This window comes from Ilumatobacter sp. (genome assembly GCF_046290335.1).
Classification (GTDB): domain Bacteria; phylum Actinomycetota; class Acidimicrobiia; order Acidimicrobiales; family Ilumatobacteraceae; genus Ilumatobacter_A.
Window position 1 is genome coordinate 1,094,358 of sequence record NZ_JBKAGH010000001.1, and the last position, 57,671, is coordinate 1,152,028.

Consider the following 57,671-nt stretch of genomic DNA (forward strand, 5'->3'; position numbering starts at 1 on the left):
TGAGCGATGACAACACGTCGGGAGTCCGCTCATGATCGCACGCGAAAACGCACGGTCGAGCACTCGCGTCACGGCGAATCGTGTGCTGCAAGTGCTCGATACTGTCTCGCTCGACGGCGGGCGTCAGTAGACGATGTCCAACGCGAACCGCAGAGCGATGTCGAGTGCCGCCCGTGTGACCTCATCGAGGCGACCGACTGGTTCATCATCAAGATCTTCGATCGGCACCGTGATGACGTTGTCGCAACTGATGACGCAGCGTTCGGGAAGTCCTTGCGCGAGACCGACCTCGACCTCGGTGCGGATACCACGGATTGTCCGGCTGATCGGTGCGCACGTGACCGAACTCAGCACTGCGATGGCGGCATCACGAGTGAGAATGCAGACGGGGCGGCGTCCAGCGGGAGGCCCGAGGTCGGCCCAGATGATGTCGTTTCGAGCTACCACGCCGGCGCGGTCCGCGCCGCGAGACGGCGCGCCGATTGAACGAGTGCAGGTTCGGGCGGCTGACGCTGGTACCCGGCGATGAGTTCTCGGTCTGCCATCGAGAACTCCTCGGCGGCAATCACTGCGGTGGCGCCCCTGCGGAGCAGCTCGGACCGGTTCGTCCCGAGTTGCGCCGCGAGCTCATCGAGCCGTGCGACCAGGTCGTCGTCGAGTTGGACAAGAACTTCTCGGCGTGCCATGACCATATGCTATCCCGAATGGTCAGTGCCGCCCGGTACTCGCGTTCGCAAGAGACGCGGCCTCGCGCCGCAGCTCCGGCGAGGTGTTCGACGTTCCGCCACGACTGACCTGCCCCCGAGTCTCGGACCGCCGAGTCTGTCGGCGCGTGACCGACGTGCCGGTCAGCGGCGGCGCCGTTGATGTCGATGATGCGATGTTCGTCACGCTGGGAGGCGGCGCGGCCGTGACCGGGCAACCGTTGTCGGTCGTCAGCGGGCAGAACCTGGTGGCCGTCAACAGTCGTGCCGGTCGCCGTGTGGCAGGCTCGATGTGTGAAGATCGCCGACGTCACCACGTTCGTCATCGAGAACCCACCGCCGTCGTTCGGCGGCAGGTACTTCATCGTGGTGAAGCTCACCACCGACACCGGCATCGTCGGCTACGGCGAGATCTACGCGGCCACCTTCGGGCCGCACACGATCGCGGCGATGGTCGACGACGTCGCCGCTCGCTGGGTCATCGACCAGGATCCGAATCGCATCGAATTGCTGTGGCGCCGCATCTACTCGAGCGGCTACTCGCTGCGACCCGATCCGACCCTCGTCGGGATCATGAGCGGCCTCGAGATGGCGTGCTGGGACATCGTCGGCAAGGAGACGAACAAGCCGATCTCCGACCTGCTGGGCGGACGCGTCCACGACCGGCTGCGGACCTACACGTACCTGTACCCGAGCGCAGGATGGCGTGACGTGTACACCGATCCCGAACACGCTGCAGCTCGCGCCGTGAACGAAGTCGAGCGGGGGTTCACCGCACTGAAGTTCGATCCGGCCGGTCCGTACACGGCCTTCGATGGCCACCAACCGAGCCTCGACGACATCACCCGCTCGACACAGATGATCTCGGCGATCCGCGCAGCGGTCGGGCCGCGAGCCGACCTGCTGTTCGGCACCCACGGGCAATTCACCGCGTCGGGGGCGATCCGGATGGCGACGGCGATCGAGCCGTACGGTCCGCTCTGGTTCGAAGAACCGACGGCCCCCGACCAGCCCGACGAGATGGCGCGCGTCGCTCGCCAGACGTCGATCCCGATCGCGACCGGCGAACGTTTGACGACGATCTCGGAGTTCGCTGCACTCGCCCGTCATCAGGCCGCGTCGATCTGGCAACCGAATCTCGGACGCTGCGGCGGGATCCTCGCCGGCAAGAAGATCGCCGCGATCGCCGAGGCGAACGGGTGCCAGATCGCGCCGCATCTCTATTCGGGACCGATCCTCGGCGCCGCGATCGTGCAGCTCGCCGCCACCTTGCCGAACTTGCTGATCATCGAAGGGATCCGGGAGTGGGGAGGTTTCCACGCCGAGTTGCTGACCACGCCGATCCGATGGGAGGCCGGCTACGTGATCCCGTCGCGCGAGCCCGGCCTCGGCGTCGAACTCGACGAGGAGGTGGCGCTCGCCCACCCGTACGACGATCGGCCGGGCGCCGATCTCCACTTGTCGATGGGCGAGGACCCGGTTCGATGACGGGGATGTATCGAGAACCCGAGTTCTTGCCGTGGGATGGGCGTCGGGTGCCGATGACGTTCGTCGGCGGCTACCTCGGGGCTGGCAAGACCACGGTGATCAACGAGGTCCTCGGTGCCGCCGAACGTCCGATCGCCGTGATCGTCAACGACGTCGGCGAGATCAACATCGACGCCCGCCTCGTCCGGAGCCGCAGCGGCGACACCGTGGAGTTGACCGACGGATGCGTGTGCTGTTCGGCGATCGACGGGTTCGGCGCCGCGTTCGACCAGCTCCGCGCTCGGCTCGAACCACCCGATCATCTGATCGTCGAGCTGAGCGGCGTGGCCGAACCCGCGAACGTGTTGCCGTGGTCGAACACAGCTGGCTTCCTGCTCGACGGGGTCGTCGTGGTCGTCGGCGCCGATCAACTCGTCGACGCGACGATGCCTGACTGGGTGCGCACGCACCTCGATCGTCAGATCGCGGCAGCCGATCTGGTCGTGCTGAGCAAGACCGATCTCGTCGATGCTGCGGCGATCGACACGGGTCGGCATCGGCTCGACGAGCTCGCCCCGGGTGTTCCCGTGGTCGACACCGGACGCGGCAACAACGAGCCGGGCGCCCTCGGCCGATTCCTCGCACTCGGAGGACACCGCGCCGGGGCGATCACCGCGCTGCCCGGTCCGACGCTGTTCGACCTCCATCACACCGACACCGTGCCGATCGACGGGCCGCTCGACCAGGCCGGTATCGAACGGTTGCTCGACGAACTCCCCCGTCACGTCGGCGGTCGCATCGTGCGCGCGAAAGGCGTCGTCGCCACCCCCGATGGAACACTGGTTCTCGTGCAGGTCGTCGGGAACCGGCGCGAGATCACGCCGTTGTTCCCCACCGAAGCGGACTCCCCCACCGACCTCGTCGTCATCTCCCTCGACTGACCGGAGCCCCCGTGACGCCCAGGGTGGGGCACCAGCCGTGACGCCCCCCCCCCGACACCCGGGGTCAACGCCTGGGGTCTGACCCCAGGTGTTGAACGCCTGGGGTCTGACCCCAGGTGTTGAGGGTTGGTCGCGTGCCGGAGTGCGCCGCGTCAGCGGAAGTCGCGGCTGGCAGTCTTGCCGGGCAGTGGCAGTGGGGCCAGGTGATCGGCGACGACGTTGATGACCCCTTCGCTGCGTTCGAGTCGACCACGGATCAGCATCGCCGGCGCACCACGAGCCACCTTGCGAAAGCGAGCCCAACAGCCCTTCGACACCACGACGTTCATCAACCCGAACTCGTCTTCCAGATTCAGGAACGTGGTCCCCTGCGCGGTCATCGGACGCTGCCGATGAGTCACCACTCCGGCGATGCGCACCGTGGACCCCGGCTCCAGGTCCCACAGCTGACGCGACGTCGACACTCCCAACTCCTCGAGATGTCGGCGCACGAAGATCGTCGGGTGCCCCTCTGGCGACACGCCGGTCGCCCACAGGTCGGCGATCGCCTCCTCCACCGGTGTCATCCCCGGAAGGCGCGGCGCATCGGCTCCGGTGACGATGCCCGCCAGACGCCCCGGCCGCGACTGGGCCGTTGCTCCGACCGCCCACAGCGCTTCGCGTCGACCCAGCCCGAAGCACTCTGCGAACACGCCGGCGGTCGCCATCGCTTCCAGCTGCGCCAGCGTGAGCGACGGAACGCGCCGGACGAGATCTTCGGTGTCGACGTAGGCCCCGTGACGAGTTCGTTCCGCTTCGATCTCGTCGGCCAACGCGCCACCGACACCGCGCACCGACGACAACCCGAGCCGGACGGCAAGCCCCTCCCCCAGCGACCGATCGACCGCCGGAGCGGTCGCGAAGCCGTGAGCGACCGGACGCGCCGTCGACCCCAACGACTCGGCGCACGGCTCGAGCGTCGCAACCGACCGCGAGGCGTTGAGGTCGGGCGTGTGGACCACGACACCGTGCCGTCGAGCGTCTTGCACCAACGAATGCGGTGACCAGAATCCCATCGGCTGCGCGTTGAGCAACGCCGCGCAGAACGCCGCCGGCTCGTAGTGCTTGATCCAACTCGACGCGTAGACGAGGTAGGCGAACGACACCGAATGCGACTCGGGAAAGCCGTAGTTGGCGAACGCCTTCAACTTGACGTACAGCTGATCGGCGATGTCGCCGGTGATGCCGTTGCGCTCCATCCCCTCGTACAGGCGGAGCCGTAGCGCTTCCATCCGGCGAGCCGAACGCTTCGAGCCCATCGCTTGACGCAACTCGTCGGATTCGGCGGGGGTGAACCCGGCGATGTCGATCGCCATCTGCATCATCTGCTCCTGGAACAGAGGTACTCCGAGGGTCTTGGCCAGCGAGTTCTCGAGCAGCGGATGCAGATAGGTGACCTGCTCTTGACCGTTGCGACGCCGGATGTAGGGATGCACCGAGCCACCCTGGATCGGCCCGGGTCGGATCAGGGCCACTTCCACGACGAGGTCGTAGAACTTGCGTGGCTTGAGCCGCGGCAACGTCGCCATCTGCGCTCGCGACTCGATCTGGAACACGCCGACGGTGTCGGCGCGGCACAACATCGCATAGACGTCGTCGTCTTGGGGAAGGGTGGCCAGATCGATCTGGTAGCCACGATGCTCCTCCACGAGGTCGACGGCGTAGTGGAGCGCGGAGAGCATCCCGAGACCGAGCAGGTCGAACTTCACGAGACCGCTCGCCGCGCAGTCGTCCTTGTCCCACTGCAGCACCGAGCGCTGGTCCATCCGCCCCCACTCGACCGGGCACACTTCGATGACGGGTCGATCACAGATGACCATGCCACCCGAATGAATGCCGAGGTGACGTGGCGCGTCCTCGACCTCGGCGGCGAGTTCGAGCACGGCCGGAGGGATCGTGCAGTCGTCTTGTGCTGCCGTCGCCGCGACGTTGCCCCACGCGTCGACCTCCTTGGCCCACGCGTCCTGCTGACCCGGTTCGTACCCGAGCGCCTTGGCCATGTCACGGATCGCGGATCGCGACCGATAGGTGATCACGTTCGCGACCTGGGCCGTGTGATGACGCCCGTAGGTCGCATAGACGTACTGGATGACCTCCTCGCGACGGTCGCTCTCGATGTCGATGTCGATGTCGGGCGGCCCGTCGCGCTCGGGCGACAAGAACCGCTCGAACAGCAACCCGAGCGACACCGCATCGGCAGCCGTGACACCGAGCGCATAACACACCGCCGAGTTCGCCGCGCTCCCCCGCCCCTGGCAGTAGATGTTGGAACGGCGGCAGAACTCCACGAGATCCCACACGATGAGGAAGTAACCGGCGAAGTCGAGTTGCTCGATCAGCGCGAGTTCGTGGTCGATCGTCGCCCACGCTCGCGCTCGAAGCGAGAGGTCTTCGCCGGGCCCCGGTCGATCGCCGTAGCGACGACGGGCTCCCTCGGCGACGATCTCACGCAGATACTCCATCTCGGTGAGGCGAGTGCCATCGGCTCGGGTGGGGCACGGGAACGGGGGCAGGTTCGGCGCGACGAGCGACAGATCGAACGCCGCAGCGCTCCCGACGGCGGCAGCCATCTCGACAGCACCGGGGAACCGGGCGAATCGCGCCGCCTGTTCAGCCCCGGAGCGCAGGTGTGCGCCTGCCGACGACGGCAACCACGCGTCGAGATCGCTCAGACTTCGCCGAGCCCGCACGGCCGCCACCGCGGTGGCGAGTCGTCGTTGCGCCGGGGTCGCGTAGTGCACGTTGTTGGTCGCCACGCACCCGACGCCGACCCGGCGTGCGAGTTCGTACAGTCCGTCGTTGCGTGCCGAGTCGACCGGGTCGCCGTGATCCCACAGCTCGACCAGCACGCGGTCACGGCCGAACGCATCGACGAGACGTTCGAGCTCGCGCCGGGCCGCATCGACACCGTCGCTGACCAGCGCGGCCGGCACCGCACCCTTGCGACATCCGGTGAGCACCCAGCCCTGACATGACGACCCGTCGGCCAACCCCGCCACCAGGTCGTCGAAGGCGAACTGCGGCGCTCCCTTCTCCCCTGCCAGATGCCCTTCGCTCAGCACACGCGACAACCGCGCGTAGCCCCTCGGGCCGTCGGCCAATACGACGAGATGGGTTCCGGCCGGATCGGGGGCATGCGAATCGGGAACGAGCCCGGTGTCGACCTGGCGATCGGTCGCCGCTTCGCTCCGGGCCACCCGACCGTCGAGCAAGCGTCCGTCGGCGCGAGCGGTGAGGGTGATCTCGGCGCCGAACACCGTCGACACCCCGACCGCCTTGGCCGCCTCGGCGAACCTGACGACGCCGTAGAACCCGTTGTGGTCGGTCAACGCGAGCGCGTCGAGGCCGAGCCGGGCCGCCTCGGTGGCGAGCGCTTCGGGATGCGAGGCGCCGTCGAGGAACGAGAAGTTCGAGTGGCAGTGCAGTTCGGCGTACGGCACCGCGGCGGGGTGGCTACCCGTGTCGGCGAGGTCGTGGGGCGTCTCGAACGGTTGGCGCTTGCGGCTCCATGCCGGGCCGTCACCCCCGGCGTTCCACGACGGCGATCCGGGAGCGCGCCCGTCACGACCGGTGCGCGGCGCTCGTGGAGTCGGGGCCCGGTCGGACAGCGTCGATTCGAGTTCGCTCCACGACCAGAACGGGTTGTTGAATCCCATCCCCCACATCATCGAACATTTGTACTACGAACACAAGTTCGACCACTCCGGCCTGGACCGAGCCGGGGCCCGGTCTGGATCCGGTCGTCCGTCCGGTCAGCGCTTCACGGTGCGAGATGGCGCAGAATCGTCTCGACGCCCGGATCGGCGAGCTCGATCGCTCGCGACCAGTCGAACCAGCCGATCTCCTGGCTCTCGCCGTCAGGCGGCGCCGGATCGGCGTCACCGCCGTCGAGCAGATATCGAAGATCGAGGTGCAGATGACCTCGGCCGCCGGCATGCACATCGACGTGCAGCAAGGCGGGCACGCCGTCGTCGTCGACCGGCCCGGCGAATGACACGTCGAGCCCCGTTTCCTCCGCCGACTCGCGCAGCGCGGCGGCCCACGGCGTCTCCTGTTCGTCGACGTGACCTCCGGGTTGCAGCCAGATGCCGAGTCGCTTGTGCTTCAACATCACCACGCCACGCGACCCCACCACGATGCCCGAACCGGTGACATGGATCGAGTCGGCCTCCCGCGAGAACGGGTCGTCGAGGGCGTCATACAGCTCGAGGAAGCGTTCGATCGACGTCGCCTCGCGCTCGTCGAGCCCCGTGCGCGCCGCCACGTCTCTGCGCACACGCGCTCGGAGTTCGGCGCCGATCATGGGCGCCCTGCTTTGCTCACACGATCTGCCTGCATGCCTTCAGGTGTACCAGGTGACACCTTGCCCCAACCGTCTCTCCCGGCTTGCCCCAACCGCCTCTCCCGGCTTGCGCCAACCGTCTCTCCCGGCTTGACGTTCGCCGGCCCGTCGGCACGGTTGCGTTCAGGACTCAAGTTCCGTCTCGGCGTAACCGATACATCCAACAGTCCCGACACGACCGGGGCATCGACCTTTCGAGACCCGGTTCGGCGGAACCGGAAAGGCCCACATGGACAACGACACGAACCCCTCATATCGAATCATGGTCGCCGTAGAGGACCACGAGCTCCGGCGAGTTGCCGTGGCTGGCCTGCGGGCCGCTGGCTTCTGCGTCAGCGCACCCACCGACGGCGACGCTGCGATGATGCTCGCCGAGTCGTTCTCTCCCGATGTGGTCGTGGTCGATTCGTACCTCTTCGCCCCCGACGGGCGGCCGCTGCACGAGCGTCTGCGTGACTCGTCGGAGCAGTATCTCATCTGCATCACCAACGAGGGGCAATTCCGCCTGCGCACCTCGGTGATCCAGTCGGGCGCCGACGACGCGATGTCGGCGCCGATCCACGCCGAAGAGCTCGCCGCTCGCTGCTACGCACTGCTGCGACGTCCGCGCCAGATGCGCCAGCGCGTCGAGACGCCGATGTCGTCGACGATCGTGCTCGGCCCACTCGTGATCGATCTCGGCCGCCGCGAAGTGCGCGTCGACGACGAAGAGATCCAGACGACACGCATCGAGTTCTCGCTGCTCGAACAGCTCTGCCGCCGACCGACCGAAGTGTGTACACGAGATGACCTGCTCGACGCGGTGTGGGGACCGAAATGGGTCGGTGACACGCACGTCGTCGACGTCCACCTCTCGAACCTGCGCCGCAAGCTCGACAAGGGAGCTCCCGGGATCAAGGTGATTCACACCGTGCGCGGTGTCGGCTTCCGCCTGGCCAACGACGTCACCGACGCGCTGGAACTCTCCCCCGCGATGCACTCGCTCTCCTGAGCGACGAACGCTCGACACACCGGCCGCACCGCGCCGCCGTCATCATCGCGGGCCGGTCGTCTGCTCGACGGTGAACGGCCAGCTGGTGCGGTTCAGTCATAGCGAGCGACCAGCCACCAGCGACGATGCTCGGCGACGACGAGCACTGCGCGTTGCTCTCCCGATGCTGCGGTGACGACCTGGAACCGAGCGACGCGCCGATGCCGCGTCGGCTCCCACCACTGCTGATCGACCGGCCACGGACCCGCCCACGCTTCGATTCGGTGGGTCGGCCCTCGCCGCCAACCGGTGGATTCACTTCCGAACAGCCGTCGCATCGCCACCGGGGCCCCCGAGACCGCGCCCCGCCCGTTGACGCGCACCACCTGTTCCTCGGCGTCGAGCAGTTCGACCGGCAACGCTTCGTCGAACACCGTTGCCGGCGACGGCGTCGGCAGACACCCCGGCCAGGGGCCCTCGACTCCGGCAGCCGCCACGGCGCGATCACGACGGTCGAGGTCGACCATCGTGGCCGGCTCCCAACGGTACCGATCGGCGGGCAGCCGACCGCCATGCCAGACCGGCACGGTGACCGCTGATTCCGACGTCAGGGTGGTCAACCGGGCGATGGCCCGGATGGCGCGTCGGTCAGCGTCGGACTGCCCACCCCACAGGCCGAGTTGTACTCCGTCGTCGGCTCGCACCTCGTCGGGGACCAGCCGGATTCGCGACACCCCCCCGGTGATCTGCTGGTCGCTGCCCAGCGGCAGGTTGATCCAGGCGTCGAGTTGCCAGCGAACGCGTTCGACCATCGCACTGGCAGAGAGCCCGGTCGATCGATACCAGGAGCGTTCGCTGCGCTCCCCGTGCTCCGTTTCGAGCAGGACGACGAGACGAGTACACACTCGACCGTCGGAGGCCAGCGACGAGGCGAGCTCGTCGGCGAGTTGTTTGGCGACGAAGACCACAGCGTCGGACTGCGCTGCCGGATCATCGAGGATTCGATGCAACCGGCGCTCGGGCGCAGGGTCCGACGTCGATGCCGGCCGATGGTCGAGACCGCTGGCCAGCCGGTGCGCATGCATCCCTGCGTGACCGAACCGGCCGACCATGTCGGACGGCGACAGCGCCGAGAGATCACCCAACCGCCGCAGACCCAGACGAACGAAGAGGTCGGCGAGTTCGGGGTCGATTTCACCGAGCGTCTGCAACCAGCCAACGGGCAACGCCGCACAGAATTCGCTCGACCCACCCGGATCGACCACGACCGGCGTGCCACGCCGGACCGCCAGACGCGCCGCCACGCTCGCCGCGAAGCGCCCATCGGCCACACCGACGCCGACGCCGGCACCAACATCGATACCGGCACCCGCTCCGGCCCCGACCGGCGACGAGTCGGCGATCGCGCGCAGGACCACCTCGACGAGATGCTGCGCCGTCGCGAGATCGCCACCGAAATACCGCGACGGCCCACGCGCCGCGACGGTCAACCAACCCGGTTCGACGACGTCGACGCGCGGCGCGAGGTCGGCGACGGAGCGCAGCACCGACTCGAACTCGCGAGCGTCTCGAGCCGGATCGTCGTCGATCAGTTCGATCTGCGGGCAGCGCTGTTGTGCCTGCCGACGCCGCTGACCGACGACGACACCCTCGTCGGCAGCCGCTGGTGTCCGAGCGACGACCCGATGCGCTCGCAACACCGCCGCTGGCGCGTCGAGCCGACACCCCGACGCAACGACCGGCCAGTCGGGACACCACACGGTGATGAATCGTTCCGGGGAGATCGCGTCGGCTCCCACGACCGTCTCGGCCATCGCTCGATCGGCCATCGGTTCAGCCTGCGGCGCGACGATCGGGCGATACCGCTGACTCCGATCGGTCGGACCTCGACGTCGCTCCCGCCATCTCGGAGAGCACGCTGCCTGGTGGGTCGTCGACGGCCGAGCGCGGCGAGGCCATCTCGACACGCCGTCCGACGCCGACCAGCTCGATGGAACACGAACGCACGCCCGGTTGGCGACGACCGGACGCGTCGACCTCGATCTGGCGGCAGCGAAGATGCCCATCGCCCTCGCCCAGCCCCGACCAGACCGTCCGCCGGGTCGTCAACGTGATGTCACTCGCCAGCACCCCCGTGTCGCCCACCATCACGACGATCGAGCCCCGCTGTTGCAGACGAGCGCCCAATTTGCGAACGGCGGGCGGGCATCGCTCACCGCGCAGCGACGCCGGAACGCGGGTGACCACGACATCGAAGCCGTCGATCGCCGCGCCCATCACGTCGATCCAGTTCCCCCAGTCGCTGGCCCGGTCGCTGGCCCGGTCGCTGGCCCGGTTGCTGGCATCGTCCGAGCGATGTCGGAGATCGTCGACCGCTGACGACGTCGTGATTCGAACGACGCGTTCGAGCGGCACACCGATCTCGCTCGCGGCATCGGCACCGAACGTGGCGACGTCGACCACCGCCATCCATGCGCCGTCACGCACCGTCTCGCGAGCGACGGCGAAGGCCAGCGACGACGCAGCGGCACCTCGACACGACAGCAGCCGACCACGAACCAGGCCGTCGTCGACGAAGAGCGGACGCAGCGGCTCGGCCACCGGCAGGGTCCGGTCTCGGGCCAAGCCGACCGGTGCGATCCGGTCACCCAATTGCGCCAGTACCGCAGCCAATGGCTCGGTGGACGGCCCATTCGACGACATGTCGCTGCGGGACAAGCCGTCACCGCGGGACGAACCCTCGCGGCTCAGGTGGTCAGGATCCGCAGTATTCTCGACGATCGCCAGTTCCATGAATCGAACCATATCGAACACCTGTTCGATGAACAACCACGAATCCTCGTCCCCGGTCGATCTCGATCCTGACGCTTGCAACAACGACAGCGGCGGCGCCGCTGCCGCCGAATCGGGCTACTTCGCTGCGCGGCGAGCGCGAGCTTCTCGAGCTCGCACCAGCAGGTGCATCGGCACTTTCTTGGCCGCTTCGGTCAGCGCCGCATCACCACCGGCGTCGACGTCGTCATCACCGGCCGCAGGTTCATCGGGCTGTAGGTCCTCGAACGTCGGCGGAACGACACCGGGCTTCCAGTACTGATAGAGATCGCGCACGATCTCGGCCAGACCCGTCGAGTCGTAGCCCTTCTGCAGATCGATCGTGATGATGTTCGCATAGACGTGCACGCCGGCGACCTGGCCGGTCGCGAAGAGACGGCGGGCGAGTTCGTCCGACGGCGTCGGACCGTACGCGTCGCTGAGCGAGGCGAACCGCTCGTGGCCCTGACCGGAGAGCGTCCGGTTCAGTTCGAATCGAACGACACCCGGTGTCGTGCTCTGCTTCTCGGTGACGGCGACCAACTGACCCATATCGGCCATGAGACTAGTCGTCGGCGACCGCCACTACGCAGCCTGGTTGGCGAACACCGTCACGTCGATGGCGATCGAACGAGCATCCGGCGCTCCGGTCACGGCCACGATCACCCCATCGCGTCCGCCGGCGATCGCAATGGTGTAGCCCTCGGCGAGTGCACCCGACGGCGCGACGAACGACCCGAAGCCGACCGCATCGCCGCCGACCTCACCGACCGGCTCGATTCCCGAGCGGCGATACCAGTCGTCACGAATCTCGGCGAGCGAGACGAAGCCGACCTCGACGACGAACGATTCGGCTTCGAGACGACAGATCGAGTCGTCGACGCGTGTCACCGTCACGGTGCCGGCATTCACGGTGTCGGTGACGATCTGCACGACGCCGACGTCATCGAGGCGTGTGCAGGCATCGGATGGCGGTGTCACCGTCGGAGGCGGCGGGAACCCCGTCGTGCCGGGCGTCGGTTGAGGATCTCCGACCAGCGCGGTGCTCGGGGTCGGCGACGTCGAAGCGGCCGGCGACGACGACACGACCGGCGGCGGGGCGGGCGGCGAGGCGGGCGACGGGGCGGGCGACGGGGCGGGCGGTGGCGGCACCGGTCGCATCTCTTCGGTGGTGGGCGGGCTGGTGGACACAGCAACGAACGGACCGGATGAGAACGGACCGGACGACTCGGTGACGATGGGTGTGTCGGTCGTCGGCTGCGCCTCGTCGCTACCGCTGCACGACATGAAGATCACGCTCGACACCAGGGCCAGCGCCGAACTGCGCGTCGAGAATCGCCCCATGCGAGAACGGTACCGTGCGCACCGGCGATGGCCGTTCCACCGCACCCGCTGCACGACGACCGTCGCCGGCTCGATCAGCGCAAGGCCTCAGCGAGAACATCGGGAAACGCGGCCGGGGTGGTCGCCATCACGGTCGCTCCGAGCGCGGCGAGTGCCTCGGCGTGCGCATGGTCGTGGGCCGGCGCGCCCTCGTCGCTGAGCGCCAGCAGCACGAGCACCTGCACCCCCGAGGCGACCATGTCGGCGACGCGACGGTGCATCAACTCGCCGTTGCCGCCTTCGTACAGATCGGAGATCAACACCAGCACGCTCTGGCGAGGCCGTTCGATGTACTGCGCGCAGTAGCCGAGCGCCGAGGCGATGTCGGTGCCACCGCCGAGTTGCACCCCGAACAGCACCTCGACCGGATCGTGTAGGAACGGCGTGAGGTCGCAGACCGCCGTGTCGAACGCGACGAATCGGGTTCGCAGTGTCGGCATCTGTGCGAGGACGGCGGCGAACAGCGAGGCGTAGACGACCGAATCGGCCATCGATCCGGACTGGTCGACAGCGATCACGACATCGCGCGCCAGGCTCTGCTGACGACGACCGTGTCCGACGAGGTGTTCGGGGACGATCGTTCGGTGTTCGGGGAGCCAATGGCGAAGATTGGCCGAGATCGTGTGCGGCCAGTCGATGTCGCCCGGACGCGGTCGACGAGTCCGCGCCGACCGAGCAAGCGCGCCGCGAACGGCTCGACGCGTGTGGTCGGCCAACCGGGCTTCGACCTCTGCCAGTACCTTTGCGATCACCTGCCGGGCGCTGGCTCTCGTCTCGTCGGGCAGCATCTGGTTGAGCTCGACCAGCAAGGTCACCAGCCCGATGTCGGGCTCGAGCGCCTCGATCAACTCCGGTTCGAGCAGCAACTGGCGCAGGTCGAGGCGATCGACCGCGTCACGTTGCAGCACGGTGACGACGTCGCTCGGGAAGTAACGGCGGATATCGCCCAACCAACGCACGACACCCGGCGTCGTCGATCCGAGTCCACCGCGTCGCTGCCCTGCGACGCGTCGCTCGCCCCGGCGTTCCCCGCGGTCGTACAACGCGCCGAGCGCGGCATCGATCCGGCGGTCGTCGCCCGACAAGGCGCCGGTGCCCGCATCCGCACCGTCATCCCCGCTGCCATCCGCCCCGTCATCCCCGCTGCCATCCGCCCCGTCATCCCCGCTGCCATCCGCACCGTCGGTGTCGCCGGTCTCGAGCGCGGGCGAATCATCGTGCGCGTCGTCAGCAGCCGCGCCGAGGACGAGACGCCAACGCCGCTGCCGCTCGCCCGGCGAGACACTGGTGAGCGGTCGCTCGTCGAACCCGGCTGCGTCGCGTCGCGTCGACTCGCTCTTCACCGCGCCGACTCCCCGGCTGCACCAGCCGTGCTGCTCGACGTGCTGCTCATCGTGCTGGGGCCGGGTGCGGCACCGAGCAGGTGGCGGACCGTCTCCAGCACCGCGGCGGCACGCGCTGCGTCGACGTCGTCACCGAATCCGACCGGACGTGTCACCAACCGTCCGGTGAGCAGCGACATCAGTTGACGGCGCTCAGCCGGCTCGAATCCCCCGAAGGTGCGACGCAGCAGCGGCAAGACCCCATCGAACGCCTCCGGGCGCAGCGACGACAACCATCGATCGACGACCTCGAGGAGTTCGGCATCGTGGACGAGCACCGTTCCCGACCCGGCGAGAAAGCCCTCGACGAACTTGGCGCCCACGGCCGGGGACGTACCGGTGGAGAGCGCGCGAGCCAGTCGCCGCTCGACCTGCCCGGCGCTCCAGGTTCCACCGTCGTGCAGCAACCGGGTGGCTCGCCCGGCGAGGAGACCGAGCCCACCGTGCTCGCTCGACGTCCGACGCTCGGCCAACTGTTCGAGCGTCGCCGGAAACGCCCGGCGGCGCGCATCGTGATCGAGCATCGCCAGCGCCGTCTGCACGGCGGTGATCCCCTCCACCATCCGCGCCGCAGCGTCGTCGTCGAGCGATGCGGTGGCCGGCACGAGCGAAGCCAGCACTCGAACGACGAGACCGTCGAACACGTCGCGTAGCGACGCCGCGTCGGTGCTACGTACGTCGCCGTAGCGCAGCGTCGACGCCAGCGGGGCCATCACCTCCATCAGATGGCCGACGTCGGGCTCGTTGGCGGCCAGATCGGCGAGTCGGCGCACGCTGGGACGGACCGCGTCGGGCAGGTCGGCGACGAGCCCGAGTTCGAGTACCGCCACGAGTTCGGGCAACGTGAGAGCCGCCGCCGATCGCTCGACCAACCGGGCCGTCGCCGCCGTGGCGACGGTCGTTCCGTAGCCGGATCGTTCGACGAGACGCACCGACAACTCCGGCTCCCACGACACCCTCCAGGTCTCGCGAAACGTGCCAGATGTCCCGCGTCCTTCCACCGGAACACCCCACGGCACACCCAGCGCGAGGAGGCGATGCAACAACCGCGACTTGCGGCCACCCGTCGGCGTACGCAGATCGACCTCGATCGTTCGATCGGCCGCGTCGGGCTTGAGGCGTGCGGCGCGTTGCTCGGCGGCGAGATCACGGGCGAGCGGCACTTGCGGCGCTCCTTCGGGCACGGCGCCGAGCGCATCGCCGACGATGAGGTGCCGCCGAATCACCTCGAGCCCGCCCATCGTCGCATCGGCCGCGTCGAGCACCTCCGACAACCCGGCCCGGGGACGGCCTCGCAATGCAGCGAGGCTGTCGGCGAGACGGGTACTCGCGATGAGGTCGTCGGGTGATGCGTCGAGGCCGCGATCTCGTAACTCGCGAGCCGCGTCGACGAAGAAGCGGGCCACGCCGTCGCGTCCGGGATGATCGTGCACGTGGCGATACCAACCCGGGCTGTCGACGCCCGCGCCGTAGCCCGACGCGGTGGTCAGCCGCCGATGGGTCCACGGAACCCACGCAGCAGCCACCTTGGTCTTCTTCAGCCCGCGCAGCGTGGACGCATCCGCAGCGGCGGTGTACTGCCGTACGTCGAGCGCCGGAACGTGCCAGGCCCCGCAGACGACGACGATCCGTTCGAAGCCGTCCTTGAGCGCCGCCCGGATCGCTCGACGCATGTGTGCCTCGCGGCGCAGTTCGCCGGTCGAGGTGACCGTTCCTTCGCGTGCCGCTGCCATCGCGTCTGCCACTGCGTCGAATGCTGGCTGCCCGTCGCCGCGATGCTCGATCACGTCCTCCCACCAACGCTCGGGGTCGGAGTCGCCGGCGACGGCGGCGAGTTGGCGCAGTGGATCGACCGGCGCTGCGTCGGGAAGCAGCCCGTCGCCATCGCTCGCCGACGGGCCCAAGCTGATCGCCAGCGGCAAGTCGATGGCACGAACGACGACCGTGCGCTCGTTCGCCCAGCGCACCGCCTGCCACTCGGGGCTGAACGACGCGAACGGAGCGAACACGGCGTGCGCCGGCTCGGCGACGGCGTACCCGAGCAACGCAACCGGTGCCACGAGACCAGGCCGTCCGATCCACGACAACGTGGATTCGACATCGGCGGGCACTTCGACGAGCACCGCGTCGGGCTGGAGGTGATCGAGCGCCGTGCTCACCGATCGCGCCGAGCCCGGACCGTGATGGCGGATACCGAGGAGGTGAACCGTCACGTTGGGGTCACGCGTCGAGCGCTCGACATGCCTCGTAGAAGTCCGACCACTCAGGCCGTTCGCTGACGACGCCCTCGAGGTACTCGCGCCACGCGACCGCGTCGTGCACCGGATCGGAGATGACCGCACCGATGATGCCGGACGCCACGTCGGCGGCACTGAACGTCCCGTCGCCGAAGTGCGCGGCGAGCGCCAGGCCGTTGGTGACGACAGAGATCGCCTCGGCGGTCGACAGTGTCGCGCTCGGCACCTTGATGCTCGTACGTTCGTCGGTCGTGATCCCGCTGCGCAGTTCGCGGAAGATGGTGACGACACGACGGATCTCGTCGGCCGCGGCCGGCACCTCGGGCAAGGCGAGCGCGACGCCGAGTTCTTCGACACGGCGCGTCACGATCGCGATCTCCTCGTCGACCGTCGCCGGGAGCGGGAGGACGACGGTGTTGAAGCGACGGCGCAGCGCGCTCGAGATGTCATTGACCCCGCGGTCACGGTCGTTGGCGGTGGCGATCACGTTGAAACCGCGGACCGCTGACAGCTCCGAGTCGAGTTCGGGGATCGGCAGCACCTTCTCGGACAGCACGGTGACGAGCGCGTCTTGAACCTCGGGCGGCATGCGCGTGAGTTCTTCGATCCGAACGATCGCTCCGCTCGTCATCCCTCGATACACCGGGCTGGGGACGAGCGCCGCCTCGCTGGGACCTTCAGCGAGAAGCAACGCGTAGTTCCAGCCATAGCGCAGCGTTTCTTCGGTGGTGCCGGCGGTGCCCTGCACGAGCAGGGTCGAGTCGCCGCTGATCGCTGCCGCGAGGTGTTCGCTCACCCAGGTCTTGGCGGTACCGGGCACGCCGAGCAGGAGCAGCGCTCGGTCGGTCGCCAAGGTCGCGACCGCGATCTCCATCAGCCGCTGCTGACCGACGTACTTGGGGGTGATCACCGTGCCGTCGTCGAGCACGCCTCCCATCAGGTAGCGAACGACCGCCCACGGCGACATCCCCCAGCCCGGTGGTCGCTGACGGTCGTCGATTCCGACCAGCGCTGCGAGTTCGGCTGCGTACTGCTGCTCGGCGTGCGGGCGCAGCACCTCGGAACGAGCAGGATCAGCAACGGCCATCGCCCGGACGATACCCACCACACCTGGCGTCAGGCACCGGACCCCACGCGAGTTCAACACCTGGGGTCAGACCCCAGGCGTCACGCGAGTTCAACACCTGGGGTCAGACCCCAGGCGTCACGCGAGTTCAGTGAGCATGCGATGGCGGGTGGTCGCGAGATCGGACAGCACGGTGGCAAGGCCGTATCCGGCGGACCTCGAATCGACGGCGTCGAGCGCCGCGGCCACGTCGGCGAGCCCGTCGGGAGCGATCCGCGCCAGCAGATTCACCAGGACGGCCCGGTGCGCCAACGCGAACTCACCGTGCTCGATCCCGGCGCCGACAGCCGCGCCGATCCGGCCGCCCGGCGCGTGGAGGAGATCGAGCACGTCGGGCGAGATCGGCAGTTCGTCGAGTTCGGCCAGTCGCTCCGGATCGACGACAGCAGCTTTGGTGCACGCCAAGTCGGGTACCTGCTCGATCAACCAGTCGGCCACCGGACCCGCCGCAACTCGGACCCGAGCGTGGCGCACCGGATCACTTCGGTGCCGGCGCAACGCGAGCGGCACGAGTTCGGCAGCGAGACGCCAGCCGTTCGTGATCAACGCAATCGTCCATTCGTCCTCGAGCACCGGCCATGACGCACACACGTGGTGCCAACGATCGATCGCTGCGGGCAGGCACTCCGGCCGCGCATCGACATCTGGCGCGGCGGGCAACGGACACCCTGGGCCTGGCACGAAGCCAGCACGGCGTACGGCGGCGCACGCCGCGACCTGTGCCAGCATGCGCTCCGACGGGCTCGCCGGCACGGTGTCGTCGACGACGTCGGCAATGGCGCCGCCTACCGCCGGCGGATCGCGTCGATCCGTGCCCAACAGCGCGGTGGTCACCACCTCGCGCCAGTGCTCGATCATCGACGGCTCGGTCGACCCGGCATCTCGCCCGGCATCTTGCCCGGTATCTCGCCGGGCGTCTCGCTCGCGGTCGGCCAGCACGGTCAGGCGGCTCCGACGAAGGACGGGTCGGCGCGCGGGCCGATGTCGACGGATCGATCCGGCAGATGAATCGTCAAGGGCGTCACCCCGTGAGGCGACCATTCGACAGTGAGGTCGAGCGGCCGCCCAGCCGAGACGGCGAGCAACGTCGCGAGACTGGGCGCCACCTCGCGACGACTGACGATCGAGGAGCGGATCGGCACGCTGACGTCGCCATCGGTCAACACCCAGTGGTCACCGACACGGGCCGGCGCCGCATGCAGAACCATCGGGAGCCGCTCGAGCCACGGCTCGGCGACGAGCAGCCGCCCCACCTCGTCGCAGGCATCGACGATCGACACAGCGGGTGGACTCGCTGCGATGGCATCGCCCTCGCGGCGTCCGAGGAGCGATCGCAGCGCGCCGCCGGGATAGCGATGCAGGTCGGCTCGCACAGCGGTACCGACCTCGAGCGACGTGTCGAGGCTCTGCTGATACGCGGCGAACGACAGCAGCAGCGCCCATCGGCCGGATTCGACGCCGCGCAACCAGAACCGCCGCACTTCGATCCGGTCTTCGCGGACGTCGCTGCGTCCGGCGACGACCCAGTCGTCGGTGTCGGGCACCCCGCCCAGCACGTCGGCCTGGCGCACCTGCCAGCCGACACTGGTGGCGACGGCGTCGGCCAGAGATCCGGGCAGCGATCCGAGACGCCGACCCGCCTGGGCGAGAAGATGCAGGATCCCGATCTCGGCCAGGACATCGTCGTGCCACGTCGGACTGGCCCCGACGAGGCCGGCGAGGCGGCGGACTCGGTTGGCGAGACTTGCCGCCTGCGCATCGACGAGTCGGGCCGCGAGATCGTCCCAGGTCGCGTACCGGGCGAGCGCCGGATCTGCGAGTCCGGTGCGCATTCGGTCGTCGAGCCAGCGATCGAGTTCCGCCAACCCGGTGAACATCCGCTCCACGCGTTCGTCACGCGCACGGTCTCGTTCGTCGCCAGACGGCGGAGCGACGGCCTCGTCTGTGGCCTCGTCTGTGGCACTGTCTGTGGCCTCGTCGGTGGCACCGTCGTCAGTGGGCGTGGATCCTCGATCTGCGTTCGATCGATCACCGGTGTCGGACTCGTTGGTCGGCGACTCGGGTGCAGGCGGTGCGCCGTGCTCGTCGACTGGGCTCGTCGACCGGCCAGCACCCGATCGACGCGTCACCCATGCCTCGACCCGTTGCGGCGCCATGGCCTCGATCACCTGATCACGTGCCCACAACAGCAGCAGCGCCAGCGCGTGTTTGCACGGCGATCTACGGCTCGGGCACGAGCATCGGAACCCGACGGTGACGTGATCGACCATCGTGTCGTAGGGCTCAGCGCCGCTGCCGTGGAACGACCCCCACACGGCGCGTTCGTCGGCCCCGAGGCCGACCCAGCGGCCAGGCGCAGCGAGCGGGGTCGCCGAGCTCAGCGCCGCGCGACTCGCAGCAACCGACTCCACCTGCTCCGTCGACCAGCGCCGTCCCACCTCGTCGAGAGTAGCGACACGGTGTCGCGGACGTGCTCGACGATCACCGCGTCCAACACCTGGGGTCTGACCCCAGGTGTTGGACACCTGGGGTCTGACCCCAGGTGTTGGGCCGAGGGTTGCCCGCGGCTGCTGTCGGCGGCGCCTTGGCGAAGAAGCGGGCAGCGATTTGCTCGGGCGTGCATGATGGGGGCATGTCGCTGCGAGTCATGACGTGGAACCTGTGGTGGCACTTCGGCGACTGGACGCGACGGCGAACGGCGATCGTCGACACGATCCGAACGGTCGAACCCGACGTGTTGTGCCTCCAGGAGGTCTGGTCGGACGAGCACACCGACGACGCGGCGACGCTCGCCGACGAGCTCGGACTGCACGTCGCCCGCACCGACCCGGTGTTCTGGAACGGCCAGTCGTTCGGCAACGCGATCCTGGCGCGCTGGCCGCTCGAACGCGTCGCCGACGAACGCCTCCCGAACGCAGCAGGCGAGCCAGGCCATCGTCGGATCGTCGCCGCTCGCGTCATGACCCCCTACGGGTCGTGGCCCGTCGCATCGACCCATCTCGACCATCGCTTCGACCAGTCCGAGCTGCGTGAAGCCCAAGCCCGCGAGATCATGCGGCTGTCGCTGGCTTGGCGCGACGACCCCGACGCCGACCTGCCGTTGATCATCGGCGCCGACCTCAACGCGGTGCCCGACACCGACGAAGTTCGGATGCTGACCGGCCGTCGAGATGGGGTGACGGGGATCGTCTTCTCCGATGCGTGGGAACAGGCAGGCACCCCCGGCGAGTCCGGCGCTACCTGGATCGCCGATAATCCGCACGCGGCGACATCGGCGTGGCCGAACCGGCGCCTCGACTACCTCCTCGTCGCCTGGCCGCGACCCAAGCCGGTCGGCAACCCGATCCGGACGTGGCTGACCGGTCGCCCCGGCATCGATGGCGTGTGGCCGAGTGACCACCTCGCCGTCGTCGCCGACCTCGTGACCCCGTAGCTCCTGCGCCGCGCCGCACGGAGTGCGTCGCGTCCGCTCACGGCGCCGCACCAGCACGCCCGGCTCTGGTCCGGCTCCGGCCTGGCTCGCTCAACCGTCCGCGGTGTAGCCGACGACATCGACGGCGACGTGGGTCTCGGCCGAGGTGTAGATGCAGATCTGCCCCGCCGGGTCACTCAGCGCCACGAAGACCGCATTCGACGTGACCGATCCTGCTGCGAAGTTGACGCTCGCTGCGTTGGGTCGGTCCCCACATGGATACACGGTGACGAAGCCGTTCGCTCCGGGAGCGATGACGGCCACGTTGAGCATGGCCCCCCTCGCGTTGGCCGGGATCGAGCTGCGGCCTGCGATCGGCACGAAACTGAGCGTGGAGTCGGCTGTCAGTCGTTGGCCGAGCTCGTTGGCCCCATCGGCGGTCTCTTCACCTGGCCGCGTCTCGACGAACCGCTCCGGGTTGATCGACACCAAGGAACTCGTGGCGGGCACGAAGGCCGAGACGTCGACGACGAGATCGGTCGGTCCGCTCGTGAAGAGGCACACCTTTCCGCCGTCGCCGACACGGGCGAGCGCCAGGTTGTTCGTGGCACTCCCGGCGGTCGCGTTGAGATTGGCCGCCGTCGGCCGGTCGGCGCCACACGGGAAGGCGGTCACGAAGATCGGACCCGCTGGCCGCACGGCAGTCACGTTGATCATCACCGCGCTTGCATCGGTGGGGACACTCCCGCGTCCGGCGACCTCGAGTTCGAATGTGCCAGCGGGAAGCTGACCGCGGCCTTCTTCCTGCCCGTCGATCGTCCCCTCGATCTGACCTGCACGCGTCTCCAGGAACCTCTCGGGCACGATCGAGAGGATCGAGGCCTGGGAGGGGACGAAGCCGTTCACGTCGACGATCAACTCCACGGTGGTGGATGCGAACAGGCACGTGAACCCGTCATCGGACAACGCGACGAAGGCACCAGCCGACGCTGCGGCTCCAGCAGCGAAGTTCAGATTCGATGTCGTCGGTCGATCCGCTGCACACGGGTATGCGGTGACGAAGCCACCTCGGGTCGCTCCCGCAGCGGCGATGTTCAACACCGCGGCCGAGGCGTCGTCGGGCACACCGGCACGACCCGCCACCTGCAGACGCAACTCCGTGCCGCCGGCCACAGCGCCGATTCCCTCGAAGTCACCGTCGATCGTCTCGGCAGCATCGGATCGGCGCGTGTCTGCGATGCGGGCCGGAGCCAGTGGCAGGGTTGCGGGATTCGCTGCGACCAACTCGACGGCGCGACGCACCGTTGTCGAGACGCCGCTGACGTTCTCTCGACCGAGAGCGAGGAATCGGCCGTCGGCTCCGGCGATGACGTCGGCGGGTTGCGAGGAGGTTCCGTCACCGACCGGGAAGACGAACTCGCTGACGCTGTTGCCTTGCAGGTCGAGTTGTCCGAGCCGCAAGCCGCTGCGCACCGTCACGAAGGTGCCGTTGCCCAGAGCTTCGAGACGGGTGACGGCGTGATCGAACCGGATTGCCGCTGGCACCTCGATCGCTCCGTCGGCATCGAGCACCATCGTCATCGTGTTCGCAGCGCCTTGCGTGACCGTCATCCACGTACCCGATGCCGGATCGACGTCGACGTCGACGGAAGACACCTGATTGCTGGGGTTCTCGGCTCGAAGGTCGACGACGTGATCGGCGCGCACCGAGAACGACGAGTCGAGCAGCGTGAAGCGACCACCATTGTCGTGGTAGCGGCCGACGAGGAAGTCGCCGGTGGACGGATGACGAGCGATCGCTTCGTAGGTGGTGCTGCGTTCGATGCTCCCCGGCAGATCGGTCCGCGGTCCGACCGCCAACGTCGACGACATCCGCATGATCGTCGTCTTGCGACGGCCTTGGAGGTTCTCGCAGGGATCGAGCGAGGCAACACGAAGCCCGACGCCGTACGCCACCACGTAGTCGCCGGTGGTCGGGTCGACCGTGACATCGTGGTGGAGCGCCGAGCATCGCCAATCCGGTGACTGGACGCTGTCGATCGGCGTCGGGGAACCGACCGGGCTGCCGGCCGCGCTGATCCGCTGAGCGAGGATCCGCTGCGCGTTCTGATTCGGTCCGGGGGCGAGGCCGGCGCGAGGCGCCGACTTGTTGTAGGTCACGAGGTATTCGTCGCTCACCGGGTTGTACACCGCATTGACATTGGTGAGTGTCGGGCTGCCCAGCCCCTGACCGCCGGAGGTGTCGATGTCGATGACGAAGCGCGGGACCACCACGGTGCCGTCGCCCTCGACGATCGAGGCGACCCGCGAGTTGGTCCCGGCGAATTCGTCGGTCAGCACGAGGTACCGGTCGCGAACGGGGTCATGGGCCGCCGTCATCACGTTCACCGTCGGATTCGAGCCGGGGAACGGTTCGAACACTTCCCCGGAACCGCCCGGTGGCGGTTGGATCGCCGCAGAGACGGGCGGCGAACCCACGACGGGGACGAGGGTGGCGAGGGCGAGTACAGCAAACAGGGCGGCGCGGCGAGCGGTGTTCATCACGTCGACCTCACCACAGCGTGGGTAACAGAGCGACAACGAGGTCGGCGAGGGGTCGGCGAGGGGTCGGCGAGGGGTCGGCGAGGGGTCGGCGAGGCGCCTGGCCGACGCGAGCATCCCGGTGCTCGACCGCGGCGTCAGCCGGGGCTCTGGCCGGTGACGTCGATCGTGAGATCGGTCCCGACGGAGGTGAAGACACAGATCGCGCCCGTCGACTCCAACTGCACCAGCGTGGCGTTCGAGGTGATCACGCCGGCCTCGAAGTTGCCGCTCGAAGCGACCGGTCGATCGTCATCGCAGGAGTGGATGGTGACGAACCCGCGAGCGCCGGGGCGGACCGCGGCGACCGTCACGAAGGCCGCCCTGGCCGAGGTGTCGACACCGCCGCGGCCGGCGACGGCCACCTTGATCGTCTGTCCCGCAGCGAGGCGAGTACCGGTCGCGCCGACGCCGTCGGCCGTCGCTTTGCCGGTGCGCGTGTCGAGTAGTCGCGCTGGCTCGACGGCGGAGGTGACCCCGTCGGCGGGCACGTAGCCGCTCACGTCGACGGCGACGTCGGCTGCTTGCGAGACGAACACGCACACGTTGCCATCGGCATCGGGATCGACCAACACCGGTCCCGACACGGTCGCGCCCGCCTCGAAGTTGCCCGCCGATGCGACCGGCAACGGGTCGTTGCAGGCATCGACGGTCACGAACCCGCGCTCGTCCGCGTTGATCACCGCAACGTTCAGGTACACCGCGCGAGCGTCGTCGGGCACGTCGGCCCGACCTGCGACGTGGAGCACGATTCGATCGCCAGCATCTGCGCGGCCGTAGCCCTCGAACTCTCCGTCGACGGTGGGGCTGTCGCGGGTGTCGAGCAGGCGGGCAGGCCCGGTCGCCCGGGTCGGGCTCTCGACGGGCAGGTAGCCGATCGCATCGACCGTGATGTCCGCCGCCGCAGAGGAGTACACGCACACCGATGCGCCACTGCTGAGGTCGACGAGCGACGCGTTGGATTGTGTGACGCCGGACGCGAAGTTGCCGCTCGACGCGAGCGGCCGGTCGTCGGCGCAGTTGTAGACGGTGACGAAGCCACGACTGGCGGGCCTGATCACGGCCACGTTGACGAACACGCCGTGCGCGTCGATCGGAATCTCGCCTCGACCCGACACCTCGACGCTCAGTTCGTCGCTGGCGTCGAGTCGACCGACACCCGCGAACTCGCCATCGGTGGTCTCGGTCTCGGGCCGCGTGTCGAGCAGTCGTGCCGGGCCGCTCGCCACGACCCCACGGACACCGGGATCGACCGGACCGGGATCGACCGGACCGGGATCGACCGGACCGGGATCGACCGGACCGGGCTCCGCCGCCGTCTCGACGGCGATCGCGACCGAATCGGTCGCCGTCGCTCCGTCGCCGTCGGTCACCACCACGCTGGGGATGACCGAGCCCACCGCGGTGTAGGTCACGGTGACCGCGCAGACACCGGCGGCGACCACGGCGTCGCGCGCCGCAGTCCCGTCGCCGGGATCGAACACGCACGACAACGTGTCGTCACCGTCGTCCGGATCGGTCACCATCGCCGTGAGCGTGACGTCGCCTCCGACGTCCACCGTCGTCGACGATGCATCGAGCGAGACGCCGGGCGGCTGATTGACGACCGACACTTCCGCCGTGGACGACGCCGGCGAGAGCCCGTCGTCGGCGGTCACGCCGATGCTCGCCACCCCGGCCGACGAGCACGTGACCGACGCCTGCAGCGTCGTGCCGGCGGCGTCGGGCGTGGCCGTCAGCCCGGCGATCGTGCAGTCGGGTTCGGCGGTGAGCACCGGGTCGGCGATGAGTGCGGGGTCGTCGACACGAGCGGTCACGTCGAACGGCACGCCCTTCGCCACGCTGGCCGGAGCCGTCAGTTCGATGATCGGAGGCGGATCGGCCCGGAAGGTCACCTCGACCTTGCTCGCCTCCGCGCTCACCCGGAAGCCACCCGTCAACCGCAACGTGCCCGCCACGACGGCATCGGGTGATGCCGTGAAGCCGGTGATGACGAAGCGCTGATCGACTCGATCGCCCGTCGACTCGACCGTCAATGACGACGGCACGGCCTCTCCGTTGACGGTGACCCCCGAGAGCGTGACGCTGGCGGGATCGGTGGCGACCGCATCGGACCAGATGCCGATCTCGATCACGTTGATCGCTTGATCGGTCGGTTGCCACGGTGGTGGCGTCTGCTGTGCCTCGGCGATGAGGGCTTCGGCAGCGACGTCGACCTGTGGCTCCGGGGTGTCGAGGCCCAGCGACAGCCTGGGCAGCAGGGTCGGGCCGCCCATCGGATCGGGCTCGCGCTCCCAGGTGATGACGAACGGGTAGTCGACGTCGGACGCCCAAGGCGTTGCGCCCGGGAACTGCACCGACGTCTGTGGTGACGTGCCCGGTTCGCGTCCGAGGAGGATGTCGGCCTGTCCGCCCTGGGCCCCGAAGTCACGGAATCGCAGCGCGGCGATCGTCGCGGCGCCGGCGCGCGATGCCGACGACACCGTCGGCGCAGCAGCCACCGGCGACGGTGACGAGAGCGACACGATGGGCACAGCGAGCGAACTGGCGAGCAGCGCGGTGACCACGACCACCGACGAACGGGTTCGACCCTCACGGAACTTGCCGAAAAGCATACGAAACCGTAGCAACGGAAAGTGGACGGTGCGTGTCAATCCGGCCACTCTTCGGTGTCACGCACTGTGGACCCTCTCGCGGCGACCATCCGCCTCGACACGTGTTGACGCCTGTCTGCCGAGCGTCACCTGGGTCGGCGACGAGCGACCACGGGGCAGGTCAGCGGGCGCTGAGCGCCACGGCGACCGGGGCCACGGCGTCAGCCGACGACTTGGCGTGATAGCTCGATCGGGTGAGCGGGCTCGCCTCGACGTGACCGATCCCGAACGACTCACCGATCTGCTTCCATCGATCGAACTCGGCCGGCTCCGCGTAACGAGCGATCGGGAGGTGATGCGACGTCGGTCGGAGGTACTGACCGATCGTGACGATGTCGACGCCGAGATCGGCCAGATCGGCGAGGAGGCCCACGATCTCGTCGTCGGTCTCGCCGAGGCCCGCCATGAAGCCGGTCTTGGTCGTGAGGCCAGCTGCTTTCGCCCGTGCCAGCACCGACAGCGAACGGGCGTAGCCGGCCGAGGGTCGCACCGCGCGCTGCAGGCGAGCGACGGTCTCGACGTTGTGGTTCATGACATCGGGGAGCGCCGCGAACAACAGCTCCAACGATGCCGCGTCGCCCTTCGCGTCGGAGATCAACGTCTCGATGCGCGCCTGAGGACGGCGTTCGCGGATCGCTTCGACACAGGCGGCGACGTGCGCCATGCCGCCGTCGGCGAGATCGTCGCGGGCGACCATCGTCAACACCGCGTGGTCGAGGTGCATTCGGTCGATCGCCTCCGCCACCCGGGCCGGTTCGTCCGGTGCGGGCGCCATCGGCTTGCTCGTGTCGACGAGACAGAACCCACACGCCCGCGTGCACCGTTCGCCGAGGACCATGAACGTCGCCGTGCCGTCAGACCAGCAGTCGGACAGGTTCGGGCAGCCGGCGTCTTCGCAGACCGTCACCAGATCGAGCGAGCGGATCGTCTTGCGGAGCTCCATGACCTCGGAACCGAGTTCGACCTTCGGACGCAGCCACTCGGGTTTGCGCGTCTCGATCGAGAGGCCCTCGCTCACGCCCGCCGCGTCCAGGCGCGCCGCGGCGCGTGACGAGACGAGCTTGACCTGCTCGCCGGGGCCCTCACCGCGCGAGAACGCCGACAGGTCGCGCCCGTCGGCAGCGTGCGCCCACGCAACGTCTTGGCGCTCGATCGCACCCCATCGTTGCGCAGCGAGCCGGGCGATCACGTCGGCGACCTCACGCATCGACGCTTCGATGCCCTCCTCGGCCAACGACGTGACGGGCTTGTCGCCGATCCCGCACGGGACGATGTGCTCACGCAGGTACGTCATGTCGGTCGTGACGTTGAGGGCGAAGCCGTGCATCGTGCGCCCACGACGCAACCGCACCCCGATCGCGCAGATCTTGCGCTCATCGGGCGTACCGGGATCGAGCCACACGCCGGCGAATCCCGGCAAGCGACCGGCGCCGGCGACGCCGAGTTCGCGCAACGCGTCGATGATGAGCCCCTCGACGCCACAGACGTGATCGGATGCGCCGAGCGAGTTGGCGACGTTCAGGATCGGGTAGCCGACGAGTTGGCCCGGACCGTGATAGGTGATGTCACCGCCTCGTTTGACCGAGACGAGTTCGGCACCGACGGCCGCCGGCTCGCATCGCAGGTTGGTGGCGAGATCAGCGGTGCGGCCGTAGGTGAACACGTGCGGGTGTTCGAGCAACAGCAGGTGCTGCCCCGAGCCGTGTTCGAACAGCGACTGCTGCACGGCCAACGCCTCGCGATACGGGACGCGCCCCAGCCAACGGACACGCAACGGATCGGTGACGAGGTCCACGGTGGCTGGCGCGCCCGAGCGGCTCAGAGCTCGGTGCTCCAGTCCTTCGTCTCGAGGATCTCCTTGACCCGCTTCAAGAATCCGGCGGCGTACGCGCCGTCGAACGCTCGATGATCCCAGCTCATCGCGAGGTTGCCGACCGGATGGATGGCGATCGCCTCGCCACCATCGGCGCCCGTCGTGACGACCGGCTTCCGAACGATCGCATCGGTCGAGATGATGGCGACCTGGGGCTGATTGATGATCGGCATCGTCAGCACCGAGCCCGCCGAGCCGTTGTTGGAGATGGTGAACGTGCCACCCGAGATCTCGTCGGGAGCCAGCTTGCGGTTGCGGGCTCGGTCGGCGAGGTCGTAGATCTCGCCGGCGATCGCGGCGAGGCGCTTGGTCTCGGCGTCGCGCACCACCGGCGCGAGCAGACCCTCGTAGTCGAGGTCGACGGCGATGCCGAGGTCGATGTAGTCGTGGACGATCAACTGGTCGCCCGACACGCTCGCGTTGAGGTGCGGGAACTCACCGAGCGCATCGATGATCGCCCGCGAGATGAACGGCAGGTACGTGAGGCTGAACCCGTGGTCGGCCTTCCACGCCGACTTCTTGGCGTTGCGGACGAGATCGACGTTGGCGAAGTCGACCTCGACGACGCTGAACGCGTGCGGGCTCGTGGCCTTGCTCATCACCATGTGATCACCGGTGAGCTGGCGGATCTTCGACAGCTTGATCGAGGTGTCACGCTGGCCCGGCGTGGCGGTGGGAGCTGCCGCGGCCGGGCGTGCAGCCGGTGCCGGAGCAGGTGCCGGCGCAGGAGCAGGTGCCGGCGCAGGTGCCGGCGCCGGGCTGGCGGCGGGGGCATCGGCCTGCGGCTTGGAGCCCGTGGCATCGATGTGATCGAGCACGTCGTCGCGTGTGATGCGCCCACCGGGGCCGGTGCCCGCGATCGCGTCGGCGTTGAGCCCGTGTTCGTTGACGAGGCGACGCACCACCGGCGACAGCAGACGATTGTCACCGCTGGCTGCGGCAGGCTCGCTGGCGGGTTCGGGGGCCGGAGCAGGCGCGGGTTCGGGGGCCGGAGCGGGAGCGGGTTCGGGGGCCGGAGCGGGAGCGGGTTCCGGGGCAGGCTCCGCAGCGGGAGCGGCGGCGGGCTCGGCGGCGGGTGCGGGCGCCTCGCCAGCGTCGCCGACGACGGCGATCACGGTACCGACGTCGACCGTCTCGCCTTCGGGAACACGGATCTCGGTGAGCGTGCCCGAAACGGGCGACGGCACCTCGGTGTCGACCTTGTCGGTCGACACTTCGAAGAGCGGCTCGTCTTCGGCGACCGTGTCACCGACCGACTTGAACCACTGCGTGATCGTGCCTTCGGTGACCGTTTCGCCGAGCTGCGGGAGAGTGACGTCTGCCATGACTGGTTCCTTACGTATTTCAATGGGTGTTGCTGCGAATGATGACGACGAGCGCCGCGGAGGTGTCGCTCGCCTCAGCCGTTGAAGTTGCGGCCGGTGAGCGACAGCACGGTTTCGCCGAACAACTCACTCAAACTCGGATGCGGCTGGATGAATTCCGCGACCTCGGCGACCGTGGCCTCCCAGTTGACGGCCAGATAGCCGCCCGACAGCTGTTCGGTGACCCACGGGCCCACCATGTGGACGCCGAGAATCTGGCCCGCCGAGCCATCGGGGTTCTTCTTGGCGATGACCTTCACGAGGCCTTCGGTCTCGCCGACGATCATCGCTCGGCTGTTGAACTTGAACGGATGCTTGCCGACGACGACGTCGTGACCGGCCGCTTTCGCCTGCGCTTCGTCCGGGCCGGCCCACGCCACTTCTGGGTGGCAGTAGATGGCCCACGGCACTCGGTCGTACATCACCGGCATCGGATGCTCGCCGAGCAGATGCTTGATCGAGACGATCGCCTCGGCGTAGCCGACATGGGCGAGCTGCGGCGTGTTGATCAAGTCGCCCACCGCGTACACGCCCGGCTCGCCGGTCTGGCAGTACTCGTCGACCTGCACGAACCCGCGCTCGTCGACGACGACCTGGGTTCCTTCGAGCCCGAGCTGATCCGCGAACGGGCGCCGACCGACCGACACGACGACTGCGTCGACCTCGACCGACTCGCCGTCGCCGAACGACACCGTCGTCCCGCCCGAGTCGTTGGGCGTGTGGCCGTTGACCATCACGCCGGTCCGGATGTCGATCTGCTTCTTCTTGAACGATCGCTCGACGACCTTCGCGACGTCACTGTCGAGTCCGGGCAGGATCTTGGGCAGACCTTCGAGAATGGTCACCTTCGCACCGAGGTCGGCGAACGTCGACGCGAACTCGCAGCCGATCGCGCCGCCACCGATGACGGCCACGCGCTCGGGAACCGAGCTGAGATCGAGCACCTCGTCGGAGGTCATGATCGGGCCGCCGCGCTCGAAGTTCGGGATGAGACGCGGCACCGAGCCCGACGCGAGGATGATCGCGTCGCCGGTGATCGTCGCCGAGCCGCCGTCGCCGAGCGACACGTTGACGGTGCGTCCCGCCGCCAGCGAACCGACCCCGTTGAACACCTCGACCTTGCGGCCCTTGCACATCGCTGCGATACCGCCCACGAGGGTGGCGACGATGCCTTGCTTGCGTTCCTGGGTGCGGGCGAAGTTGACGCTCGCCTCCCCCGACTCGATGCCGAAGTCCGAGGAATGGTCGACGTGACGCTTGACCGCCGCCGTCTCGAGGAACGCCTTGGCCGGAATGCAACCTCGATTGAGGCACGTGCCGCCGAGGGCGTCCTTCTCGACGAGGGCCACCTCGAGGCCCGCCGATGCGCCGTACAACGCGGCCGAATATCCGCCGGGTCCGCCGCCGATGACTACGAGATCGAAATGGTCGCTCACGGGCATTCACCGTAGCGCCATGGGAGCCCGTCGTCGCCGGACTCGCCCAAGTGACCGCCCGGTAACCGGTGCTCCCACCACCAGGCCACCGCGGATCGAAAGCCAGAGCGACAGAGTGGGTCAGACCCACACTGTCGTTGTCACCGCCGGGCGACAGAGTGGGTCTGACCCACTCTGTCGCTCAGCTGCCGAGGTTCCAGTTGGCTTGTTGATCGCCCCGGCGCACGACGAGCGTTCGGCTCGACGACGTGATGCCATCCAGACCGAAGTCGAGTCGGCACGACTGCGCATCGACGGTCACCGCGACACATCTGCCGTCGGCCTCGACCGAGACCGGCTCGATCGCACCCTCGCTCGTCACCAGCCGGATGCTGTCGAGGCCGTCGTCGACGCCGCCCAACACGACGTCGACCTCGAAGAAGTCACCGGTGTCTCGCGCGGAGGTCACCGTGATCGCCAGATCACCGACGGTCACCTGCTCGCCCACCGCCGATGGCTCGATCGCTTCCTGCTCCGACGAGAGCTGGAACAGCAACACGCCGCCGGCGAGCAGGATCGCGAGCGCCGTGCCCACCGAGAGCAACAACAAGGTCCGCGTCTTCATCGCAGCGCAGCCTAGGAGCCGTGCGCCGAAGCGAGTTCGTGACCCTCGGCCGAGGCCACCGGGCGTCATCGCCGTCGTCACCTCGCGTGGCGATTCGTGAACAGAGCCGAAACCGAGCGAGTGCGGCCAAAGAGACACCGTGACGACCACTAGCTTCTCGGAGATGTCACCTCGACGTGCTGCCCGCTTCGCTGCCAGCGTCGCCGTCTTCGGGCTCGTCGCTGCATCGTGCGGCGCAGGTTCCGACTCGAGCGCTCCAGCGGCCACCGACCCCGCACCGCCGGTCACCGAAACCGAGACCGAGGCTGACCCCAGCGCCGACCCGGGCGTGACGGACTCCGTCGAAGCCGCTCCCGAGCCGGACACCCCTGACACCGACACCCCTGGCACCGAGACCCCTGGCACCGCGCCGCAGGCCACCGAGCCGCAGGCCACCGAGCCGCCGGCCACCGAGGCCCCCGCCCCTGAGCCGGCGCCTGCACCCGAGATCCTGCAGTTCACCGCCCCGCTCGTGGGCGGCGGCGAGATCGACGCTGCCACCCTCGGCGGCAAGGCCACAGTGTTCTGGTTCTGGGCGCCCACTTGAAGCATCTGCAACCGTGAAGCCCCCTCGGTCGAGGAGGCAGCAAACAACTTCGCTGATCAGGTCAACTTCGTCGGCGTCACCTGGACCGGATCCGACAGCTCGTACCAGGACTTCATCGATCGTCACGGCCTGACCTTCCCGCAGATCCAAGACGATGCTGCCGCCGTGTTCAGCAGGTTCGACATCGCCTACCAACCGGCGATCGTGATCGTCAAGGCCGACGGCAGCACCGAAACCGTTGCCGGAGCCGTCGACGAGACACTGCTCGAGCAGATCATCAGCGAAGCGGCCTGACGGGCTCCGTCCGGCCGAACTCCCGAATCGGTCGTACGCTCGCAGGCATGAAAGTTGCGATCACCGGTTCATCGGGACTCATCGGAACGGCGCTGGGTCGCCGACTGCGAGATGACGGCCACGAGGTGATCCCGGTCGTGCGATCGAAGCCGGGCGACAACCAGATCGGCTGGTCGGTCACCGAGCGCCGCATCGACGACGGCGCCTTCGACGGCATCGACGCCGTGGTGCACCTCGCCGGCGCGGGCATCGGCGACAAGCGCTGGACCGACGCCTACAAGGAGGAGATCCTCGAGAGCCGCACGGTGGGCACCGCGCTCGTCGCCGGAGCCGTCAACGACGCAGCCAACCCACCGAAAGTGCTGCTGTCGGGCTCTGCGATCGGCTACTACGGGGCCAGCACCACCGAGACCTTCGACGAGACCGACCCCGCCGGAGACGGCTTTCTCGCCGACGTGTGCGAAGCCTGGGAGTCGTCGGCGGCACCCGCGCAAGCCGGCGGCACCCGTCTGGTCTTCCTGCGCACCGGCATCGTGTTGTCGGCGGCCGGCGGCGCGCTCAAGAAGCAACTCCCGCTGTTCAAGTTCGGCCTCGGCGGCAAGATGGGCAACGGCAAGCAATGGCAGAGCTGGATCTCGCTCGACGACGAAGTCGGCGCGATCGTGCACCTCCTCCACAGCGACGTCGCCGGGCCGGTCAACCTGACCGCACCGAACCCGGTCACCAACGCCGAGTTCACCTCGACGCTCGGCAGCGTGCTCAAGCGACCCACGATCCTGCCGATCCCGAAGTTCGGCCCGAAGCTGCTGCTCGGCGGGGAACTCGCCGACAACCTGCTCTTCAGCGGGCAGAAGGTGTTGCCGACCGTGTTGCAGCGTGACGGATTCGAATTCCAACACCCCGATCTCGAGACTGCGCTGCGCGCCGAACTGGGCAAGTGAGCGACGACACCGTTGCCATCGTCGGTGCCGGCCTCGCCGGGCTCGCCTGCGCCACGGCGTTGCACGATGCCGGCATCGCGGTGCGCGTGTTCGAAGCGGGAGACGGCGTCGGAGGTCGCGTGCGATCCGATCGGGTCGACGGGTTCACGCTCGACCGCGGGTTCCAGGTCGCGCTGACGGCGTACCCGGAGATGCACCGCCAACTCGACATGGACGCGCTCGACCTGCGCGCCTTCGACCCCGGTGCCTTGGTGTGGCGTGACGGGAAGGGATCCGCGGTGTCCGACCCGTTCCGCATGCCGGGTCGCACCGCGTCGACCGTGCTGGCCCCGATCGGCTCGCTGTTCGACAAGGCGCGCATCGCGCTCCTGCGCGCCCGCCTCCGTCGGATTCATCCGGCCCGGCTGCTCAGCCGCGACGACATCACCACCGAGGCTGCGCTGCGCGACGCCGGATTCTCCGACACGATGATCCAGCGCTTCTTCCGGCCACTCGTCGGCGGGATCCAACTCGACCCGGACCTGCAGGACAGTCGGCGCATGTTCGACGTGATCTTCCGGATGCTCGCCGACGGTGACTCCGCGGTACCGGCAACCGGGATGCAGGCGATCCCCGACCAACTCGCGCGCCGTCTCCCCGATGACGCCCTCCTGCTCGAACACACGGTCACCGACACCACGTCGACGTCGGTGACGGTGGGCGACGAGACGTTCGGGGCCGCTGCGGTCGTCGTGGCGACCGAGGGCCCGACCGCTGCAGCATTGCTCGGGCTCGATCCGGTGCCGTCGAAAGCGGCGGGGTGCGTGTACTTCGCCGCCGACGAGGCCCCGACCGACACCAAGATGGTCGTCCTCGACGGCACCGGCGACGGCCCGGTACTCAACGTGGCGGTGATGAGCAACGTGGCACCGACCTACGCGCCACCTGGACGACACTTGATCGCTGCAGCGCTCCCGGGCGTGTGCGACGGGGATCTCCAGGACCTCGCACGACGCCAGCTCCGCAACTGGTGGGGCGCGCAGGTCGACGGATGGGAGCATCTCGCGACGTATCGGATCCCGCACGGCCAGCCAGGTCAGGCGCCTCCGTTCTCGCCGAAGCAAGCGGTGGCGTTGGCCGACGGCCGCTTCGTCTGCGGCGACCATCGCGACACGGCCTCCATCCAAGGGGCGCTGTTCTCCGGCCGTCGTTGCGCCGACGCCGTCACCGCCCGGCTCGCCGCCACCTGACATCTCACGCCCGACTCGGCACGCCCAACCCCAGCCCCAACCCCAGCCAGACCAAGGAGCCCCCATCATGAGCGACGACACGACGAACGACGGAACGGCCGACGACACGCAGCTCGGCGTGGTGGTCGTCGAGGACGCGCCCGATCGCGTCGAGCGACGCAGCATCGTCATCGATGCCGAACCTGGCGCGATCTTCGACCTGCTGGCCGATCCCAGCCGGCATCAGGAGTTCGACGGCTCCGGCACCGTTCGGGATGCGTCCGACTCAGCACCCCAGCGGCTGTCGAACGGCGTCAAGTTCGGGATGCAGATGAAGTGGTTCGTGCCCTACCGGATGACCAACGAAGTCGTCGAGTTCGTCGAGAACGAGTCGATCGCGTGGCGCCACATGGGCGGGCACATCTGGCGCTACACCCTGACTCCGACACAGGGCGGCACCAAGGTCATCGAGGAGTTCGATTGGCGACCCGCTCGCGCACCGTTCGCACTCAAACTGATGAAGGCGCCTCAACAAAACGCTGCGTCCATCGAAAAGACCCTCGCGCGTCTCGCTCAAGCAGTCGCCTCGACCTGAACATCACCTCCCCGAACATCACCTCCCTGAACATCACGTCGCCGCCCCGATCCGAGGGTTCCGCCGACGTGTTCGATTCGACGGTTCGCTCTGACGGTTCCGGTCGTCGGGCCGGGCCGCTTCGTTGGATACCATCCACACCGTGACGACTCGATGGCTCGACCCCGCCGAAATGGCCGCGTGGCGCAGCTTCATCGAGACGTTCGGTGACCTCATGAACGCGCTCGAGCGAGATCTCGCCGAGCACGGCGTCACGATGGGCGACTACCAGGTGCTCGTGTTCCTGTCCGAGGCCGACGGTGCGTCGATGCGCATGTGTGACCTCGCCGGAGCTCTGCAACTCTCTCCCAGTGGTCTCACCCGACGCCTCGACGGGCTCGTCAAGAGCGGACACGTCGTGCGTCAGCCCTCACCGCTCGACGGGCGGGTGATGATGGCCGTGCTGACCGACGCCGGTCGTGAACTCCTCGAGACGACGGCGCCGCATCATGTCGAGAGCGTCCGTCGTCACATCTTCGACCAACTCGACGCCGACCAGGTCACCGCGATGGCATCGATCTTCTCCGCCATCGGCGCCGCCATCAAGGCCGACTCCGACGACCCAGCTGCGGTCGGCGCACCACGATGACCACCATGCCTGCGCCGACCCCTCAGCCTGCGCCGACCCCGCTGCCCACCGGGTTCGCCTGCTACGTGGCGAACATCGGCATCAAAGACGACACCGACGATCTCGTCGTCGTCGCCGCCTCACGCCCCGTACCCACCGCCGCAGTGTTCACCCGCAGCCGGTTCGCCGGGCCGAGCGTCCTGCTCAGTCGAGCGCACGTCGCCGACGGGCTCGCTCGTGCCGTGGTCGTCATCTCGAAGAACGCGAACGTCGCGACCGGACCCGACGGTGCCGCCGACGCCGAGGAGATCGCTCGCACAGTCGCCGAACGACTCGGCGACGACCCGCACCAGATCGTCGTCACCTCGACGGGCGTGATCGGACGCCGCTACCCGATGGACCGCGTGCGCGCGGGGGTGGCGGCGATCCCCGTTCCGCTGCCGAGCGACGACGCCATGCGGCCCGCCGTCGGCATGATGACGACCGACACCGTGGCGAAGCTCGCCGCCGCCCGCATCGGCAACGGACCCGCTCGCGTCGTCGGGATGGCCAAGGGCGTCGGCATGATCGAGCCCGACATGGCGACACACATCTCGCTGCTGTTCACCGACGCCGAGGTGTCGTCCGCCGATCTCGACACGGTGTTCCGGCGCGTCGTCGACCGCACGTTCAATTGCGTCAGCATCGACACCGACACCTCCACGAGCGATTCGTCGATCGTGATGGCGTCCGGCGATGCGGGCCCCGTCGCGCTCGACGAGTTCGAGGCCGCGTTGTTCGAGGTCTGCCTCGACCTGACCAAGCAGATCGCCCGAGACGGCGAGGGCGCCAACTCGCTGATCGAAGTGCACGTCGACCAGGCCGCCGACCCGGCGCAGGCCAAACGAGTTGCCAAGGCGATCGTCAACTCGCCACTCGTCAAGACCGCCGTCCATGGCGGCGACCCCAACTGGGGTCGCGTGGCGATGGCGATCGGCAAGTGCCACGACGATGTCGACATCGATCAGGATCGAGTCGTCATCCGCTTCGGCGACGACGAGGTCTACCCGCGCCTGCTCGACGAAGCCTCCCTGGCGGCGTTGTCGTCGTACATGCGAGGTGACCACGTGGTGATCCACGTCTCGCTGTCGACCGGCGACGCCTCGGCCACGGTGTACGGATGCGATCTCAGCGACGAGTACGTCCGCTTCAACGCCGACTACACGACCTGACGTCGCGCTCGCGGACAGCGGACCCACGGATTCTCGCCCGCACCGGGCAACGCCACGCCTCAGGACACCGTGACGACCGGGTAGAACGCGACGTAGTCCTTGATCTCGGCCGCCTTCTCTTTCGGCGCCGAGTAGTACCACGCCGCGTTGGACGCGGTGTTGCCGTCGACGGTCACGTCGTAGTAGCTGGCGTCACCCTTCCAGGGACAGTGCGTCGAACGATCGGTGCCGGTGAAGCACTCCGATCGGATCGACGACGGCGGGAAGTAGTGGTTGCCCTCGACGACGATCGTCTCGTCGGATTCGGCGATGACCTGACCGTTGAACTCTGCACGCATGTGGGGTACAACGCCGGCCGTCGCGGCCTATTCCGACGCCTGCTCGAACCGCAGCTCGACTGTTGCTCGAACTGCGGCTCGGTCTATTGCTCGACGCAGCCGACTGCCGCCGCTTGGAGCATCTCGTCCATCGCGCGACCGGCCTCGTTGTCGCCGATGTCGACGCTCGCCGCGGCGACGAAGGAGTCCACCACGGCGTTCTCCGGAAGGTTGTCCACGACGCAGCGAGCTTCTTCTTCGGTCGCACCGTTCTCGACGAAGCTCACGACCAACAAGTCGTCGAGATCCCCACAGCGCAGATACCCGTCGACCACGGCACGCGCATCGTCGGGCTCGAGACCGGCGAGCGTGAAGTCGGCGTCGACCGTCGCGGCGTCGATGCCGTACTTCTCCTCGGCTGCCGCGGCACCGCCGAGCGCCTTGACGCTCTCGACACCCATGCACTCGGTGTCCATGACTTCCGCGAACGTGCCGTCGGCATCGCTCGACTCCAGCCCGGACGTGATGGCCGCTGCGAGCGCCAGATCGTCGGCGTTCAGGTCGTCGGCGCCACCGTCGCCGTCACTGCCGCCACATGCGGCGAGGGAGACGCCGACCGCGAGGGCGAGCGCGAGAACCGACGAGCGAGGAGCACGAGTCATCTCCGCAACCTATTCTCTCGACGCGCTCGCGTCCTGGGATGCCCGAGCGGTCGGACCCGACGATGGGTCACCGACCGCTCGGCTGCATCGCCGAGGCTCAGCTCACTTCGGGGGCATGCGAATGCCGCCGTCGACGCGAATCGTCTCGGCATTCATGTAGCTGTTGGTGATGCACTCGATCACCATCGACGCGAGCTGCTCCGGGTCCCCGAGGCGCTTCGGGAACAGGACGCCCTTCTGGAGGTTCTCCTTGAACGCTTCGGAGCCTTCGCCTTCGCCGTAGATGGGCGTGTCGATGAGACCGGGAGCCACCGTGTTGACGCGGACACCGATCGCCGACAGATCGCGAGCGACGGGCAAGGTCATGCCGACGACGCCGCCCTTCGAGGCCGAGTAGCTCGCCTGGCCGATCTGGCCGTCGAAGGCTGCCACAGAGGCGATGTTGACGATCGCCCCACGCTCGCCGTGCTCGAGCGGATCGGTCACGCTCATCGCCGTGGCGGCGACACGGATGCAGTCGAACAAGCCGATGAGGTTGATCCCGATGACCTTCTTGAAGGCATCGAGGTTGGCCGCCGAGTCGAGGCTGCCGTCACGGCCGACGGTGCGCTGCGCCCAGCCGATCCCAGCGGAGTTGACGAGTACGCGGACCGGGCCCATCGACTTCGCCATTTCCACGGCGTTGATGATGTCGTCGGTGTTGGTGACGTCGACCTTCGCGAACGCACCACCGATCTCGTCGGCGAGTTCGTTGCCCTTGTCTTCCTGCAGGTCGGCGATGACGACCTTCGCGCCGCGAGCCGCGAGCATGCGAGCCGATGCGGCGCCGATACCCGACGCGCCACCCGTGACGATTGCACTTGCACCATTGATGTCCATGCTCGAAACATAGATCCCGCGACCTGTCGGAACGCAATCGCCGCACCGACTCGGGCCCTCGTCCCGAGCCTTCCGAAGCCTGAGCCTGCGATGCCTGGTGCGGAACCTGGTGCGACACCAGGTCAGCTTGGAAGCGGTCCGAGCGCGACGCGCGTGTCGACGAAGCGTTCGGGGACGGCGCCGACGAAGCTGGCATCGTCACCGCCACGGAACCAGCCGGCGACGTCGATCACCACGTTGGCCGGATTGGAGAGGTGTACGCAGATGGATCCGTCATCGCCAATCGGCGCGACGACGCCGTTCGAGATGTTCTCGCCCTGACGGAAGTTGATGTTGGCCGCCGTCGGCATCGCCTCGCTGCACGGCCAGACCGTGCCGAAACCGTTCGACGTCGGCTTCACGACCGCGAGGTTGAGCGCCACCGCTGACGCCGACTCGGGCACGACCAGCGGTGCGCCCGACGACGGGTTGACGAGTTCGGCGCCGTGCACGTCGACCACGAGCGGCGTCGCCGGACGAACGAGCGCCGCCGCGGCCGTCGCCGTGCGAGTATCGACGATGCGGGTCGGTGTGGCCGGGCTGAACGCGGGCGTGCCGAGCGCTGCCTCGAGCACCAGCGACTCGTCGGCGATGGCGGCGACCGAGCCATCGAAATAGCCGTTGAGGTCGACCACCACATCAGCCGTGGCACTCGAGTGTAAGCACACGCTGCCGTTGGCCCCGATCGGAGCGACGACGCCGTTGCTCACCACCGCGCCAGCTTCGTAGTTGACGTTCGCGGCGACCGGCATCGTCGTGCCGCACGGCCACAGCGTGATGAACCCGCGCGACTCGGCGCGCACCACGGCCACGTTGAGCGCAGCGGCAGCGGCATCGGCCGGAACCGTCGTCGCCGTCCCGTCGGGCAGCGTCGCCGCCGTCCCGGCGAGCGGGATCTCGATCGGCGTCGACGGCGTCACCTTCACGGTCGCACCGCCGATACCGGTGCGTGTGTCGATCCGTCGATCCGGGAGGAGGCCGACGAACGGATCGGCTCCGTCCTCGGTCGTCGAGCCGGTGAACCATCCCGCGACGTCGACGACGATGTTGGTCCCGACCGACGAGTACAAGCAGACGGTGCCATCGGAGCTGATCGGCGCGATCACGCTGTTGCTCAACACGGCACCGGCGGCGAAGTTGACGCTGGCAACGACCGGTCGTTCGTCCTGACACGGCCACACGGTGCCGAAGCCGTTGGAGCTCGGCCGCACGACGGCGACGTTCAACGCGACGCCGGTCGCGGTGGCCGGAATCGTGAGTTCGGTGCCGTCCGGCGCCGTGAGGGTTTCGCCGACGACAGGAAGTTCGATCCGAGCCGGCGGTGCGAGATAGTGCGACGGCGCCAGCTCGAGCAGTTGGCTGCGCAGCCACAACGCGAACTGAGCCTGTCCGGTGGTCGTCAGGTGCACGCCGTCGCTGAACCAGCGCGGACGTTCCGGGGTGTCGCTGGCCGCCTCCCAGTCGAGCACCGTGAGCTGTGGCCACCGGGCGGTTGCAGCATCGAGCGCCGCGTTGGCCTGGGTGTAGACGAGTTGCCCGTTCGAGGTACGGATGTCGGCCATGTTGACCCAGGCGACACGTCGGACGCCGCGTGCCTGGAGCGCGGTCATCATCGCGTCGATGTCGGAAGCGAAGTTCGCCGGCGTGTCGTTGTAGCCGAGTTCGACGAGCACGAGATCGAGGTCGAGCGGCAGACTCGCCGCGGCCTCGACACCGGTGGTGCCCGGGCAGACGGTCTTGGTGGTGCAACGCCCGTCGACCACGTCGAGGCGGGACGAGGCGAACGTGCCGTCGGTGAGGCGTCGGAACTCCGACCCACCCTCGTGGGCGATGCTGTTGCCGACGGAATCGCCGATCATGGCGAAGCTGGTACTGGTCGTCGATCGGGTGATCACCTCGACGGTGAAACCCGGTGACGTGAGGCTGTACGCGTTGCGGAAGTTCCACGCCTGTTGGCGGAAGGTGCCGTTGGTGCCCTCGACGACGAGGTCGTCGAACCAGATGCCGTCGAACCCCTGGTACTGACTCGAGGAGGTCTCGGCCATGTAGGCGCGGGTGATGCGGCCGAGGCCGTGCTGGGCGGCGAAGTCGTCGGCGTCGAGGATGCGCGTCCAGCGATGCAGCGGGTTCGGAGCGGTGTCGTCGCCGATGTCGTCGACGGGCGGGAACTGACCGCCAGCTGTGCGAGGACCGTTCGACGCCGAGAACTCGGTCGACACCAGCGTCCCGTCGGGCCACTTGCGGACCACGTTGGCCGTGGCGAGGATCGCTGCGTCGGTCGCGTCCTGCTCGACGCGGGTGACCGATCCTGTTGCCGACGCACGCGTGGCCGAACCCGCGTACACCTGGCACGCCGTCGTGTCGCACGTCGTCGCGTAGCGCGTCGATGACCCGTCGTAGGTGTAGTTCCGACTCTGATGGAGCCCGTAGGTGCGCGCGGCGACGGCCTGCGCCCGCACGGCGTGGACACCGGCGCCATCGCCAGCTGCCGCCCAACTCGCGGAGATCTCCTTCGGCACGACGCCGCGCACGTACGCCTCGGCGAGCACGTCGCTCACCACCCGGTTGCCCGACGAGGTGCTGAGCACCTCGATCGCGCCGCGATAATGGGTGACCGAGCCGCTCGACGAACACACGCCGAGCACGTCGCCGCGATCGGTCGCTGCGTTGTCGCCGTCGGCAGCCGTGAAGCGGACAGGCGACCCGACGCTCTGCGCGTGCGTGCCGATCTTCGTCCACGACACCGCTCCACCGGCGGCGGAGATGATCGAACGCGCCCTGGCGGCGTCGTCGGCGTCCCAGCGGGTGCCGTCGACGGGCAGGCCGACCGACGTCTGCCAACTGGAGAGCACCGAATCGGTCTGATTACCGAAGTACCCATCGACGACGATGCTGCCGTCGTGGAAGTTCTTGAGGAACGCCTGGACGCTCGCAGCCGCAGCGTTGTACGTCGACGGGTTCTTCGACACCGGACCGTCGGGCACGGAGATGCTGGTCGAGGTCGGGCACGCGACCGCGCTCCCTCGGAAGATGTCGAACACTCCCGGTGACGTCTCGACGGCCCGCATGGCAGGCGCGGTGGTCCCGTTCCAGCTCACGCCGGCGCCATGAGAGATGACACCGACGGTTCCGAGCCCGTCGTAGGGCGTGAGGCGCACCTTGATGCGCTGACCCGGCGTGGTCGTCCCGGCGACGGTGCCGCCGTAGTAATGGTCGAGGATCTGATTCCAGTCCCATCCGTGGTCGACGGCGTAGCCGTAGGCACCCCACTGGCTCATGCCCCGGCCGTGGCCGTTGCCGGTGCCGTGCAGGACGAGTGCGATCACGTCGTCGGGCGCGGCCGTGACCGTGGGCGCCGGATCGGTCGCGGCGACGGTGATGCTGGCCGCCAGCGCGCCGGCGAGCGCGACAACAGCGAGGCGACGACGGCGGCGAGGGCCGCGGGACGCAGAGATTCGCCGCATGTCATCAAACCGTAACATTGGGACGCGTTCTGTCAACCTCGCCATGGCGTGTTCATCGGCGGATCTTGATGCGGCCTTGAATCCGCGAGCCTCGCCCACATGTTTGCGACACTGTGACGATGGGTCATTCGCACGGCGGCGGCCATTCGCACGGCGAGCCGATTCCCCTCGCTGACCGCGTCACACAGATGGTGTGGATCGTGGTCGGCGTCTGCACGGCGGTGGTCGTGCTCGGCCTCGTCCTGCTCTGGCCGCGCGGTGCCGACCCGGTCAGCGTCGATCCGCTCGGCCTCGAGTCGGACCCGGTGGCGGTCGAGGTCACGTCACGAGATGTCGCACCGTGCAGCTACGACCCCCTACTCGGCTGCCTGCAGTACGAGATCATGCCGACCGAAGGTGAGCTCGAGGGCCAGCGACTGACGTTCGAGCAGTCGATCGAGAGCACGATCGGCGAAGGCGACCGCATCCTCGTCCTGATCGACACCTTCCCCGACGGCACGCGCTCGATCGTGTTCTACGACTTCGAACGGGGCACTCCCCTGCTGTTGCTGACGTTGCTGTTCGTCACCGCGATCCTCGTGCTGGGCGGATGGCGTGGCCTCGGCGCGCTCGCCGGGCTCGCGATGAGTCTGTTCGTCATCGTCGCATTCGCGCTGCCGGCGCTTCTCGACGGCAGCAATGCCGTCGTGGTCGCACTCGTCGCGTCCGGCGCGATCGCGGTGGTCGCGCTGTTGCTGGCGCACGGCTTCAACGTGGCGACGGCCGTCGCGTTGCTGTCGACGCTGGCCGCGCTCGGGGTCACCGGGATCCTCGCGTGGATCTTCGTCTGGTCGTCGAACTTCACCGGGCTCACCGACGAGACGGTCGGCTATCTCGACCTGCTCGGCACCCCTGTCGACCCCCGGGGGCTGCTGCTTGCCGGGATCCTGATCGGATCACTGGGCGTGCTCGACGACGTGACCGTCACGCAGGTGTCGGCCGTGTGGGAACTCAAACGAGCCAAACCCGACGCCGGGGCCGTCGAGTTGTATCGGCGCGGCGTGCGCATCGGCCGTGACCACATCTCCTCGACCGTGAACACGCTGGTACTCGCCTACGCCGGCGCAGCGTTGCCGCTCTTGTTGCTGTTCCAGGAGGCCGGCCAGTCGCTCGGGTCGGTGGCGACACGCGAGATCGTGGCCGTCGAGGTCGTGCGAGCGCTGGTCGGGTCGATCGGGCTCGTCTCGGCCGTGCCGATCAGCACGCTGCTCGCCGCGCGCATCGTGGCTGGCGCCGAGTTGCCCTCGGTCGATCACGGACCCGATCACCCGAGCGAGCCGGCATCGCCGGGTTGACGTGAGCGGGCGGCGCAGCGACAGGCGACCCGTCGTTCGTGGCCAGACGTTCGCGACCGGGTCAGGACGGAATGGCGGCGACAGCGAGTCGATCGGCGAGATCGTTCATCGGGTGGCCACTGTGCCCTTTGATCCAACGAAACTCGACATCGCTCGCGCGCACGACCTCGATCAACGGCTCCCAGAGGTCGACGTTGGCGACCGGTTGCTTCTTGGAGTTCTTCCATCCGTTGGCCTGCCACTTGACCCACCAACGATCGCGGAAGCAGTTGACGACATAGGTCGAGTCGGACACGACCGTCAGCGCCGAGCCGTCGGTGCCGAGCGTGCGGATGGCGTCGAGGACGGCGTAGACCTCCATGCGCTGGTTGGTGGTGTTGCGCTCGCCGCCTGAGCCGAATGGCGCGCCCTCGGGTGCGACCGCCCATCCCCAACCGCCCGGACCGGGATTTCCGCTGCAGGCGCCGTCGGTGTAGACCTCGATCCGTTCCATCGGGCCAACCTACGGGACGATCGCGACCACGGCGCCGATGGGGACCAGATCACCCTGGCATCGCAGCGCGACGGCGACCCCGAACCCGGGCCTGACCCCGAACCCGAACCTGACCACAAGGCGTTGGCCGGAGCTCGGCGTGCCACTCACAGCAAGTCGAGCGCGGCGCGAATGAGTTGGTCGCCGAGGAAGTCGACGACGACGTCGGTGGCAGCCTCAGGGGTGAGGTGCACACCGTCGGGTCGCGCGTCGACGTCGTCGACGAGCCCGGACTCGTCGAAGTAGGCGATCAGGTCGACGACATAGACGTCGTCGGGACGTTCTGCTGCCAGTTCCTCCATGATCGAGTGGAGCACGGCGTGGCGATCGGGCTGCTCCTGGTCGCTCCCACGCGAGAACCACAACGGGTTCGGCAGTGGCGCCTTGATCCACACCACGGTGTCGGCGCCACCCTGCAGCGCCTCGTCCGTGGCTCGGGCGAAATCGGCCGTGATCAGATCGCGCAGCTCGGCAGGCGAGGCACCATCGCCGTCGTCGAAACGGTGGTCGAGCACGTCGAACGACGTGGTCATCATCATGACGACATCGGGATTCGCTTCGGCGACTCGGTCGGGCAGCTTGCGCTCGAGCCAGTCGCGGCAAGCGTCTCGCACCTCGAACCACTCGTCGTCCACCCGATAGTCGCCACCGCGGATGAAGCCGCAGCCCTTCTCGATGTTCAGCTCCGCTTGCGCCACGTCGGGGAGAACGGAGGCCCAGTTGATCACGCCGGCGCCGATGGCCTCGGCCGTCGAGTCGCCCGCCACGATGATGCGCACCGGGCGACTGAGTTCGGGGATCGGCGGCAGCGTCGTCGCGGGCGGCGTCGTGGTCGTCGGCGTCGTGCTCGCTGGCGCCACGTTGGTGTCGTTCGCTGTGTCGTGAGGGGCGGGCGTCTCGGTCGCCGTGCCGGTGTCGGCCGACGGGTCGGCCGTGAGCGCCTCGAGTGGTGCATCGTCGACGTCGAGTGCCGCGGCGTCGGCCGCGTCGGAGTTGATCGACCAGTAATCGCTGGCCGGGCCGGGAACGACGACGACGGTGATCGCCACGACGGCGGCGGTGGCGCCGGCCGCCCACCCCATCGTCGGTCGCACCGTCAGGTGCGACGCTCGGCGTATGGGCTGCTCGTAGAGCAGGTACGACAGCTGTGCAGCGATCAAGGTCACCGCGAGTCGAACCACCAGCAGGGCCGGGCCGTCGAATCCCATGCGGTCCTCGTTCATCACCACGAAGATCGGCCAGTGGAAGAGGTAGACGCCGTAGCTGATCTTTCCGAGCCACACCATCGGCGCGATCGAACAGGCCCGCCGGACGGGTGAGTCGACCTGGAGCCCGAGAAGCAGCAGCGCGCTGGCCGCGCCGATCGCCGGCAACCAGCCGCTGTAGGCGGGACCGCCAGCGGTCGGGAACGTGACGATGCACACGGCGAGGACGACGAGCATCAGCGGGGCGAGCACCCACAGACGGGGGTCGAGTCGGCGCCCGATGATCGCCACCGCGACGAACGCTCCGACGAGGATCTCGGCGGCGCGGGCCGGCGACGCCCAGTACGCAGCGTCGCTCCCCCACACCGCAGCGATGACCGGGGCCGCGATCACGAACACGAGCGTCACCGCGCCGAGCAGGCGAACACGTCCACGCAAGGTGCGACCGGCACGCCACAGCGCGACGAACGCGATCGGCCAGAGCCAGTAGAACTGCTCCTCGATCGCGAGCGACCAGTAGTGCTCGAGCGGCGACGCCGTGCCGGCCGCCTGTTGGAGCAGTTCCTGATAGGAGCCGTCGTTGGCGAGAAACACCCAGTTGGCGACCTGCAGCAAGCTGCCGATCACGTGGGCGCGCAGTTCGGCGACGGCGTCGAACCAGTCGGTGACGACGCTCGCGATCAATACGAGTAGGACCAGCAGCACACTGGCCGGCAGCAGTCGCCTCGCTCGACGGGCATAGAAGTTGCCGAGGGCGACATGACCGTTGGCCTCGGTCTCAGCGGCGAGCAGGCTGGTGATCAGAAAGCCCGACAGCGTGAAGAACACCGAGACGCCGAGGTAGCCGCCGTCGAACCCGGCGACTTCGGCGTGGAACAGCAGCACGGCCACGACGGCCAGCGCTCGAACGCCGTCGAGAGCGGGCTGGTAGGCAATCGTTCTCTGCTCGCGGTCCGTGCCCGACGCGACCGCGCCACCCCTCTCCATTGCGTCGAGAGTGTACGTCCACGACACGTCCGACGTCGTGTTGCTACGTTGCTCCTCCATGCCGCGTCCACCCCGAGCGACAGAGTGGGTCAGACCCACTCTGTCGTTTCGCTCGCTGGTCGCCGTCGCCGCGCTTGCGATCACCGGTGTCGCCGTCACCGCGGCGACGACCGGCGCCAGCGGGGACGCCGCGGACGATGCTGCGCTGGTCTCGGAATCGGGGTTGGCGGAGATCGTCTCCCCTCCACCGATCGAGATCATCCTGACGAACCCGGGCCCGTTCGGATCGGTGTCGATCCTGGGCGACTCGGTACTGCACGGGGCCGGCAGGTACGGCCCGACGCTGCCCGACCGCTTGGCCGAACGCGGCTGGGGACCGATCCGCTTCCGCGCCGGCGCCGGCTACTCGTCGGGCTACTTCGGCCGCTCGCCGGAGTTGACCACCACGTACTGGCTCGAACAGTGGCGTCAGCAGGGCTGGGAAGCCGACAACGTCATCGTCAACATCGGCGCGAACGACACCGAGTTCTGCGGGACGAGCGTCGAGTGCTCGTACCAGGCGATCATGCACGTGGTCGACGCCGTCGGGCCGGGGCGCCGGATCTGGTGGCCGCAGGTGACCAAGTTCTTCACCAACGAGGCCCAGGCCGTCGCCTGGAACGCCGGTCTCGAACGCGTCGCTGCCGAACGGGCCGACTTCTTCACCTGGGACTGGCCGACCGAGTTGGCGACCGGCGGCTACGAGTCGAACGACAACACCCACCTGCGACCTGTGAGCTACCCGAAGCGTTCGCTGCGCATGGCGGAGGACTTCACGTTGCAGCTCGGTCGCGCGGTGCGCGTCGGGTCGGACGCGGCGATCGGGCCGCCGACCGCTCCCGGCGGTTCGTTCGCGACGATCGAGAGTCAGCGCCTGATCGACACACGCACCGGGTCGCCCGGGCGACAACGCAACGGCTCGACGATCCGACTCCGACTCGATGATGCGGTACCGCCCGGCACGACCGCCGTGGCGTTGTACGTGGCGTCCGCTCGCGCCAATCGCGCCGGGTTCGTCTCGGTTGCACCGTGCGGCGCCGCGTCGAGCGGCTCGACGGCCGCGTCGATCGCGTCGACCGCAGTCCTCACGTTCCCTGGTGGCGTCGCTCGCGGTGCCTCGACACTCGTGGCCGTCGGTGACCCGTCGACGACACCGGAGCTGTGCGTGACCACGGGCGGGCCATCCGGCGTCGAGACCGACGTCATCGTCGACCTCACCGGAGCGATCGTCGAAGGCGACGACGGCCTCCGGCTGTTCCCACTCGACCAGCCGCAACGCCTCGCGGACACCCGCGGCGTCGACGGCGCACGACCACGCCCGGCGCGCCCTCTCGTGGTGCGCGCGCCCGCCGGCTCGCAGGCGGTCAACGTCAACCTGGCGGCGACCAACGCGAGTACCGACGGCTTCTTGCAAGCGGGCCCCTGCGACGCCGCACCGGAGGTCGCGGCGCTCAACTTCACCGTCGGCACACCCATGTCGTCGTCGTCGATCGTCGAGGTCGGCGACGACGGCACGTTCTGCGTGGCCGCGAGCGCCGCCGTCGACGTCATCGTCGATCTGACGGCGACGCTGCGCGCTGTCGACCCCGAACGGCCCGATGACGGGCTGCTCTTCGTGCCGATCACCCCGGTTCGGGTGCTCGACACGCGCAACGGCACCGGCGGGTGGGCACCGATCCACGGCGCCAGCCAGACCCTCGACGTCCGCGTCGCGCCGGGCCGCGCACGAGCCGTGTCCGGAACGTTGACGATCGTGTCGCCGCATCGCCGAGCGTTCGTCACGGGTGACTCGTGCAGCGACTCGACCGTCGCATCCGTCAACGCCGGCGCGTGGATGGTCGTGTCGAACCTGCTCACGACCGGCGTCGCCGACGGCGGGCGCCTCTGCGTCGAGGCGTCGGCCGCGACCCATACCGTGTTCGACGCGACCGGCTGGTGGAGTGAACCCGCCAACGCCGGCTGAACCGAACCGGTTCGTCGCTCGGGGCAACCGAGCCAGTCGGCCCCGCCGACCACGCTGGTCCTAGACTGCCGCCGATGCACGGGATCGCGGGTCGTCGACGTTCGCTCCTCGCCGCGTTCATCGCCACCACGCTGATCGCGCCGCTCGTCGCCGTCACCTGGACCATCGCTCGACCGACGGGTACCGCCGAGGCCGCACCGCGCCAGATCGACATCGCCACGCCCGGCCCGCTCGGCGCCGTGACCGTGATCGGCGACTCGGTCCTGCTCGGCTCGGCCCTGTTCGGGCCCACGCTGCCCGAGCGACTCGCGGAACGCGGATGGGGACCCATCAGGTTCCGTGCAGGCGAGGGCTACACCTCGGGCAGCTTTCCGGTTCGTCAGGACTTCCGTGCGTCGTTCTGGCTCGAGTCGTGGCGAGCGCAAGGGTGGGACGCACCGAACGTGATCGTCAACATCGGCGCCAACGACAGCGGCTTCTGCGACACCGATCTCACATGTGCGCGCAACGCGATCCTCCACGTCGTCAACACCGTCGGCCCGGGCCGCCAGATCTGGTGGCCGCAGATCACTCGCCTGTTCACGCGCTTCGACCAGGAGAACAACTGGAACACCGCACTGCGCCAGATCGCAGCGGAACGGCCCGACTTCCACACGTGGGACTGGCCCGCGGAACTCCCGCTCTACAACTCTCCCGACGGTACCCACCTGGACCCGGCTGGCTACCGAGTGCGTTCGGCCCGGATGGCCGAGGTGTTCACGCTGACGGTCGGTCGAGCGACCGACAACGGCACCGAGGCGCCACTGCCGACGCCGACGGCACCGGCGAGTTCGTTCGTGCCACTGCCCGCGGAGCGCATCGTCGACACGCGCACCGACGAGCCCGGCCGCCGAAGTGCAGGCCAGACACTGCGCGTCGACTTCGGTGACCGCATCCCCGACGATGCGACTGCGGTCGCGCTCTACGTCGCGGCGGCCCGATCGGGCACGAACGGATATCTGGCAGCCGGTCCGTGCGGTCAGCCCAACTCCGGCGCCACGGTGAACTACGCGCCCGGCGCGGCACGAGGTGCGCCCACCATCACCGCGGTCGGTGTCGCCGACGACGTCTGCATCTTCTCCAGCGGCGAGACCGACGTCACCGTCGATCTTCAAGGAGCGTTCGTCCCCGGCGACGACGGGCTCGAACTCGATCCGCTGCCGACGCCACAGCGACTCGTCGACACCCGCGACACGGGACGCGCGAGCGAACTGGTCATCGACGTGCCCAGCGGCGCCGACGCCGTTGCCGTCAACCTGGCCGCCAGCAAGGCCGACGCCATCGGATTCCTCAGCGCATATCCCTGCGGGACCGAACCCGACGTGGCCAACGTCAACTTCCAGCCGGGTCCGCCGGCATCGGGATCGGCGATCGTCGACGTCGCGGACGACGGGACGATCTGTGTGTCGGCCAGCGCGCCGACCGACGTGATCGTCGACATCACTGGCTCCTTCTCGTTCGACGGCGCTCTCTCGTTCGTCCCGGTGACCCCGACTCGCACGCTCGACACGCGATCGGCGATCGGCGGCTGGGCTCCCATCCACGGCGCCGACCAGACCCTCGACGTTCGCGTCGCGCCGCCCTCGGCCAAGGCCGTGAGCGGCACGCTCACCGTCGTGCGACCGTCGACAACGACGTTCGTCGCCGGCTACGGCTGCGTCGGCACCCCGCCCAATGCGTCGGTCAACGCCGGCGGCGGCGCGGTCGCGGCAAACTCACTCACCTCGGCGATCAACGAACGGGGCGAACTGTGTCTGCTCGCTTCGTCGACCACCACGACGGTGTTCGACACGACCGGTTGGTGGATCTGATGACGACCACATTCGCACGAATCTGCCTGGTGAGCGCAGTGGCGGTGAGCGCGATCGTCGCCACCGCCGCGGCCGACGACGAAGCACCCGTCGTCGAGGCGGCGCCGACCGCGCAGCGGGTGCTGCTCGTCAGCGACTCGGTCGGGCTCGGAACCCGAGGCGTCCTGCAGACGGCGTTCCCTGCGGACTGGGAGGTCAACGTCATCGGCACACCGGCGATGTTCGTCGAGCAACTCGAAGCGAGCCACGTCGTTCCGACCATCGTGGGCGCCCCGAGCCTCGTCGGAGACCACGTCGTCATCGCCGGTGGCTACAACTATCCGTACTGGGATCCGGAGCGCTTCGACCGATCGATCGATGCGATGATCGCCCGGCTCACCAACGCCGGGGTGAAGCACGTGTACTGGGTGACGCTGCGCGAGGTGAAGCCACAGTTCATCACCGCGAGCGCATGGCGACAGGTGCAGCCGTACTACTGGTACTTCCCGACGGTCAACGAGCATCTCCAGCGAGCCGTCGCCCGGCATCCGAATCTGCAACTCGTCGACTGGGCGGCCGCCGCCGACCGCTCCGGGATCACCTACGACGCGATCCACCTCAATCGGACCGGCGCCGAGCTCTACAGCTCGTTGATCGCCGATGCCGTCGACACCAACTCCACCCGTCCCCTCGACGGCACGATCACCAAGGTCGACGTGACCGACGATCCCGACGTCGCTGCGGTCGCGCTCAACCTCGCGGCGACCAAGACCCGCCATACCGGCTACTTCACCGCGTTCGACTGCAGCGGCACACCACCGGAGGCCGCCAACCTGAACTACGTGCGTGGCGACACGGTGTCGGGTGCGGCCATCGTGCCGGTCGACGACACCGGCAGCGTCTGCGTGTTCAACAGCACGGCCAGCCACGTCGTGATCGACGTGTTCGGCACGTTCGGCGGCGATTCCGGGCTCACCGACGTTCCCCCCAATCGGGCGTTCGACTCTCGCCTCGGTGGCCGCCCGGAGCAGCCCGGTGAAGCTCGGCAACTGAAGGTCTCAGCACCCGGCGCGGCCGCGGTAGCGCTGAACATCACGGGCATCAACGCTGCAGGCACCGGCTACATCACCGCGCATCCCTGCGATGTCGAACCGGCCACGGCCACGGTGAATCTGCGCACCGGCGAAACCACCCCGAACCTCGTGGTGGTCGCTCCCGACGAGGCCGGCAACGTGTGCGTCACGGTGACCGGCACGTCGACGCACCTGACCGTCGACCGGTTCGCGACGTTCACCAACGGCGACGCGATCGCCACCATCGAACCTGCCCGCGCCTACGACTCGCGCGACGTCACGGGCGCTCGGGCGGCCACGACCACGCATCGCATCTCACTCGCCGACACGCCGATCGATGATCCCGAGTCGGTCGAAGCGCTCTTCTTGAACCTCGCGATCGTTCGGGCCGACGGCGCCGGATTCGCAACGGCTTGGCCGTGCCGCGAATCCCAACCCGGCACGGCGAACGTCAACTTCGCCCCGGGCGACACCGTGTCCAACTTCGTCACCGTGGCACCCGATACCGAGGGCGAGATCTGCATCGTCGCGACCACCGGAGCCGACGTCGTGGTCGACGTGCTCGGATCGGCTCGCGCCGGGTTCGACGGGTTCACTCCTCGCCGACTCCTCGACACCAGATCGTGAGACGCGCCCGTCGGCTCCGACGTACCGGCCGAGCCCTGGTCGCACTCGCGGTCGTCGCGCCGCTCGCCATCGCCGCGAGCGCGAGTCGAAGCGACACCGCCGTCGCCGCCACGTCGATCCAGATCTCGACGCCCGGGCCACTCGGCGCCGTCAGCGTCATCGGTGATTCGGTCCTCGTCGGTGCCGGCATCGTCTCACCGACCCTGCCCGATCAACTCGCCGCAAGAGGCTGGGGCCCGATCCGGTTCCGCGCTGCGGGCAGTTCGACGAGCGGTGCCTTTCCGGTCGCCAACGAGTTCCGTGCGTCGTACTGGATCGGGCTGTGGAAGCAGCAGGGATGGGATCCCTCCCACGTCATCGTCAACCTCGGCGTCAACGACTCCGGATTCTGTGGGAGCAGCGTCGGCTGTGCCTACGACAGCATCATGCATCTCGTGAACGCGATCGGTCCGGGTCGCCAGATCTGGTGGCCGACGATCACGAAGCCAGCGAGCAGTTCGCGCAGCGCGTGGAACGCAGCGCTTCGCCGGGTCGAAACCGAACGGAGTGAGTTCACGGTGTGGGATTGGGAGGCCGAGTTCGCGACGGGTGGCTACCGGTCGAGCGACCAGATCCATCTCGATCCGAACAGCTATCGACGCCGGTCGGAGCGCATGGCGGAAGCCTTCACCGAATCGTTCACGCGAGCGATTCGCACCGGCGGCGACGCCGCGTTGCCCTCGCCGGTGGCTCCCGCCAGCACGTTCGTGCCGCTGGCGCCGCAGCGTCTGATCGACACACGCGTCGACGCGCCCGGGCGCCTCGTCGGCGGCGAGACGTTGCGCGTCGACCTCGACGTCGACACCGACCTCGACACCGACCTCGACGTCGACACCGTGACGGCGGCGGCGTTGTACGTCGCCGCTGCTCGCCCCGGCCAGAACGGGTATCTCGCGGCCGGCCCGTGCGACGCGCCGGCCGGTGGAGCGACGGTCAACTTCGTTCAGGGAGCCGCCATCGGCGCGCCCACGATCGCTGCGGTCGGGGCCGACGGCGACGTGTGCATCTTCGCGAGCAGCGACACCGACGTGGTCGTCGACGTGCAAGGAGTGTTCACCACCGGCGCCCACGGCTTGCGACTCCGCCCGCTCGACACCCCCTGGCGTCTGGCCGACACTCGCGCGACGGGGCAAGTGAGCGAGCTGCGGATCGAGGTCGGCCCCGACGCGGACGCGGTCGCCGTCAACATCGCGACGGCCCGAGCGGGCGGCGGCGGATTCGTCCGAGCGTCGTCGTGCGACGAACCCACCGAGGTGGCCAACCTCAACTTCGCACCCGGCCCCGCCGTGTCGGCGTCCGCGTTCGTTCCCGTCGGCGTCGATGGGGCCATCTGCCTGTCGGCGAGTCGCCCCGTCGACCTGATCCTCGATCTGACCGGCATCCTCGCGACGTCGGCGGAGCTGTCGTTCGTCCCGGTGGCTCCGACCCGATCGCTCGACACCCGCTTCGGCATCGGCGGTTGGTCGCCGCTGCACGGTGGCGGACAGACCATCGACATCGGGGTCACCCCACCGTCGGCGAAGGCGGTCACCGGCACGATCACGATGGTTCGCCCCGACGCGACGGGGTTCGTCACGGGGTACAGCTGCGTCGGCGATCCGCCGACCGCGTCGGTCAACGCCGGTGCCGGGCGCACGGCGGCCAACTCGATCACGACGTCGGTGTTCGCCGGCCGCATGTGTTTGTTCGCGTCGTCGACGATGCAGACCGTGTTCGACACCGGCGGCTGGTGGGTCACGACCTAGTACTGCGTCAAGGAACGTTTGCCCCGTTGTGGGGTGCCCCGCTCCCGGCGTTGGGCGGCACACCCTCGGATGCCGTCACCGCCGAGCGCTATGGGGCAGAGCGGCCCGCCCTCACGTGCCGATCAGGAGCGGCCTGACGCGGTTGTGGCCCGGAACATTCTGGGCGCACTCCTCGATGATGTCACGCGATCCGTTGCGCTCAGAGCGGCGTTACATGTAACGTCCGGGTATGGCTCGTCAACGTTCGACCGCCGCAAGTGCGGTCCGGGTGCGCGCACATCGCGAGCGGCTCCGCGCCCAGGGCCTGCGCCCCGTTCAAATCTGGGTACCTGACGTCCGATCACCCCAGTTCGCGCAGCAAGCCCATGATCAATCGCTTGCCGTTGCGAACAGCGACGTCGAGTCCGATGATCAAGCGTTCATCGACGCCCTCGGCGAAGAAGAGTGAAACGCGGCGAGATCTGGACCGCTGCCGCCGGCAGCGGGTACGCCGGCAAACCGCGACCGGTCGTCATCATCCAAGACGATCTCTTCGACGCAACCGCTTCGGTCACGGTCTGCGCGTTCACCACTGACGACACCGATGCTCCACTGTTTCGCATCCCTGTCGCCGCCGACGAGACCACCGGCATCCGCCAACCGAGCCGGCTCATGGTCGACAAGATCACGACCGTCCCGCGCTCCAAACTCGGCGAACGGATCGGCCGACTTTCCGACGAAGACATGGCCAGACTCGCACGATCGGTCGTCGTCTTCCTCGGCATCGCCACCTCCTGACCATCCGGGAGTTCCTGCACGTTCTGGGCGGGATCGCCCGATCGAACGTGCCGTACTGGAGTGGTCGGAAGCCTCGAGTGGGTCCGTCGTTACGAGCGGATCCGAGGCTGGACAGTCGATCGGCGACGGCAGCCCACGCATGCCTCGCTCGACACCGGTGTCTGGTGATTGTGCACCGCCAGTGCGCTCAACGATGTGCGCTCAGGTGACATTCGAGTCGTGAGTCGATCGATTCTGATCGGGCGATGCCACGGACTGCGGGGCGGCGTTGGTCAGTTCCAGGGATTGAGGACGTCGACCCCGTCGAAGCGCCTGAAGTCCTTGAGGTCTCGCGTCACGACAGTCATCTCGTGAACCAGGGCGGTCGCGCCGATGAGGGCATCTCGGAACGGCGCCGGGTCGGGCACGTGGAGGGCGGCGGCGCTACGTGCCACCCGCTCGTCCACCGCAATCACCCGGCTCTTGAACGCAGCGGCAACGCTCTGGTCGAGCCACTCACGAACCATCGCTCCTTGCGTTGGGTCGGAACGCTCCATCAGCAACACGCCGTGCTCGAGTTCTTGGATCGTGATCGCGGAGATGAACAACTCAGCTGACGAAACCTCTTCCGCCCACGCGGCAACGCCGGGGTTCGCCTTGCCGCTTCGCACCTTGCGGAGTTCGGACACGACGTTCGTGTCGAGCACGAACATCACTCAAAGGCTGCCGGTTGTGCAGCTTCGATGTTCTTGGGAGCCACGAACTCGATATCCGCGACTCCTGCAGGCTCGGCAAGCAGGTCGATTGCCCTGTGCGGAGCAATGAGTTCCTCGTAGGAGTCGAAGCTCAGCAGTACGTGTGCGGGTCGGCCCCGGTCGGTGATGTAGACCGGACCGTTCTCCGATGCCTTCTTGGCGCCGCTGGTGTCTTGATTGAATTCTCGGCTACTCATCTGCGTCGCCATCACGCCTCCATGTAGTTACATCTCTACATTAGGGCTGTCGTCGGCCAGTCGCAACCGTTTCCAGCTTGATTGGGCGTCCAACGAGCCTGCGCACCGACGAACGTCGCTGCCGCGAACCCATCCAGGACCGGCAGCGGCGAGCGCTCACCAACGCGTCTCGAATTCTTGGCACAATCTGATCGGCTAGCCGAGCACCGACTTGCCGATCGCGGATGGGTGCCGGGCTCTAACCAACGTGTCGATCTGATCGCTGTGGATTCAGCGCTTCAGGATTGCATACGCTCGCCATGTGGAGAGTCCGATCGAAGTGTCGATGATGTCGAAAGGGCAACACGCAGACGTTCTCGAACAGCTTCGCTGGGCAGCGCTCGAAGAGGCACCGCTCTGGGAAGTTCCGTTGGGTTGTACCGACCTGGTTCGAGGTGGCCCAATCGAACACGGACCCTGGTTGCCGGGTGATTGCTCTGACGTGCTGGTGCGATGGCTCGATCAAGGGCTCATTGGCTTGTTCGTCGCCTTGCCGGGGCAACCTCCCGAGGATGTGAAGGCTACGGCGGCGCTAGCCCTCTTGAGCTCTCCGGCAAGGTGGAACGACGATCGGCACACGTTCCTGTTCGCTCCCGAGCACGCACGACGCACTGATCGCGGCGCCTGGAGCTGACAGGCCGCGCCAGATCATCCCGAGTTCGGAGCAACCGGCCAGGGTCAGCGCATATCGTCATCCACGAGTACTTCGCGGCCCACGCGCTATCCGGCCATTTCGATCGGTTGGAGGTAGCCCATAACGACGGTCCATCCGAGCTCAACGGGCGTGCCCGAAGTGCTGATCAGGGACGTCCCGAATGGTGCCTGACACGGCACTCGCTCTCCGCCTGTTCTCGTTTTGTTCTCGTTCAGCTCTCGGTCGCGTGGCTCCATCCGACATCTCGTCGGGTGCGTCGTCCCACGTGAGGCACGTGCACGTCGAGGAACGTTTCGGGGGCGCGCAAGTTACCGGTCAGTAAGTGATCGATTCATGGGAGAATGGCCGTCATGATCTTTGACGGCCACGTCCATCAGCTTCCCGACATCGATCCGACGGAGACGCAAGAGTGGCTCGACAGCCTCGATGCTGTCGTCGACACTCACGGCAAGACCCGTGCTCGTTACCTACTTTCGCGCTTGATGCAGCGCGCGAACGAATCGCAGGTGTCGTTCCCCGCCACCGTGTCGACCCCCTACGTCAACACGATCCCCCGCGAGGAAGAGCCGTGGTTCCCCGGCGACGAGCACATCGAGCGACGGATCCGAGCGTTCATCCGCTGGAACGCGGCGATGATGGTCGTCAAGGCGAACAAGGCAGCCGACGGCATCGGCGGCCACCTGTCGACGTTCGCCTCGTCCGCCGCGCTGTACGAGATCGGCTTCAACCACTTCTTCCGCGGCAAGGACGACGGCACGCCCGGCGACCACGTCTACTTCCAAGGCCACGCGGCACCCGGCGTCTACGCCCGAGCCTTCCTCGAAGGCCGACTCGAAGCCGACGACCTCGACCACTTCCGACGTGAGATCGGCCGCGACGGCAAGGGCCTGTCGTCGTACCCGCACCCACGGTTGATGCCCGACTTCTGGGAGTTCCCCACCGTGTCGATGGGCCTCGGCCCGATCACCTCGCTCTATCACGCACGGTTCAACCGCTACCTCCACAACCGCCAGATCGACGACACCTCGGGCAGCCGGGTGTGGGCGTTCCTCGGCGACGGCGAATGCGACGAGCCCGAAACCCTCGGCGCGATCTCGCTCGCAGCACGCGAGCAACTCGACAACCTGGTGTTCGTCGTCAACTGCAACCTGCAGCGCCTCGACGGCCCGGTGCGCGGCAACGGCAAGATCATCCAGGAACTCGAAGCGGTGTTCCGTGGCGCTGGCTGGAACGTCATCAAGGTGATCTGGGGCTCGAAGTGGGACGAACTCCTCGCGCAAGACAAAGACGGCGTGCTGCTCAACAAGATGAACAACACCGTCGACGGTGAGTTCCAGCGCTACGCGGTCGAAGACGGTGGCTACGCCCGCGACAACTTCTTCGGCCCTGACGAGCGGCTCCGACAGATGGTGTCGCACCTGTCCGACGACGACTTGCGCCACCTCCCGCGCGGCGGTCACGACTACCGCAAGCTGTACGCCGCGTACAAGGCCGCCACCGAGAACCTCGGCTCGGGTCGCCCCACCGTGATCCTCTGTAAGACCGTCAAGGGCTGGACGCTCGGCCCAGGCTTCGAGGGCCGCAACTCGACGCACCAGATCAAGAAGATGACCAAGCAGCAGATCGTCGACCTGCGCGACCGCCTGTATCTGCACGATGAGATTCCGGCCGACTCGATCGAGGCCGACAACCCGCCGTACTTCAAGCCGGCGATCGACTCCATCGAGTACCAGTACATGATGGAGCGCCGCAAGGCACTGGACGGATC

General features: G+C 68.2%; 46 protein-coding genes (1 of these 46 only partly in view). 19 read left to right on the top strand and 27 right to left on the bottom strand.

The genetic code is table 11. The annotated features are described in order from the left end of the window. Positions 1-123 precede the first annotated feature (123 nt). A complete protein-coding gene (locus ACE37B_RS04985; protein WP_409922173.1) occupies positions 124-447 on the bottom strand; it encodes a type II toxin-antitoxin system PemK/MazF family toxin in 324 nt (107 codons plus the stop codon). Then, complete coding sequence (locus tag ACE37B_RS04990; RefSeq protein WP_409922174.1) at positions 441-686, bottom strand: CopG family ribbon-helix-helix protein; 246 nt, start codon at positions 684-686, stop codon at positions 441-443. The genes ACE37B_RS04985 and ACE37B_RS04990 overlap by 7 nt, the downstream gene beginning before the upstream one ends. A gap of 312 nt (positions 687-998) precedes the next feature. Here ACE37B_RS04990 and ACE37B_RS04995 point away from each other — a divergent pair, with 312 nt between their 5' ends. Together ACE37B_RS04995 and ACE37B_RS05000 are read left to right on the top strand one after the other, a co-directional pair. Continuing rightward, positions 999-2,192 carry a mandelate racemase/muconate lactonizing enzyme family protein gene (locus tag ACE37B_RS04995; RefSeq protein WP_409922175.1) on the top strand — a complete coding sequence of 398 codons (1,194 nt, stop codon included), beginning with the start codon at positions 999-1,001 and terminating at the stop codon, positions 2,190-2,192. A 5-nt stretch (positions 2,193-2,197) separates the two neighbouring features. Then, the gene (locus tag ACE37B_RS05000; RefSeq protein ID WP_409922176.1) at positions 2,198-3,112 is read left to right on the top strand and encodes a CobW family GTP-binding protein; all 915 of its coding nucleotides are present in this window, start codon (positions 2,198-2,200) and stop codon (positions 3,110-3,112) included. Positions 3,113-3,264: 152 nt separating this feature from the next. Here ACE37B_RS05000 and ACE37B_RS05005 read toward each other — a convergent pair whose 3' ends face one another. Both ACE37B_RS05005 and ACE37B_RS05010 read right to left on the bottom strand, forming a co-directional pair. Continuing rightward, positions 3,265-6,807 carry an error-prone DNA polymerase gene (locus ACE37B_RS05005; protein ID WP_409922890.1) on the bottom strand — a complete coding sequence of 1,181 codons (3,543 nt, stop codon included), beginning with the start codon at positions 6,805-6,807 and terminating at the stop codon, positions 3,265-3,267. Between the two features lie 104 nt (positions 6,808-6,911). Continuing rightward, entirely contained in the window at positions 6,912-7,454 is a 543-nt protein-coding gene (locus ACE37B_RS05010) for an NUDIX hydrolase (RefSeq protein ID WP_409922177.1), read from the bottom strand. Between the two features lie 268 nt (positions 7,455-7,722). On the opposite strand from ACE37B_RS05010, the gene ACE37B_RS05015 reads away from it, so the two are divergent. Beyond that, positions 7,723-8,484 (top strand): winged helix-turn-helix domain-containing protein, encoded by a 762-nt coding sequence (locus tag ACE37B_RS05015; protein ID WP_409922178.1) that lies wholly within the window; start codon positions 7,723-7,725, stop codon positions 8,482-8,484. A 92-nt stretch (positions 8,485-8,576) separates the two neighbouring features. Here the strand turns inward: ACE37B_RS05015 and ACE37B_RS05020 are convergent, their stop codons facing one another. The 9 genes from ACE37B_RS05020 to ACE37B_RS05060 form a co-directional block, all read right to left on the bottom strand. Then, on the bottom strand, positions 8,577-10,292 hold the full coding sequence (locus tag ACE37B_RS05020; protein ID WP_409922179.1) for a DNA polymerase Y family protein: 1,716 nt from the start codon (positions 10,290-10,292) through the stop codon (positions 8,577-8,579). Between the two features lie 4 nt (positions 10,293-10,296). Next, a complete protein-coding gene (locus tag ACE37B_RS05025; protein ID WP_409922180.1) occupies positions 10,297-11,256 on the bottom strand; it encodes a hypothetical protein in 960 nt (319 codons plus the stop codon). Positions 11,257-11,373: 117 nt separating this feature from the next. Next, positions 11,374-11,826, bottom strand: a complete 453-nt coding sequence (locus ACE37B_RS05030) for a hypothetical protein (RefSeq protein WP_409922181.1) — start codon at positions 11,824-11,826, stop codon at positions 11,374-11,376. A gap of 33 nt (positions 11,827-11,859) precedes the next feature. Continuing rightward, the gene (locus tag ACE37B_RS05035; RefSeq protein WP_409922182.1) at positions 11,860-12,618 is read right to left on the bottom strand and encodes a hypothetical protein; all 759 of its coding nucleotides are present in this window, start codon (positions 12,616-12,618) and stop codon (positions 11,860-11,862) included. A gap of 74 nt (positions 12,619-12,692) precedes the next feature. Beyond that, a complete protein-coding gene (locus tag ACE37B_RS05040; protein ID WP_409922183.1) occupies positions 12,693-14,000 on the bottom strand; it encodes a VWA domain-containing protein in 1,308 nt (435 codons plus the stop codon). Then, complete coding sequence (locus ACE37B_RS05045) at positions 13,997-16,252, bottom strand: DUF5682 family protein (RefSeq protein WP_409922184.1); 2,256 nt, start codon at positions 16,250-16,252, stop codon at positions 13,997-13,999. Before ACE37B_RS05045 ends, ACE37B_RS05040 begins: the two co-directional genes overlap by 4 nt. A gap of 7 nt (positions 16,253-16,259) precedes the next feature. Further along, the gene (locus ACE37B_RS05050; RefSeq protein WP_409922185.1) at positions 16,260-17,363 is read right to left on the bottom strand and encodes an ATP-binding protein; all 1,104 of its coding nucleotides are present in this window, start codon (positions 17,361-17,363) and stop codon (positions 16,260-16,262) included. A 117-nt stretch (positions 17,364-17,480) separates the two neighbouring features. Next, entirely contained in the window at positions 17,481-18,260 is a 780-nt protein-coding gene (locus ACE37B_RS05055) for a hypothetical protein (RefSeq protein ID WP_409922186.1), read from the bottom strand. Between the two features lie 83 nt (positions 18,261-18,343). Continuing rightward, positions 18,344-19,840, bottom strand: coding sequence for an SWIM zinc finger family protein (locus tag ACE37B_RS05060; RefSeq protein ID WP_409922187.1), 1,497 nt, complete (start codon positions 19,838-19,840; stop codon positions 18,344-18,346). A 194-nt stretch (positions 19,841-20,034) separates the two neighbouring features. Here ACE37B_RS05060 and ACE37B_RS05065 point away from each other — a divergent pair, with 194 nt between their 5' ends. After that, positions 20,035-20,835 (top strand): endonuclease/exonuclease/phosphatase family protein, encoded by an 801-nt coding sequence (locus tag ACE37B_RS05065; RefSeq protein WP_409922188.1) that lies wholly within the window; start codon positions 20,035-20,037, stop codon positions 20,833-20,835. Between the two features lie 90 nt (positions 20,836-20,925). On the opposite strand, the gene ACE37B_RS05070 is transcribed toward ACE37B_RS05065, so the two are convergent. From ACE37B_RS05070 to ACE37B_RS05095, 6 genes are all read right to left on the bottom strand, one after another. Then, on the bottom strand, positions 20,926-23,355 hold the full coding sequence (locus tag ACE37B_RS05070; RefSeq protein ID WP_409922189.1) for a hypothetical protein: 2,430 nt from the start codon (positions 23,353-23,355) through the stop codon (positions 20,926-20,928). Between the two features lie 137 nt (positions 23,356-23,492). After that, positions 23,493-26,009 carry a hypothetical protein gene (locus tag ACE37B_RS05075; protein WP_409922190.1) on the bottom strand — a complete coding sequence of 839 codons (2,517 nt, stop codon included), beginning with the start codon at positions 26,007-26,009 and terminating at the stop codon, positions 23,493-23,495. 160 nt (positions 26,010-26,169) lie between these two features. Continuing rightward, entirely contained in the window at positions 26,170-27,843 is a 1,674-nt protein-coding gene (gene lipA / locus ACE37B_RS05080; protein ID WP_409922191.1) for a lipoyl synthase, read from the bottom strand. A gap of 23 nt (positions 27,844-27,866) precedes the next feature. Then, positions 27,867-29,324: a 2-oxoglutarate dehydrogenase, E2 component, dihydrolipoamide succinyltransferase gene (gene sucB / locus ACE37B_RS05085; RefSeq protein WP_409922891.1), complete on the bottom strand. Its 1,458-nt coding sequence runs from the start codon at positions 29,322-29,324 to the stop codon at positions 27,867-27,869. Continuing rightward, a complete protein-coding gene (gene lpdA, locus ACE37B_RS05090; protein ID WP_409922192.1) occupies positions 29,321-30,727 on the bottom strand; it encodes a dihydrolipoyl dehydrogenase in 1,407 nt (468 codons plus the stop codon). Before lpdA ends, sucB begins: the two co-directional genes overlap by 4 nt. A gap of 175 nt (positions 30,728-30,902) precedes the next feature. After that, on the bottom strand, positions 30,903-31,325 hold the full coding sequence (locus tag ACE37B_RS05095) for a hypothetical protein (protein ID WP_409922193.1): 423 nt from the start codon (positions 31,323-31,325) through the stop codon (positions 30,903-30,905). A gap of 163 nt (positions 31,326-31,488) precedes the next feature. Here ACE37B_RS05095 and ACE37B_RS05100 point away from each other — a divergent pair, with 163 nt between their 5' ends. The 7 genes from ACE37B_RS05100 (at position 31,489) to argJ (ending at position 36,767) form a co-directional block, all read left to right on the top strand. Next, positions 31,489-31,911: a hypothetical protein gene (locus ACE37B_RS05100; RefSeq protein ID WP_409922194.1), complete on the top strand. Its 423-nt coding sequence runs from the start codon at positions 31,489-31,491 to the stop codon at positions 31,909-31,911. 3 nt (positions 31,912-31,914) lie between these two features. Continuing rightward, on the top strand, positions 31,915-32,205 hold the full coding sequence (locus tag ACE37B_RS05105; protein ID WP_409922892.1) for a TlpA family protein disulfide reductase: 291 nt from the start codon (positions 31,915-31,917) through the stop codon (positions 32,203-32,205). Between the two features lie 47 nt (positions 32,206-32,252). Beyond that, positions 32,253-33,146, top strand: a complete 894-nt coding sequence (locus ACE37B_RS05110) for a TIGR01777 family oxidoreductase (protein WP_409922195.1) — start codon at positions 32,253-32,255, stop codon at positions 33,144-33,146. Next, a complete protein-coding gene (locus tag ACE37B_RS05115) occupies positions 33,143-34,375 on the top strand; it encodes an NAD(P)/FAD-dependent oxidoreductase (protein WP_409922196.1) in 1,233 nt (410 codons plus the stop codon). Before ACE37B_RS05110 ends, ACE37B_RS05115 begins: the two co-directional genes overlap by 4 nt. Before the next feature lie 67 nt (positions 34,376-34,442). Next, on the top strand, positions 34,443-34,949 hold the full coding sequence (locus tag ACE37B_RS05120) for an SRPBCC family protein (protein WP_409922197.1): 507 nt from the start codon (positions 34,443-34,445) through the stop codon (positions 34,947-34,949). A gap of 142 nt (positions 34,950-35,091) precedes the next feature. After that, positions 35,092-35,577, top strand: coding sequence for a MarR family winged helix-turn-helix transcriptional regulator (locus ACE37B_RS05125; protein ID WP_409922198.1), 486 nt, complete (start codon positions 35,092-35,094; stop codon positions 35,575-35,577). Positions 35,578-35,582: 5 nt separating this feature from the next. Further along, positions 35,583-36,767: a bifunctional glutamate N-acetyltransferase/amino-acid acetyltransferase ArgJ gene (gene argJ, locus ACE37B_RS05130; protein ID WP_409922199.1), complete on the top strand. Its 1,185-nt coding sequence runs from the start codon at positions 35,583-35,585 to the stop codon at positions 36,765-36,767. Between the two features lie 59 nt (positions 36,768-36,826). Here argJ and ACE37B_RS05135 read toward each other — a convergent pair whose 3' ends face one another. The 4 genes from ACE37B_RS05135 to ACE37B_RS05150 all read right to left on the bottom strand — a co-directional run bounded on the left by ACE37B_RS05135 (position 36,827) and on the right by ACE37B_RS05150 (position 42,128). Next, entirely contained in the window at positions 36,827-37,105 is a 279-nt protein-coding gene (locus ACE37B_RS05135; protein ID WP_409922200.1) for a DUF427 domain-containing protein, read from the bottom strand. Positions 37,106-37,188: 83 nt separating this feature from the next. Continuing rightward, positions 37,189-37,746, bottom strand: coding sequence for a hypothetical protein (locus tag ACE37B_RS05140; protein ID WP_409922201.1), 558 nt, complete (start codon positions 37,744-37,746; stop codon positions 37,189-37,191). 102 nt (positions 37,747-37,848) lie between these two features. Beyond that, entirely contained in the window at positions 37,849-38,625 is a 777-nt protein-coding gene (locus tag ACE37B_RS05145) for an SDR family NAD(P)-dependent oxidoreductase (RefSeq protein ID WP_409922202.1), read from the bottom strand. 122 nt (positions 38,626-38,747) lie between these two features. Further along, positions 38,748-42,128, bottom strand: coding sequence for a SpoIID/LytB domain-containing protein (locus tag ACE37B_RS05150; protein WP_409922203.1), 3,381 nt, complete (start codon positions 42,126-42,128; stop codon positions 38,748-38,750). A gap of 119 nt (positions 42,129-42,247) precedes the next feature. On the opposite strand from ACE37B_RS05150, the gene ACE37B_RS05155 reads away from it, so the two are divergent. Beyond that, complete coding sequence (locus ACE37B_RS05155; protein ID WP_409922204.1) at positions 42,248-43,462, top strand: YibE/F family protein; 1,215 nt, start codon at positions 42,248-42,250, stop codon at positions 43,460-43,462. Between the two features lie 61 nt (positions 43,463-43,523). On the opposite strand, the gene ACE37B_RS05160 is transcribed toward ACE37B_RS05155, so the two are convergent. Continuing rightward, positions 43,524-43,955, bottom strand: coding sequence for a ribonuclease H (locus ACE37B_RS05160; RefSeq protein WP_409922205.1), 432 nt, complete (start codon positions 43,953-43,955; stop codon positions 43,524-43,526). Between the two features lie 146 nt (positions 43,956-44,101). Then, positions 44,102-46,186: an acyltransferase family protein gene (locus tag ACE37B_RS05165; protein ID WP_409922206.1), complete on the bottom strand. Its 2,085-nt coding sequence runs from the start codon at positions 46,184-46,186 to the stop codon at positions 44,102-44,104. A 58-nt stretch (positions 46,187-46,244) separates the two neighbouring features. On the opposite strand from ACE37B_RS05165, the gene ACE37B_RS05170 reads away from it, so the two are divergent. From ACE37B_RS05170 to ACE37B_RS05195, 6 genes are all read left to right on the top strand, one after another. Then, the gene (locus ACE37B_RS05170) at positions 46,245-48,188 is read left to right on the top strand and encodes an SGNH/GDSL hydrolase family protein (protein ID WP_409922207.1); all 1,944 of its coding nucleotides are present in this window, start codon (positions 46,245-46,247) and stop codon (positions 48,186-48,188) included. 74 nt (positions 48,189-48,262) lie between these two features. Then, entirely contained in the window at positions 48,263-50,038 is a 1,776-nt protein-coding gene (locus ACE37B_RS05175) for an SGNH/GDSL hydrolase family protein (protein ID WP_409922208.1), read from the top strand. Continuing rightward, the gene (locus tag ACE37B_RS05180) at positions 50,038-51,717 is read left to right on the top strand and encodes a hypothetical protein (RefSeq protein ID WP_409922209.1); all 1,680 of its coding nucleotides are present in this window, start codon (positions 50,038-50,040) and stop codon (positions 51,715-51,717) included. Before ACE37B_RS05175 ends, ACE37B_RS05180 begins: the two co-directional genes overlap by 1 nt. Continuing rightward, complete coding sequence (locus ACE37B_RS05185; RefSeq protein WP_409922210.1) at positions 51,714-53,501, top strand: GDSL-type esterase/lipase family protein; 1,788 nt, start codon at positions 51,714-51,716, stop codon at positions 53,499-53,501. Before ACE37B_RS05180 ends, ACE37B_RS05185 begins: the two co-directional genes overlap by 4 nt. A 229-nt stretch (positions 53,502-53,730) precedes the next feature. Beyond that, the gene (locus tag ACE37B_RS05190) at positions 53,731-53,949 is read left to right on the top strand and encodes an antitoxin MazE family protein (protein ID WP_409922211.1); all 219 of its coding nucleotides are present in this window, start codon (positions 53,731-53,733) and stop codon (positions 53,947-53,949) included. Then, complete coding sequence (locus tag ACE37B_RS05195; RefSeq protein WP_409922212.1) at positions 53,946-54,278, top strand: type II toxin-antitoxin system PemK/MazF family toxin; 333 nt, start codon at positions 53,946-53,948, stop codon at positions 54,276-54,278. Before ACE37B_RS05190 ends, ACE37B_RS05195 begins: the two co-directional genes overlap by 4 nt. Before the next feature lie 272 nt (positions 54,279-54,550). On the opposite strand, the gene ACE37B_RS05200 is transcribed toward ACE37B_RS05195, so the two are convergent. Together ACE37B_RS05200 and ACE37B_RS05205 are read right to left on the bottom strand one after the other, a co-directional pair. Further along, positions 54,551-54,970: a type II toxin-antitoxin system VapC family toxin gene (locus ACE37B_RS05200; RefSeq protein ID WP_409922213.1), complete on the bottom strand. Its 420-nt coding sequence runs from the start codon at positions 54,968-54,970 to the stop codon at positions 54,551-54,553. Continuing rightward, complete coding sequence (locus ACE37B_RS05205) at positions 54,970-55,224, bottom strand: type II toxin-antitoxin system prevent-host-death family antitoxin (RefSeq protein ID WP_409922214.1); 255 nt, start codon at positions 55,222-55,224, stop codon at positions 54,970-54,972. The genes ACE37B_RS05200 and ACE37B_RS05205 overlap by 1 nt, the downstream gene beginning before the upstream one ends. A gap of 1,029 nt (positions 55,225-56,253) precedes the next feature. On the opposite strand from ACE37B_RS05205, the gene aceE reads away from it, so the two are divergent. After that, positions 56,254-57,671, top strand: partial view of a pyruvate dehydrogenase (acetyl-transferring), homodimeric type gene (gene aceE / locus ACE37B_RS05210; protein ID WP_409922215.1) — the 5' portion only. It continues 1,327 nt past the right edge of the window; 1,418 of the gene's 2,745 nt are visible here — the first part of the coding sequence; its start codon is at positions 56,254-56,256; its stop codon lies beyond the right edge, outside the window.

Coding starts and splice junctions, on each gene's coding strand:
- ACE37B_RS04990 (WP_409922174.1), bottom strand. CDS start 686: ATGGCACGCCGAGAAGTTCTTGTCCAACTCGACGACGACCTGGTCGCA.
- ACE37B_RS05000 (WP_409922176.1), top strand. CDS start 2,198: ATGTATCGAGAACCCGAGTTCTTGCCGTGGGATGGGCGTCGGGTGCCG.
- ACE37B_RS05005 (WP_409922890.1), bottom strand. CDS start 6,807: ATGGGATTCAACAACCCGTTCTGGTCGTGGAGCGAACTCGAATCGACG.
- ACE37B_RS05010 (WP_409922177.1), bottom strand. CDS start 7,454: ATGATCGGCGCCGAACTCCGAGCGCGTGTGCGCAGAGACGTGGCGGCG.
- ACE37B_RS05015 (WP_409922178.1), top strand. CDS start 7,723: ATGGACAACGACACGAACCCCTCATATCGAATCATGGTCGCCGTAGAG.
- ACE37B_RS05020 (WP_409922179.1), bottom strand. CDS start 10,292: ATGGCCGATCGAGCGATGGCCGAGACGGTCGTGGGAGCCGACGCGATC.
- ACE37B_RS05025 (WP_409922180.1), bottom strand. CDS start 11,256: ATGGAACTGGCGATCGTCGAGAATACTGCGGATCCTGACCACCTGAGC.
- ACE37B_RS05030 (WP_409922181.1), bottom strand. CDS start 11,826: ATGGGTCAGTTGGTCGCCGTCACCGAGAAGCAGAGCACGACACCGGGT.
- ACE37B_RS05035 (WP_409922182.1), bottom strand. CDS start 12,618: ATGGGGCGATTCTCGACGCGCAGTTCGGCGCTGGCCCTGGTGTCGAGC.
- ACE37B_RS05050 (WP_409922185.1), bottom strand. CDS start 17,363: ATGGCCGTTGCTGATCCTGCTCGTTCCGAGGTGCTGCGCCCGCACGCC.
- ACE37B_RS05055 (WP_409922186.1), bottom strand. CDS start 18,260: ATGATCGAGCACTGGCGCGAGGTGGTGACCACCGCGCTGTTGGGCACG.
- ACE37B_RS05065 (WP_409922188.1), top strand. CDS start 20,035: ATGTCGCTGCGAGTCATGACGTGGAACCTGTGGTGGCACTTCGGCGAC.
- ACE37B_RS05070 (WP_409922189.1), bottom strand. CDS start 23,355: ATGAACACCGCTCGCCGCGCCGCCCTGTTTGCTGTACTCGCCCTCGCC.
- ACE37B_RS05075 (WP_409922190.1), bottom strand. CDS start 26,009: ATGCTTTTCGGCAAGTTCCGTGAGGGTCGAACCCGTTCGTCGGTGGTC.
- lpdA (WP_409922192.1), bottom strand. CDS start 30,727: ATGCCCGTGAGCGACCATTTCGATCTCGTAGTCATCGGCGGCGGACCC.
- ACE37B_RS05095 (WP_409922193.1), bottom strand. CDS start 31,325: ATGAAGACGCGGACCTTGTTGTTGCTCTCGGTGGGCACGGCGCTCGCG.
- ACE37B_RS05100 (WP_409922194.1), top strand. CDS start 31,489: ATGTCACCTCGACGTGCTGCCCGCTTCGCTGCCAGCGTCGCCGTCTTC.
- ACE37B_RS05110 (WP_409922195.1), top strand. CDS start 32,253: ATGAAAGTTGCGATCACCGGTTCATCGGGACTCATCGGAACGGCGCTG.
- ACE37B_RS05120 (WP_409922197.1), top strand. CDS start 34,443: ATGAGCGACGACACGACGAACGACGGAACGGCCGACGACACGCAGCTC.
- argJ (WP_409922199.1), top strand. CDS start 35,583: ATGCCTGCGCCGACCCCTCAGCCTGCGCCGACCCCGCTGCCCACCGGG.
- ACE37B_RS05135 (WP_409922200.1), bottom strand. CDS start 37,105: ATGCGTGCAGAGTTCAACGGTCAGGTCATCGCCGAATCCGACGAGACG.
- ACE37B_RS05140 (WP_409922201.1), bottom strand. CDS start 37,746: ATGACTCGTGCTCCTCGCTCGTCGGTTCTCGCGCTCGCCCTCGCGGTC.
- ACE37B_RS05145 (WP_409922202.1), bottom strand. CDS start 38,625: ATGGACATCAATGGTGCAAGTGCAATCGTCACGGGTGGCGCGTCGGGT.
- ACE37B_RS05150 (WP_409922203.1), bottom strand. CDS start 42,128: ATGCGGCGAATCTCTGCGTCCCGCGGCCCTCGCCGCCGTCGTCGCCTC.
- ACE37B_RS05155 (WP_409922204.1), top strand. CDS start 42,248: ATGGGTCATTCGCACGGCGGCGGCCATTCGCACGGCGAGCCGATTCCC.
- ACE37B_RS05160 (WP_409922205.1), bottom strand. CDS start 43,955: ATGGAACGGATCGAGGTCTACACCGACGGCGCCTGCAGCGGAAATCCC.
- ACE37B_RS05165 (WP_409922206.1), bottom strand. CDS start 46,186: ATGGAGAGGGGTGGCGCGGTCGCGTCGGGCACGGACCGCGAGCAGAGA.
- ACE37B_RS05170 (WP_409922207.1), top strand. CDS start 46,245: ATGCCGCGTCCACCCCGAGCGACAGAGTGGGTCAGACCCACTCTGTCG.
- ACE37B_RS05175 (WP_409922208.1), top strand. CDS start 48,263: ATGCACGGGATCGCGGGTCGTCGACGTTCGCTCCTCGCCGCGTTCATC.
- ACE37B_RS05180 (WP_409922209.1), top strand. CDS start 50,038: ATGACGACCACATTCGCACGAATCTGCCTGGTGAGCGCAGTGGCGGTG.
- ACE37B_RS05190 (WP_409922211.1), top strand. CDS start 53,731: ATGGCTCGTCAACGTTCGACCGCCGCAAGTGCGGTCCGGGTGCGCGCA.
- ACE37B_RS05200 (WP_409922213.1), bottom strand. CDS start 54,970: ATGTTCGTGCTCGACACGAACGTCGTGTCCGAACTCCGCAAGGTGCGA.